This is a genomic window from Streptomyces sp. NPDC048191 (assembly GCF_040652655.1).
In the GTDB taxonomy this organism is placed as follows: domain Bacteria; phylum Actinomycetota; class Actinomycetes; order Streptomycetales; family Streptomycetaceae; genus Streptomyces.
Genome location: NZ_JBEZMO010000019.1, coordinates 1 through 57,671, shown reverse-complemented (window position 1 = coordinate 57,671; position 57,671 = coordinate 1). Strand labels below are relative to the sequence as shown.

At 72.1% G+C, this 57,671-nt stretch carries 29 protein-coding genes and 1 pseudogene (1 of these 30 running past the window's edge); 16 read left to right on the top strand and 14 right to left on the bottom strand.

Annotation, left to right across the window (positions count from 1 at the left end):
• The 3 genes from AB0D93_RS27630 to AB0D93_RS27620 all read left to right on the top strand — a co-directional run.
• Window positions 1-774, top strand: the 3' portion of a protein-coding gene (locus AB0D93_RS27630) for an SDR family NAD(P)-dependent oxidoreductase (protein ID WP_362124506.1). Its footprint begins 60 nt before the window's first position; only the last 774 of its 834 coding nucleotides appear in the window; its start codon lies off the left edge, out of view; the stop codon is at window positions 772-774.
• A 118-nt stretch (window positions 775-892) separates the two neighbouring features.
• Window positions 893-2,479 carry a Na+/H+ antiporter gene (locus tag AB0D93_RS27625; protein WP_362124503.1) on the top strand — a complete coding sequence of 529 codons (1,587 nt, stop codon included), beginning with the start codon at window positions 893-895 and terminating at the stop codon, window positions 2,477-2,479.
• Between the two features lie 297 nt (window positions 2,480-2,776).
• A complete protein-coding gene (locus AB0D93_RS27620; protein ID WP_362124500.1) occupies window positions 2,777-3,904 on the top strand; it encodes a pyridoxal phosphate-dependent aminotransferase in 1,128 nt (375 codons plus the stop codon).
• Window positions 3,905-4,143: 239 nt separating this feature from the next.
• Here AB0D93_RS27620 and AB0D93_RS27615 read toward each other — a convergent pair.
• Window positions 4,144-4,623: pseudogene (locus tag AB0D93_RS27615) on the bottom strand (MFS transporter); the annotation flags it as partial.
• Window positions 4,624-4,699: 76 nt separating this feature from the next.
• On the bottom strand, window positions 4,700-5,278 hold the full coding sequence (locus AB0D93_RS27610; protein WP_362124497.1) for a TetR/AcrR family transcriptional regulator: 579 nt from the start codon (window positions 5,276-5,278) through the stop codon (window positions 4,700-4,702).
• 90 nt (window positions 5,279-5,368) lie between these two features.
• Between AB0D93_RS27610 and AB0D93_RS27605 the strand changes: the two genes are divergently transcribed.
• Both AB0D93_RS27605 and AB0D93_RS27600 read left to right on the top strand, forming a co-directional pair.
• Complete coding sequence (locus AB0D93_RS27605; protein ID WP_362124494.1) at window positions 5,369-5,815, top strand: DUF1772 domain-containing protein; 447 nt, start codon at window positions 5,369-5,371, stop codon at window positions 5,813-5,815.
• A gap of 141 nt (window positions 5,816-5,956) precedes the next feature.
• The gene (locus tag AB0D93_RS27600; RefSeq protein ID WP_362124491.1) at window positions 5,957-6,382 is read left to right on the top strand and encodes a DUF4267 domain-containing protein; all 426 of its coding nucleotides are present in this window, start codon (window positions 5,957-5,959) and stop codon (window positions 6,380-6,382) included.
• Window positions 6,383-6,571: 189 nt separating this feature from the next.
• On the opposite strand, the gene AB0D93_RS27595 is transcribed toward AB0D93_RS27600, so the two are convergent.
• The 5 genes from AB0D93_RS27595 to AB0D93_RS27575 all read right to left on the bottom strand — a co-directional run bounded on the left by AB0D93_RS27595 (window position 6,572) and on the right by AB0D93_RS27575 (window position 18,190).
• Window positions 6,572-10,357, bottom strand: coding sequence for a condensation domain-containing protein (locus tag AB0D93_RS27595; RefSeq protein WP_362124488.1), 3,786 nt, complete (start codon window positions 10,355-10,357; stop codon window positions 6,572-6,574).
• Window positions 10,354-11,307 (bottom strand): fatty acid desaturase, encoded by a 954-nt coding sequence (locus tag AB0D93_RS27590; RefSeq protein WP_362124485.1) that lies wholly within the window; start codon window positions 11,305-11,307, stop codon window positions 10,354-10,356. The genes AB0D93_RS27595 and AB0D93_RS27590 overlap by 4 nt, the downstream gene beginning before the upstream one ends.
• 40 nt (window positions 11,308-11,347) lie before the next feature.
• Window positions 11,348-14,539 carry an amino acid adenylation domain-containing protein gene (locus tag AB0D93_RS27585; RefSeq protein ID WP_362124482.1) on the bottom strand — a complete coding sequence of 1,064 codons (3,192 nt, stop codon included), beginning with the start codon at window positions 14,537-14,539 and terminating at the stop codon, window positions 11,348-11,350.
• Between the two features lie 148 nt (window positions 14,540-14,687).
• Window positions 14,688-16,451 (bottom strand): ABC transporter ATP-binding protein, encoded by a 1,764-nt coding sequence (locus AB0D93_RS27580; RefSeq protein WP_362124479.1) that lies wholly within the window; start codon window positions 16,449-16,451, stop codon window positions 14,688-14,690.
• Window positions 16,448-18,190 (bottom strand): ABC transporter ATP-binding protein, encoded by a 1,743-nt coding sequence (locus AB0D93_RS27575; protein ID WP_362124476.1) that lies wholly within the window; start codon window positions 18,188-18,190, stop codon window positions 16,448-16,450. The genes AB0D93_RS27580 and AB0D93_RS27575 overlap by 4 nt, the downstream gene beginning before the upstream one ends.
• Window positions 18,191-18,880: 690 nt before the next feature.
• Between AB0D93_RS27575 and AB0D93_RS27570 the strand changes: the two genes are divergently transcribed.
• The 5 genes from AB0D93_RS27570 to AB0D93_RS27550 all read left to right on the top strand — a co-directional run bounded on the left by AB0D93_RS27570 (window position 18,881) and on the right by AB0D93_RS27550 (window position 24,639).
• Window positions 18,881-19,084, top strand: a complete 204-nt coding sequence (locus AB0D93_RS27570) for an MbtH family NRPS accessory protein (RefSeq protein ID WP_362124473.1) — start codon at window positions 18,881-18,883, stop codon at window positions 19,082-19,084.
• A gap of 184 nt (window positions 19,085-19,268) precedes the next feature.
• Window positions 19,269-20,357, top strand: coding sequence for an amidinotransferase (locus AB0D93_RS27565; RefSeq protein WP_362124470.1), 1,089 nt, complete (start codon window positions 19,269-19,271; stop codon window positions 20,355-20,357).
• Window positions 20,358-20,428: 71 nt separating this feature from the next.
• Complete coding sequence (locus tag AB0D93_RS27560; protein ID WP_362124467.1) at window positions 20,429-23,608, top strand: amino acid adenylation domain-containing protein; 3,180 nt, start codon at window positions 20,429-20,431, stop codon at window positions 23,606-23,608.
• Between the two features lie 27 nt (window positions 23,609-23,635).
• A complete protein-coding gene (locus tag AB0D93_RS27555; protein ID WP_362124464.1) occupies window positions 23,636-23,857 on the top strand; it encodes an MbtH family protein in 222 nt (73 codons plus the stop codon).
• Window positions 23,854-24,639 carry an alpha/beta fold hydrolase gene (locus AB0D93_RS27550; protein WP_362124461.1) on the top strand — a complete coding sequence of 262 codons (786 nt, stop codon included), beginning with the start codon at window positions 23,854-23,856 and terminating at the stop codon, window positions 24,637-24,639. The genes AB0D93_RS27555 and AB0D93_RS27550 overlap by 4 nt, the downstream gene beginning before the upstream one ends.
• Before the next feature lie 31 nt (window positions 24,640-24,670).
• Here the strand turns inward: AB0D93_RS27550 and AB0D93_RS27545 are convergent, their stop codons facing one another.
• The 5 genes from AB0D93_RS27545 to AB0D93_RS27525 all read right to left on the bottom strand — a co-directional run bounded on the left by AB0D93_RS27545 (window position 24,671) and on the right by AB0D93_RS27525 (window position 35,978).
• Window positions 24,671-26,254, bottom strand: coding sequence for an amino acid adenylation domain-containing protein (locus AB0D93_RS27545; RefSeq protein WP_362124458.1), 1,584 nt, complete (start codon window positions 26,252-26,254; stop codon window positions 24,671-24,673).
• Window positions 26,255-26,280: 26 nt separating this feature from the next.
• Window positions 26,281-32,049, bottom strand: a complete 5,769-nt coding sequence (locus AB0D93_RS27540) for an aminotransferase class III-fold pyridoxal phosphate-dependent enzyme (protein ID WP_362124455.1) — start codon at window positions 32,047-32,049, stop codon at window positions 26,281-26,283.
• Between the two features lie 71 nt (window positions 32,050-32,120).
• Window positions 32,121-33,845, bottom strand: a complete 1,725-nt coding sequence (locus AB0D93_RS27535; RefSeq protein ID WP_362124452.1) for a condensation domain-containing protein — start codon at window positions 33,843-33,845, stop codon at window positions 32,121-32,123.
• Entirely contained in the window at window positions 33,842-35,605 is a 1,764-nt protein-coding gene (locus AB0D93_RS27530) for a non-ribosomal peptide synthetase (protein WP_362124449.1), read from the bottom strand. Before AB0D93_RS27530 ends, AB0D93_RS27535 begins: the two co-directional genes overlap by 4 nt.
• A gap of 127 nt (window positions 35,606-35,732) precedes the next feature.
• Entirely contained in the window at window positions 35,733-35,978 is a 246-nt protein-coding gene (locus tag AB0D93_RS27525; protein WP_362124446.1) for an acyl carrier protein, read from the bottom strand.
• A 202-nt stretch (window positions 35,979-36,180) separates the two neighbouring features.
• Here AB0D93_RS27525 and AB0D93_RS27520 point away from each other — a divergent pair, with 202 nt between their 5' ends.
• Both AB0D93_RS27520 and AB0D93_RS27515 read left to right on the top strand, forming a co-directional pair.
• Complete coding sequence (locus tag AB0D93_RS27520) at window positions 36,181-37,200, top strand: fatty acid desaturase (RefSeq protein ID WP_362124443.1); 1,020 nt, start codon at window positions 36,181-36,183, stop codon at window positions 37,198-37,200.
• A gap of 31 nt (window positions 37,201-37,231) precedes the next feature.
• Window positions 37,232-38,470: an ATP-grasp domain-containing protein gene (locus AB0D93_RS27515; RefSeq protein WP_362124440.1), complete on the top strand. Its 1,239-nt coding sequence runs from the start codon at window positions 37,232-37,234 to the stop codon at window positions 38,468-38,470.
• 99 nt (window positions 38,471-38,569) lie between these two features.
• Here AB0D93_RS27515 and AB0D93_RS27510 read toward each other — a convergent pair whose 3' ends face one another.
• Both AB0D93_RS27510 and AB0D93_RS27505 read right to left on the bottom strand, forming a co-directional pair.
• Window positions 38,570-40,057 (bottom strand): amino acid adenylation domain-containing protein, encoded by a 1,488-nt coding sequence (locus tag AB0D93_RS27510; protein ID WP_362124437.1) that lies wholly within the window; start codon window positions 40,055-40,057, stop codon window positions 38,570-38,572.
• A gap of 234 nt (window positions 40,058-40,291) precedes the next feature.
• A complete protein-coding gene (locus tag AB0D93_RS27505) occupies window positions 40,292-40,702 on the bottom strand; it encodes a VOC family protein (RefSeq protein ID WP_362124434.1) in 411 nt (136 codons plus the stop codon).
• A gap of 144 nt (window positions 40,703-40,846) precedes the next feature.
• Between AB0D93_RS27505 and AB0D93_RS27500 the strand changes: the two genes are divergently transcribed.
• The 4 genes from AB0D93_RS27500 to AB0D93_RS27485 form a co-directional block, all read left to right on the top strand.
• Window positions 40,847-41,536: a DUF429 domain-containing protein gene (locus AB0D93_RS27500; RefSeq protein WP_362124431.1), complete on the top strand. Its 690-nt coding sequence runs from the start codon at window positions 40,847-40,849 to the stop codon at window positions 41,534-41,536.
• A 208-nt stretch (window positions 41,537-41,744) separates the two neighbouring features.
• Window positions 41,745-43,049: a cytochrome P450 gene (locus AB0D93_RS27495; protein WP_362124428.1), complete on the top strand. Its 1,305-nt coding sequence runs from the start codon at window positions 41,745-41,747 to the stop codon at window positions 43,047-43,049.
• 352 nt (window positions 43,050-43,401) lie between these two features.
• Entirely contained in the window at window positions 43,402-56,115 is a 12,714-nt protein-coding gene (locus AB0D93_RS27490) for a type I polyketide synthase (protein WP_362124425.1), read from the top strand.
• 12 nt (window positions 56,116-56,127) lie between these two features.
• A partial coding sequence (locus AB0D93_RS27485; RefSeq protein ID WP_362124422.1) for a beta-ketoacyl synthase N-terminal-like domain-containing protein occupies window positions 56,128-57,671 on the top strand: 1,544 nt, incomplete at its 3' end.

The following is a 57,671-nucleotide window of genomic DNA, read 5'->3' as shown; positions in this document are numbered from 1 at the left end:
GCAGGCGCCGGCGTCGCCGACGGCGATGCGCCATTGGCGGGATGCGCGGCGCTGGTGACGGGTGCGTCCAGCGGCATCGGTGCGGCCACCGCCCTGTCCCTGGCGGGGAGGGGCGCCGCCGTGGCCGTGGTCGCCCGCCGTACGGGACGGCTGGAGGACCTGGCCGCGGTGATCCGTGACCGGGGCGGGTCGTGCGGCGTTCTCACCGCTGACCTCGGCGACGCGGCCCAGGCACGCAGGGCCGTCGAGGACGCCGTGGATCGCTTCACCCGGTTGGACGTGCTCGTGAACAACGCCGGCCACGTGGCCATGGGCACCATCGGGGAGGGCGACCCCGCGGAGTGGGAGCGGATGGTCGACCTCAACTTCAACGCCGTCCTGCACCTGTCGCAGGCGGCGTTGCCCCACCTGCTGCGCGCGGCGGCGAACGGCCCGCGCGGGGTCGCCGATCTGGTGAACGTCAGCTCGGTCGGAGGCCGGGTGGTGCGGAGGAACAACGGTGTCTATTCGGCGACCAAGCACGCGGTGGGCGCGTTCAGCGAGGCCCTGCGCCAGGAGGTGACGGGAAGGGGCGTGCGGGTGGGGCTGGTCGAGCCGGGCATGACGAGGACGGAGATGGCGACCGGTCCCGGGGCCGCTGCCGCCCGTGGCATGCCGCAGGACGCCTGGTTGGAGGCGGAGGACATCGCCCGTGCCATCACCTTCATGATCACTCAGCCCGCGCATGTCGCGGTCAACGAGATCATGGTGCGCCCCACGGCCCAGGAACACTGAGCCTCCTGAGGACCGAGCGACGGCACCGTGTCGGCTGCGGCACGGTCCGATGTCGGTTACGTTGATAAAGCACCTGGTCAGAGGGTGGAAACTCACCGTAACCCACCGGGGGCGCGCCATGACCGGTCTGACCGTCGTCCTGCTGCTCGTGGTCCTGGCCACGGCCGTGGCGACGGGTGCCCGGCTCTGGAGCCTGCCCGCTCCGTCACTCCTCGTGATCGCCGGGCTGCTCGTGGGGCTGATGCCCTGGGTTCCCGAGGTCCGCCTGCCGCCTCAAGTGATCAACGTGCTGGTGCTGCCTCCACTGCTCTACGCGTCGGCCGGGGAGATCTCCGTCCGCGACCTGCGCACCGTGTGGAGACCCGTGAGCGGTCTGGTCTTCGGCCTGGTCATCGCCTCGGCCATCGTCGTCGCGTATGTGGCCGACGCGATCACTCCGCTCACCGCCGCGACCGCGCTCATCCTCGGCTCCGTCCTGGCCAGCACCGACCCCGTCGCCGTCACCGCGCTCGGCAGGCGTCTGTCCCTCCCCCCGGGCGTACAGGCCCTGGTGCAGGCGGAAAGCCTCTTCAACGACGCCACGTCGCTGGTCCTGTACAAGGTCGCCGTGGTCACCGCGGTCACCGGCAGCGCCATCAGCGTGCCCAGGACCGTAGGGCAGTTCCTGGTCCTCGCCGGCGGAGGAGCCCTCATGGGTGCGGCGGTCGCCGCGGTGGTGGCCCTGATCCGCAGACGGACCGACGACGCCATGCTGGAGACCGTCATCGCATTGGTGACTCCCTACGCCTCCTACGTCATCGCCGAGCAGTCGCACACCTCCGGCGTGACCGCCGTCATCGTGTCCGGGGTCGTCCTCGGCAGCACCGGCCACAAGCTCAGCGACGCCCCCGTCCGCCTCCAGGTCCACGCCGTGTACGACACCGTGACCTTCCTGCTGGAGAGCGTCGTGTTCGCCCTGATCGGCCTGGAGCTCCCCTCGACCGTCCGCCATCTCGCGCGCGACGAGCACGGCTGGCCGCTGTGGGTGCCGGTGATCGCCTTCACCCTGCTGGCGATCCGCCTGCTGTGGATCTTCCCGCTGTCCGCCCTGATCCACCACCGGCACCGGATCGGCGACAACCGCCTGTCCTGGCGCGTTCCGGCCGTCCTGTCCTGGGCGGGCACCCGGGGCGTCATGCCGCTCGCCGCCGCGCTCTCCATCCCCCTCGTCACCCACACAGGGGCGCCGCTGCCGCACCGGGCACTCATTCTCACGCTCACCACCGGGACCATCGCGGTCACCCTCGTCTTCCAGGGTTTCACCATGGCCCCTGTCGTCCGCCGCTCCGGCATCGCTCTGGAGCCGGAGCACACCGCCCGTGAGGAGGCGCAGACCCGCCGGCACATCGCCCACGCCGCTCTGGACGAGCTCAACCAGCTTGGCGATCTGGACGAGCTCGCCGACCTGGGTACCGCGGCGCAGGCCGCCTTGAAACAGGCCCGCCGACACCTGGAAGCGCGCATCCACCAGGTGGAAGACGCCCACTACACCGACCCGGACGCCCGTCCCGCCGACGCCTACCGCGAGATCCGCCGGACACTCATCGCCATCGAGGCGGCCGAGCTCCAGCGCCTCTACGAAGGGAACAAGATCAGCAACGCCACCCGGCGCCGGATCCAGCACGAACTCGACCTCGAAGAGGCCAGCCTCCGCCCCGGCGACTGACCGCCGCCCCCTGCTGCAGCCGGCCACCGAACCGAGCGAGTGACCGACCGCCATCCGGGTGTCCCCCGCGATCCGCGCGGTCACCCGCTCCCGCACCGCCGCCGAACGCGGCTGATGAGCCGTCGGACAGTGGTTCACCTGCCGGAGGCCGAACGCCATCGCGCGCGGGGCGAGGCCGAAGAAGCCTCCAGCGCGGCTGGTGAGCACCAACTCCCGCTGTTCCACGTAGACTTCGCCCCGCTGGAGGCCGAGGTCGCAACGCCTCGGCCGAGCCCTGGAGAAGGAGGCCGACGCGCTGTGATCCCCCAGAGCTGCAAACTCGAGCGTTTCTTCGGGCAGTGGGAGTTCGCCGTCGACCACGTGGCCTGCGCCTCGGACGTCGACGGCTACGCCATGCGCGATCTGCTGGACCTCGCCGACCCCGAATGCCTCGCCCTGTGGGAAGGACTCGAACTCGGCTACACCGAAACCGCCGGGCACCCGCTCCTGCGCGAAGCGATCGCCGACCAGTACACCAGGACCGGAGCCGACGGCGTCACCGTCTGTGGCGGCGGGGCGGCCGAGGCGCTGTTCCTCATCGCCAACGCCCTGCTGGGCCCCGGCGACCACGCCGTCGTCATCTGGCCCGCGTTCGAGGCCCTGCACCGCGTGGCCCCGGCCCTCGGCGCCGGCATCACGCCGGTTCCGCTGGACCCGGACCGCGGCTGGCGGCTCGACCTCGACGCCGTCCGTCGTGCGTTCCGGCCGACCACCCGCGCGCTGTTCGTCAACTTCCCCCACAACCCGACCGGTGCTCTGCCGAGCCGTGAGGAATTCGAGGCCCTGGTCGCCCTCGGCGCCGAAGCGGGGGTCACCGTCGTCTCCGACGAGGTCTACCGCTACCTGGAATTCGAGCCCGGCGCGACGCTCCCGGCGGCGTGCGACCTGGACGAGCAGGCCGTCAGCGTGGGCGTCATGTCGAAGGCCTACGCCCTGGCCGGCCTCCGCGTCGGCTGGACGGCCACCCGCAACAAGACCCTGATGGAGGCGACCCGGGCCCTCAAGGACTACACATCGGTGTGCGCCTCGGCACCCTCGGAGGTCCTCTCCCTCATCGCGCTGCGGGCGCGAGACCACCTGGTCGCACACAGCAAGAAGATCGTCCTCGACAACCTCTCGCGCGTCGAATCGTTCTTCCGGCAGCGCCCCGAGGTCTTCGCATGGGAACCACCGCGCGCCGGAATGGTCGCCTTCCCGCAGCTGCTGCTCCCCACCCCGGTCGACGAGTTCGTGAGCGACCTCGTCCGGGAGGAGAGCGTGCTGCTGCTCCCGGGCAGCATCTTCGACATGGCCGACAACCGCTTCCGCATCGGCCTCGGCCGCACCTCGCTCCCGCAAGCCCTGGACCGCCTGGACGGGTTCCTCACCCGACGGGTCCCGGTATAGGGGCGTGGCCCTGGCGGTGACGGCCGTGCCGGTGGAATTCCCGCCACCGCCTCGCCGGCGCGATCCGCCCCGGCGACCGCGACCAGATCCGACAGGCGTCCCGGAGGGCCAGGAGGACCAGCTCGCCGCTCCCGGCCTGGTCCTCGACGCCGTGGCCCCTGTGGAACGCCCGCCACCTGGACGCCGCCGTCGCCCGGCTCCGTGCCGAGGTCCACGGCGTCAAGGACTGCCCCGGGCGGCACCCGGTCCCGGAAGACGTACGAGGCCCAAGACCGCGCCTGCCGGAGTAGCGACTCGCGGACCTCCGGTACGGGCGGGGGCGCGGTGGGCAGCGACGGTACGAACAGCGCGGAGAGCATGAACGACGCCGCGTCGGTGAGCGGCGGAACCGCCCGCCCGGGCGCGAGCAGCGCACCGCCGGCAGCCGGCCCCGCGAAGCCGGACAGGGCGGTCCGGGCGCCGCGCAAGCGGGAGTTGGGGCGCTCCAGGAGTGCGGGGTCCGGCGGAGCGGATCCGGCAGATGGGCCGTGGCGGCCGTGTCGAAGAAGAGTCCGCCGAGGCCGAGCAGGAAGGCGACGGCCGCGAGCGGCGGAACGCACGGCACGTCGAGCACGGCCGCCGCCGCGGGTGTCCCGAGCAGCACCGCACGCGCCGCGTCCGCGACCCACACCGTGCGCCCCCCGGTCCGAGCGGCCCATCAGCGGACCGCCGAGCACCCCGGCACTGGAGGCGTTGCCGCAGGCGGGCAGCGGCGGGGCCCGTGGGTCCCGGCTGCGTGCCTGACAGGACGGTGTGTCAGACCGTGGCCAGCCGGTCCACCAGCAGTTCCACCCTCGGCTCGGCGTCCTCGGGCAGCAGACGGCCCGCGCGGGTCAGGGTCGCAAGGCCGTGCAGGGCCGCCCAGAACACCTCGGTGAACAGCCCCGGGTGGACGTCGTCGCCGGTGACCTCGGCGAGAGTCTCCAGCAGGGCCGCGAAGGCGTCCTTCAGGGGCTCGGGGGTGTCCTCCTGCGCGTACGCCAGGCCGCCGTCGAGCTGGAACAAGGCGTCGTAGACCGCCGGGTTGCGGGCGGCGAAGTCGAGGTAGGCGCGGGCCAGCGCGGCGACCCGGGCGCGCGGGCCGTCCGCGGCGGAGGTCGCGGCCCGCACCGCCGTGGCCATTTCGGCGGCCCCCTGAAGGGCGACGGCGCCGATGATCTCGCGCTTGCCCCGGAAGTGGCTGTAGAGGACGGGCTGACTGTATTCGATGCGTTCGGCGAGCCGGCGGGTGGTGACTGCGTCCCAGCCCTGCTGCTCGGCGAGTTCGCGGGCCGTCGCCACGATGAGGCGCTCGCGCTCCGCCCGTTCGCGCTGCTTGCGTTCCTGTACCGACATGCATTGATTCTAGCACCGCTAGACAATCGAGCGGCAGCAGTACTAGCGTTGCCTCATCGGCTAGCAACGCTAGATCCCGGGAGGGTCATCATGCTCAGCGCACTCGAGGTCGTCACCACCGTCGTCGTCGGCCTGATGGTGGGGGTGGAGTTCTCCGTCGCCTTCATCATGAACCGGATCCTGGAAGCGCTTCCCGAGGACAGCGGCCAGCTCGGCCACGCCCACGGCGGCCGGATGCTCGGCGCCATGATGCCGTTCTGGTACATCGGGTCGCTCGTCCTCAGCGCGATCTGGGCCGTCGCCCGGTGGCACCACGACGGCGCCGGCCTGGTCGTCACCGCCGCCGGGCTGCTGATCGTCAGCGTGGTCATGTCGATCCTGCTGCTCGTCCCGATCAACAACCGGAACAAGACGTGGACCCCCGAGAACCGGCCGGCCGACTGGAAGGAGCAGCTGCACCGCTGGGAGCGCTACCACTACGTCCGGGTCGCCGTCATCATCGCCGCCTTCGCCCTGCTGGCCGCCGCCCTCGTCTGACCCTGCGGGCCGACGCCGCGCAGGCGACGCGCCCGCGGCCGGATCAGGCGCCGCACGACTCGACAGGCTCCGCGAAGTTCACCAAGCTCACCAAGTTCACCAAGTTCACCAAGCCGACGAAGACCCGCAAGGAGAAGGACAATGTCGCTGAAGAAGTTCAACACCGTTCTGGTCGCCTCCTTCATCCTCTTCATCCTCTGGTTCGGGGGGGAGTTCATCCTGAGCCCGGGCACGACGGCGCCGGGCTTCGGCCTGCCGAGCTGGCCGTCCGGCGACGGCGGCGGCTTCCTGGTCATCAAGGGAATCCGCGACGTCGTGCTGGCCCTGGTCCTGGGCATCCTGCTGGTGACGGGCCACCGCCGGGCGCTGGGCTGGGTGTTGCTGGTGGAGGCCCTTGCCGCGTACGGCGACATGGCCACCGTGCTGGCCCACCACGGCTCCGTGGCCACCGCGCTCGGTGTCCACGGCCTGACCGCGACACTGATGGTGGTCAACGGCCTGCTGATCATGCGCGAGACCCGCAAGGTCGCGGCCGTACCGGAAACGCCCGTCCCGCAGCCCGCCTGACGCCACTTGGCGCGCCGGTGTTCGACGGTCAGCGATCCCCGTCGTCCTCCCGGTTCCCGGCGTCCTGCGCGGGGACCGGATAGGCGCCGCCGTCAATCCGGAGGAACCGCCCCCGACTTCGCGGGTGTCGTCGCCGCCGGCGGTGAACCCGGCGAAGGACCCGCGACCGCCGCCCGCGCAGCGGCCCGCTCATCGCGGAGGGGCGGATCCGGTACCGCAGGCCTGGGACGTCTTCCAGGGCGCGTCGCCGATCAGCTCGGCGAGGATCGGGCCCAGCTGTGCTGTCGCCGCGCTGTCCATCATCGCGTCGTGATCGCAGCGGATGGGGTGGTTGCGGACGCCGCCCACGATGAAGGGCGACCACTTCTCGGCCAGTGGACCCCACCTCTCGGTGGACAACACGGCCTCGAAGTGATGCGCGCTCCCCGCGAAGCGGCGGGTGGTGAACCGCCGTTGGAGCAGGGCGTTGTTCCTCGTCGCGGCCTCCATGATGCGGACCGTTTCGTCGGCATCCCCGCCGGGGACGGCGTTCCGCTGGGCGAGCGTCACCGCGGTGACCGTGTCGGCCCCGACTCCCGGCAGGTCGTCGGCAACCGCCGGTGCCGCGTCGAACAGGACGAGCAGCGCGATCCGGTCCCCGCCTTCCTGGAGCCGTACGGCGATCTCCTGGGCGAGCGTCCCGCCGAACGACCACCCCAGCAGAATGTACGGTCCCCGCGGCTGGACGGACCGGATCAGGGAGACGTAGTCCGAGGCCATCTCCTCCATCGAGGAGTGCGGCGGCATCGCGGCGGGGCGCGAGGACTGGAGGCCGACCACCGGGTGAACGCCGTCGATGAAGGGCAGGAGCGCCCGGTAGCACCAGCTGAGTCCGCCCACGGGATGGACACAGAACACCGAGGTCGGGCCGGTACCCGGACGCAGGCGGATGAGCGGGTCGAAGACGCCGTGGGCCGGTGCGCCACCCGATGCCGGGTCCAGGCCCTTGTCCTCGACGAGGCGCGCCATCAGTTCGGCGAAGTCCGCGAACACCGGCCGCTCGAACACGGCGTCCGCCGGTACGTGTACGTCCGGAAGGAGTCCGGCGACCTTGCCGATGATCAGGGACGCGATCAGCGAGTGTCCGCCGGCCCAGAAGAAGTCGGTGTCGGGCCCCACCTCGTCGAGCGACAAGCACTGCGCCCAGATCTCCTGAAGCCTGGGTACGAGAAGACGCGCCACGTCCGACGGTTCGCTCGCGAGACCCCTCCGTGCCGCCCCGGCTCCGTTCACGTGAAGGCTGCGCGGAATCATCGGAAGCGGGAGGAGGGAGCCGAGATAGGCCTGCAGCTGATCCGCGGAGGTCGGGGTGCTGCCGGGCAACGGCGTCACGTCGGCCTGCAGGGCCACGGCGTCGTCGTCCGCCGTCACGGTGACGGAGACCCGGCCGACCGAGGGGTGCGTACCCAACGCGGCTTCGACCTCGTCGAGGTTCACGAGGAAACCGTGGAGGAAAAGCCGCCTGTCGCGGTGCCCGAGGATCTCGAGAAGCCCCTCCGGCGTCCACCGTCCGACCAGCCCTGTGGCGTACATCCGCGCGCCTGGTCGCCCAGGGTGGGGATCCGGGAGGAAACGCTCGGCGGTGAGCGCGGCATGTCCCGCGATCCCACTGCTCAGGGACGGGCCGCTGACATGCAGGTCGCCGGCTTCTCCGACCGCCACCGCCTGGAGCTCCCGGTCCAGCAGGTGTACGCGGTCCTGACCGGCGACGTCCGCCAGAACGCGGGCGCCCGCCCGCACATGAGCGGTGCTCCCGGCGACCGCGAAGTGGACACGGCCGGCGCCGGCGCCGACCGTGCCGTACACACGCGCGGATGTCCGGCTCTCGATCTTCCGCAGCGTCCTCGCGGGCAGCGGGTCGTCCTCGGTGCACAGGACCCTGAGGGAGCGCCAGCCCTCGAGGACGTCCAGGGCGGCCAGTCCGTTCAGCGCATCGGCGGACTCCGCGTACACGGCCGAAGGACGGTGACGCTTCAGCGCACCGTTCGGATCCTCGCCGGGGTCCTGCCTGCCGACATCGGTTACGACGACCGTGGCGCCCGCGGTGAAGGCGGCGAGGACGGCGAGGAGGCTGTGAGCGGTGACGGCCGAGGAGACGAGCAGCAACTCCTCACCGGCCTCCAGGCCCAGCGCCCGGGCCTGTTCCCGGATCCGGCTCTCGAACGCCGTCCGCCCGACGGCCCACTGCACTCCCGAGTCGGCGACCACCAGGCACACCGGGGAACCGCCCTCGGGGCGGAGCCGCTCACCGGTCCGTCCGGCGGCCGGATCCGCAGCGGCCGTCGTCGTGGTCGCCGACGCCCGGTGCCCTGCGTCGGGCAACCGGAACACCCGGCCCGACCGCCATGAGCCGAGGACGTCGACGACCGCCTGACGGATGTCGTCCGAGGCGACGTCCACGACCGGGTACGGACCGCGGGTGCGGGCGGGAAGGCGCTGAACGTACTTCGACACGGCAGCGCCGAGATCACCGTAGGAAACCCGCCCCCCTTCGGTCACCAGGGCCGTACGGTCCGGATCGTCGGCGGCCGCGTCCGCCATCAGTCCGAGGACGCTGGTGCCGTCGGTTTCCGGGCGGGCGCCCGGCCCGGAATCCACGGCCTGCCGGTCGAGCCCGCCGAGCCACGCGTCCGGCGAACGGGAGATCGACCGGGCCAGGGAGGCCAGTCGCCGCGCGAACGCTTCGACGGTCTGCGGCTTGAACAGGCTGAACGGGTAGTTGATCCAGATGACGAAGCTTCTGTCGCCCTGCTCGGCGCAGTGCATGGACAGATCGGCCTTGGCGGACCGCGGGCCGGTGGAGAGCTCCTCCACCCGCAGGCCACGAACCTCCGGCGCGCCTCGGCCCTGCTCCTCGTACGTGAACATCACCTGGTAGACCGGATGAGAACTGGGGTCGCGGACACCGTTGCGCGCGATGATCTCACCGAACGGCAGCCGCGGATGCTCCATCGCCTCCAGCACCGCGTCGCGCACCGCGGCCACGAGCTGTCCGAAGGTCGGGTGCTCCGCCACATCGGTCCTGATCACCACGGTTTCGACGAAACAACCGAGCACGCCCTCCATTCCCGGCTCGGTGCGGTCCGACAGCGGGATGCCGACCGCGATGTCGGACTGCCCCGTGAGCCGCGACAGGCCGAGCATGAACAGAGCGAGGTACACCATGTGCGGGCTCGCCCCGAGGCGCTGTCCCAGGAAGCGGAGATTCTCCGCGACCAGGGCGGGCACGGTGGCCATGACGCTGTCGCCCGCGCCTGAGAACCGCGGTGGTCTCGGGAAGTCCGTGGGCAGTGGCAGGATGTTCAAGCCGTCCAGACGGGCGGTCCAGTACGCCCTGTCCGCGGCGTCGAGATCCGCACGGGCCCGCTGTCGCCGAGCGTACGCCAGATAGGTCTGACCGGCCGTTTCCGTGGGCGGCGCGGGACGCCCGTCGCGATCCGCCTCCAGCAGCGCGAGCAGTTCGTCACGGAGCACACGCAGCGATGTGCCGTCGAGCGAGATGTGCGGCGACGACATGAGGACGATGACGTCGTCCGCCGCCAGTTTCAACAACTGGACGTAGAACGGCGGCTCGTCGCCGTCAAGCGGACGCCGGACCGTCCGTGCCGCCGTCCACAGCTGATCCGCCAACGGCGTCGCGTCGTCGAGCGTGAAGTCGGTCTCGAGGACGGTGAGTTCTTCCTCGAGTACCACCTGGACCACGTCTTCGCCGACCCGGCGATAGCGGGTGCGCAGGATGGCGTGATGCTGGAAAACGGTGTTCAGGGAGCGTCTGAGGCTGTTCAGGGACACGTCGCCGCGCACGCGGAGCGCGTAGTCGATCATGTAGCTCGACCCGCCGAGGCCGAGCTCCTCGAGCAGCCACATACGGAGCTGGACCGAGGACAGCGGTCCGGAGTCCAGTTCACGCGACCGCCCGTCCGTACCGGGCGTCACGGCGTGCTCTCCGCTGTCACCTCGTGCAGCAGGGGGCGGCGCCGGTCCAGGAAGCCGAGGAGGGCGGGAACCGGACTGACGATGCGGGGCTGCGCCTCGAGCCTGGCCCGCTGACGCTCCTTCACCTCCGGCATCCGGGACCAGTGCGTGCCGGGGCTGAGGTGGTGCTCCTGGTGGTAACCGTCGTTGAACGTAAGCAAGTTGTACACGCGGTTGTAGTGACTCACCGAGTCCGTCGCGCGGTCCTCCGGATTCGCGCCGTAATGCCGGTAGTAGTTCTGCACGTTGACCAGAGTCAGCGCGATGAAGAAGCCGGGGAGGTAGCACAGGACCGTCCACTGCCAGGAAAGCGCCGCGAACACGACCAGGGAAAGGCAGTGCGCGGCGCGGTCGGCCTGGATCTGGCGGAGTTCGCGGATCCTGCGCCTCTCCCTGCGGGACGCCAGCGACAGCAGTCTCTCCTCGCCTTGCCCGACCTTCCACAGACGCATCGTCGAAGCCACATCCCTGATGCGGCCGGCGACGGAGTCCACGGCACCGCCGAGGGCGTAGGACAACAGTGGCTCGTGCTGCCCGTTCTTCCCCTTGCGATAGGTGGACGACGCGTCGCGGGTGGTGCCGTCGGGGCCCTGCCGGTCGTTGTTGAAGCGGTGGTGGTTGCGGACGTGGGTCAGCTGGTACGCCTGGACCGACTGGCCGATGTTGACGGAATTGACCACGGACACCACGGCGTTGAGGCGATCGCTCACGAACCAGGGCACATGGGTGAAGAGGTGGGAGACGACGATGATGTTGTAGGTCGTCATCAAGGTGAGCAGCACCCCACCCGCCACCCTGGCCGGCAGCGAGACCGTGTCCCAGGTGATCGCGAGTACCGGCGCCACGGCGAACTGCGCCAGGCTCAGTCCCACGAGGACCGAGTCCTTGGGAGTGTTCTTCCATATCTTCATCGATCGCCCCCCTCTTTGGAGACAGACATGCTCGGCCGCGTCACGCATCCGTTTCCGACAAGGCCGCGAGGCGGGACGCCAGAAGCGCGACCGTGGGCGCCATGAACAAGTCCCTGGCACTCACTTCGATCCCCGTCCTGACGCTGATCCGGGCCATCGTGGTCATCGCCGCGAGCGAGTGGCCGCCCAGCTCGAAGAAGTTGTCGTGCCGGCCGACGTCGGGGACGCCCAGCACCTGCGCCCACAGTGCGGCCAGTTCCCGTTCCGTCTCGGAGGCCGGCTCGTCGTCCGCCTCCTGGGCGCGTTGCCGTACGGCGTCGACCGACAGTCGTGCCATGTCGACCTTGCCGTTCGCGTTCCGGGGCAGGGCGTCGACGACGACGAACTCCTGGGGAACCATGTGGGCGGGCAACTGTGAGCCGAGATGGCCGCGAAGGGCCTCGGTGTCCAGCTCCGTGCCGGAGGAACCGGTGTCGTGCGGCACCACGAACGCGACGAGCCGCGCTCCGGCCGACGACTCCACTCCGCGTACCGCCGCGTCCTTGACCAGTCCGGACCGCAGGAGCTGCGCGGCGACCTCGCCCGGTTCGACACGGTAGCCCGCGATCTTCACCTGGTCGTCCACCCGGCCGAGGAAGGCCAGTTCACCGTCGGGAAGCCACCTTCCCCGGTCGCCCGTCCGGTACAACCGGCCCCCCGGCGCGCCGTACGGATCCGGAACGAACCTCTCGGCCGTCAGCCGTGGGTCGTTGACGTAGCCGTTCGCCACCGCGGCCCCACCGATGCAGATCTCGCCGGGGACTCCCGGGGGGACGAGGCGGAGGTCCTCGCCGAGCACCCACACCTGCGTGTTGGGGATGGGCCGCCCGATCGGCACCTCGATCGGCCATTCGTGCGCCTCGTCGGCGAGCCGGTGCGCGGTCGCGACGTGCGTCTCCGACGGACCGTACTGGTTGACCAGCCGCAGCCGCCGGTCGTGGGCGAAGACCTCTCTCATCGCGTCGGTCGGGTTCAGCCGCTCGCCGGCGGTGATGACCCCGGCCAGGGACGGGAGTCCGGTACCTCGCGCGACAGCCGTGTCGCAGAGTGCGGCGGCGACCTTCGGCGGCAGGTCGATCCACTCCACTGCCTCGCGCGTGAGGAGGTCGAGCAGCGCGGCGGGTTCCTGACGCTCCCGCCGTGGGACCATCACCATCCGGGATCCTGCCGCGAGCGCGCCGAGGACGTCCTGGAAGAGGACGTCGAAGCCGATGGAGGCGAAGGCGGCGATGACCGTCTCGCGCCCGACGACGTCGTCGACGTGCCAGGAGAGCAGGTTGTGCAGGCTGCGGTGCGGCATGCCCACCGCTTTCGGCTCACCCGTCGACCCGGAGGTGAAGACGACGAAAGCGGTATCGGCCGGGCTGACGTCCACAGCTTCGGCCCGCTGTGCGTCGGGCGTCGTCTTCGGGATCGCGGAGATGTCGAGCCATCGGACCGCGTCCGGTCCGTCGTCCGCTTCCCACCCGGCGGCGCCGGCGCCGAGCGCCAGCGCGGCGCGGGACAGCCTCAGGCCGGCCCGGATCCTTGCCTGCGGATACTGGGGATCGATGGTGAGGACCGCGGCTCCGGAGTACAGGACCCCCAACATGGCGGCGACGAGGTCGACACCCCGGTCGCAGCAGACGGCGACGACGTCCCCGCGGCCGATGCCCTCGGCGCGCAGCGCCTCGGTGATCGCCCGGCCGCGGGCGGCGAGTTCGCGGTACGACACCCGTGTGTCCTCGAAGACCACGGCGATGTCGTCGGCATGCGTCCGCACCGTCTCCGCGATGACGTCCAGCACGGTGACCTCGCCGCGTTCCAGCCGGGGACCGGCGCTGTTGCGCTCGATCACCTCGCGCGTCTCGTCGTCCACCGTGCCGAAATCCGAAAGCCGGGTCCTCGGCTCGCGCGCCGCCCGGTCGAGCACCGACAGATAGAAGGCGACGAACCGCCGGATGAAGGGCAGGTCGAACAGCTCGTCCTGGTAGGAGAGTTCGACGTGGATCCGGTCGGGCAGTTCGGCGCAGGCCAGCTCGAGGTCGAAGAACGACATGCGGTCCCGCCGAGGGGGTTCACGAACATCGAGACCCGAGAACCCGGGCCGCCCGTCCGTCCCGGACAGCCCTTCCGAATCATCGCGCTGGGTCATGTGGAACAGGACGTCGAAATAGGGGTTCCGAGTACCACGCCGCTGGGGGACCAGCCGTTTGACCACCTCCTCGAACGGCAGGTCCTGGCAGTCGAACGCGCTCACCGCCGTCTCCCGGACCCGCCGCACCAGTTCCTCGAAGGGCGGGTCTCCGCCGAGATCGGTGCGCAGGGCGATGGTGTTCGCGAACAACCCCATGACATCGCGTACTTCCGGCACGGTGCGCGCGGGCATCACGCCGCCCACCGTCTGGTCGTCCGCGGCGGTGTAGACCCGCAGGACCACCTTGAGGGCCGCCAGCATGACCATGTAGACGGTGGCCTGCGCCGACTTGGCCAGGTCGCGCAGTCCCGCGGCCGTCCCCGCGGGGACCTCGAACTCGTGGATCCGGTTGCGGTAGGTCGGCGTCACCGGACGCCTGTGCACGAGCGGCAGATCGGTCGGGCGGTGTCCGTCCAGCTTCCGTGTCCACGCTTCGATCTGCCGTCGGGACTCGCTGCCCTCCAGCCGGCCGCGCTGCCAGACCGCGAAGTCCGCGTACTGGATGGACAGGCCGGGGAGGGCCGCCGCGCGGCCCTCCACCCGGGAGCTGTAGAGCTCGCCGAGGTCGCGCTCGAAGATCTCCATGGACCTCAGGTCGACCAGGATGTGGTGGAGCGTCACGACGACGACGTGGAACTCCTCGGACCGGCGCAGCCCCAGGACCCGCACCAGCGGCCCGGCGCCGAGATCGAACGGCCGGTCCGCTTCGTCGCCGACGATCCGGTCCACCTCGGCGTCCCCGGGCCCGTCCGGCACGTCGCGCCATGTCACCGGAACGGACACCTCGTCCGCGACGACCTGCATCAGATCCGTGCCGTCGAGCGCGAAGGTCGTCCGCAAGGCCTCATGACGGGCGACCAGGTCGGCCATGGCCTGTTCGAACGCGGTCCGGTCCAGGCGCCCTCGGATCTCGTACACGGCGGGGACGTTGTAGACGGTCCGGTGCTCAAGGAGATCGTCGAGGAACCACATGCGTTCCTGTGCGTACGAAGCACGGAACCGCCCCAGTATCATCATGCCCGTTGCCTCAATCCTGTGTCGGGGGACCAAGTCCTGGCGCCGGTCGATCCAGGCATGGTCGAGCGCCGCTGTTCACGGGGTGGCACGCTAAGGGTGGTCGGCGAGGACACGTCCCGGGGCTCGCGGGCGGGCCGCGCGCGGAGACTCACAGCCAGTTGGACCAGAGCCGGGCATAGGCACCCTTCTTGACGATCAGGTCCTGGTGGGGACCGACTTCGACGATGCGCCCGTCCTCCACGACGGCGATCCGGTCCGCGTCGTAGGCCGTGTGCAGCCGGTGCGCGATCGAGATCACGGTCCGGCCCTCCAGCACCGCCGCGAGCGACCGTTCCAGGTGCCGGGCCGAACCCGGGTCCATCTGGGAGGTCGCTTCGTCGAGGATCAGTACCCGCGGATCCGCCAGGAGCAGCCGGGCCAGCGCGATCTGCTGGGCCTGCGCGTCGGTCAGCACCTCCCCGCCGGTGCCCACCGCGGTGTCCAGCTTCTCCGGGAGGGCATCGACCCATTCACCCGCGCCGACCGTCTCCAGCGCTCTTCGGAGCGCGGCGTCACCCGCCTCCGCCGGTGCGTCCTGATCCCCGCCGGAGGCGGACAGTTCGAGATTCTCCCGGAGCGAGCCGCCGAAGATGTAGTGGTCCTGGCTCACCAGCATGACGTGCCGGCGCAGTACGTGGGGTGGCAGCTCATGGAGCGGTATGCCGGACAAACGTACCTGGCCGACGCGCGGGGGGTGGATCCCGGACAGCAGCCGGGCGAGTGTCGACTTGCCGCTTCCGGTCGGCCCGACGACGGCGATCCGTTCGCCGGGGCTCACCGCGAGGTCTATCCCGTGCAGGACGTCCGGTCCGTCGTCGTACGCGAACCGGACGTCGCGCGCCGAGAGGTCCGCGGAAGCGATGACGCCGTGCCCGGCGGCCTTCCGGTCGGACCGGGTGTCCGCCACGCCGAGCAAGCGGGCCAGCGACGCGTTGCCCTGCTGGAGCGTTCCCACCCAGTCGAGCAGGGTTTCGAGGGGATACATCAGCTGAAGGATGTAGAGGGTCGCGGCCGTCACCTGGCCCAGGTCGACCCAGCCCCGGCTCTTGGCGTATCCGCCGAGCAACAGGGCGGCGGCCACCGGCAGGGTGAAGAGGAACTCCTCGCTCGCGTACAGGACCGTCCGAAGGCCCAACGTGTACTTGACCGCGTCGTACCAGCCCTGGGTGTCGTCCTCCGCGCGGCGGACACGATGGGCCTCCAGGCCGAACGCCTCGACGGTGGCCGCACCCTGGATGGTCGCGCTCAGGCCCTCGGTGATGCCGGCGGAGGCGGCGGCCTCGCGCAGGAAGCCGTCGCGTGCCCGGGCGAGGTACCACCGGTTCACCATCACGAGGGGTGGCGAGATGATCAGAAGGGCGAGCGACAGCAGCGGCGACACCAGCAGGAGGGCGACCAGGCTGAGGACGATCCACACCAGCGCCTCGACGACCTGAGGCACCGCCAGCTGCATGGCGCGGCGCAGCGTGTTCGAGTCACGGGAGGCCCGCGTCACCAGGTCGCCGTCGTCCGACCTCTCGACGACGGCCAGCGGAAGCGCGAGCACGTCGTCGACGAACTTCTCACGGATCTCGGCCAGGACGGTCGCGGCAAGTCGCCCCGCCGCCCGGAAGGCGACGCGGATCAGGAACGCCTGCAGCAGGATGAAACCGGTCAGCGCGGCCGCGATGGCCGACACGTGGCCCGCGGTCGTGCCGTTCCTTACGTCCTGGACGACGGCGCCGAGCAACCGGGGACCGACCAGGCCGCTGCTGACGGCTATGCCGTACAGAGCCAGTACGGACGCCAGTTCCTTCCTGTGGCTGCGCGCCACGTGCCACAGAAATCGGCGAACGGCTTTCGCGTCGGCGACCGGAAGCGTGCGAACCTTCATTTCCCGACCTCTGAGACATCGTCACGCGCCACCAGCGCCCGGTACGCCGGCCGGCTCTCCAGCAGTTCGTCGTGGGTCCCGGCGGCGACCACGCGGCCGTCCTCCACGTACGCGACCTGCTGCGCTCGCTGGAGCAGGAGCGGACTCACCGTGAACACGACCGTGCTCCGCCCCTCCGGGCGGGTTTCGTGGAACCGGGCGAGATTCTCCGCCACGCGGTGCTCGGTGTACGCGTCGACCGCGTTGGTCGGCTCCACGAGCAACGTGAACTCCGCGTCCGCCAGCAACGCCCGGGTGAGTCTCAGGCGTTGCAGCTGACCGCCCGAGAAGGTCCTGCCGCGCCCCGTCATCCGGGTGTCGAGACCGTCGGGAAGAGCGTCGATGATGTCCGTCGCGCACGCGACCTGAAGGGCGGCCGTGATCTCCTGTGCGCCGGCTGTTCCGGCCGGTGCGATCTCCTCGCGCACCGTACCGGCGAAGAACCGGTCGCTGTTCAGGCCCAGCAGCACACGTGACCGCACGACCGTGACCGGCAGCGACGACAGTGGCTCGCCGTCCAGTGCGGGATCGCCGGAGTCCTCGAAGCGGGCCAGCCGACGGGCCAGGGCGTCGGCATCGGGGGCGTCGGCGCAGGCGACCGCCATGAACGTCGACGGTGGGACGTCCAGTCCTGAGGCGCTGTCGGCCAGGTGGACCTTGCCGCGGGGCTTCGAGGCCGCCACGGCCGTCTCGGGCGTGTCCGTGTCCCGCGGGTCGATGCTCAGCAACCTGGTCACGCGCCGGGCGGCCACCAGCGCCCGGGTGATCTGGTCGGCGCCGTCCAGCACGTTGTGGAGCGGCGTGGCGAGGAACGTCGCGAACCCGTAGAACGCGACCACCTGGCCGATCGTCAGACGCTGGTCGAGCGCGAGGAGAGCGGCTGTGTACGTGACGATCGCGGTGACCAGACCCGGCACGAGGATCCGCGATCCCTCCAGGTCCGCCTCGACGCGCGCCACATCGACATCCGCGAGCCGCAGCCGCGCCGAATCGGCGCGGAACCGTGCCGCGAACTGCCGTTCGCCACCCACCCCCCGGAGCACCCGCAGCCCCCACGCGATGTCGACAGCGCGTCCCGCCAGCCGCCCCTGCAGGGACCGGTAGTCGTCCTGGCGCCGCTGCAGGGGGCGCAGGAGCAGGCTGCCCAGCCCGCTGAGGACAGGGACGGTCACCAGGACCAGGAGTCCGAGCGGGACCGAGACCGTGACCATGGCCACCGTGACGGCCGTGACGGCCGCGGCGGACCCCATGAGCCGGCCGACGGTGATCAGGCCCACCCCGATGGCGGTGACGTCCGAGGTGCTGGTCGCTATCAGCTCACCGGCGTCGTGTTGCCGCGGCAGCGAGGCGCCGAGCCGCGTGATGTGCCGCGTCACCATCCGCATGGTCAGGCAACCCGACACCGTGTGCGTGATGATCGAGTGCCGGTAGAACGCGATACCGGACCCCGCCCTCAGCACGCCGAGCAGAAGGATGGCCATCGACCACCGGACCACTTCACCACTGTCGTCGCGGGCGATGCCGAGGTCGATCGCGCGACCGATGGCGGCCGGAATCAGCGCCTGGGTGGTCATCCACACGGCGGACGTCGCCGCACCCCAGATCGTGGCGGCCTTCTGCTTTCCGACGAGCGCGAGTATGTACCTGGCCGCCGATCGATGGTCAAGCCCTTCAGGACCAAGTGCGGGAATCCGTTGCATGATCGAAGACTCGATCCCTTCGGTCGCCGATGCGCAGCACCCAGTATTTAGACGTTGTCGTACGGCGCGGGCTAGCGTATCGACTGATCGTCCGGCCCAGCAACGATCGTTTTACGTCTGTTCTGCACGGGAATCCTGTCCAAATCCTCGACGCCGTACCGGTGTGCGGAGGCCCGGCGGCGTAACCCGCCGTGCGTGTCAAAGGCCCGTGCTGCGACGGGAGTTGTGGCGCCGGGGGCAGCCTCGTGCGGTCCGCACGCCGGCGCGGCGGTCGCCCAAGGGCCGGCCCGAGCGTCCCCGCAGATCACCGGCGCTTTTCCGCTATCGGTACATCGGAGAGGCCGAATTCCGCCGAATATTCCGGACTATTGACACCGGTAACTTGACCTTGATGAAGTAGTGCGGACCGCAAGTGGCGGCACCAGGAACCTTCCGGCAGGTCGGAACGCCCCACCCCTGGATTCGGCCGTCTGTCGTCGTCACTCACGGGGAGCGGGGTGGATCTTGACACGCTTCGACAAGCCGGGCGCGGGGGAATTCGAGACCGATGTGATCAATATCTGTGTCGAATGCTTCAGGGTTTTCGATGAACTGCCTCAGAGTCCTCCGACTTCGGGCGGTCGCCATCGCGTGACGGACTGAACCGCGCGCCGCCATCCAGGTGATCCGAACCGACGACGGAAGGCAGTCATGTCAGAGACCGACGACCTCTACCTCGTCGTGCGCAACCACGAGGACCAGTACTCGATCTGGCGTGCGGGCCGTGAGGTCCCCGCGGGCTGGGAGCCGGTCGGCGACCCGGCCACGCGGTCCGCGTGCCTGGACCGGATCGGCGAACTGTGGACCGACATGCGTCCGGCAAGCCTGCGAGCCGCCATGGAGCAAGGGGCCTGAGATGCCCGAGGTCACCCATGAGCACGACCGCGGACGGTCAGACCGAAGATCCCGGGCACACGCGCTGGGCGGATGCCCGGCTCACCAGGGGTAGAACCGCGCCATCCGACGTGCACCACCGAGTGAGACCGCGCCCGACGTGTAGTGCGATCGCATCTTCTGCACCGACCAACGGAGGATCGACATGCGTGAATCAGAGGTCTCGGCTCAGCCCGCGTGCCCGGTCGGTTCGTACAACGAGTGGGATCCGCTGGAGGAGGTGATCGTCGGCGTCGTCGACGGCGCGCACTTCCCCCCGTGGCATGTCGCGGTCGGTGCGCCCCTGTCACCGCAGCAGAGGGCCGTGTTCCAGGAACGCGCCGGACAGCCGTTCCCCGCAGAGGAGATCGCCGCCGCGCGTGACGAGCTCGACCAGCTGGTCGACGTGCTCGAGGGTGAAGGAGTCGAGGTCCGCAGGCCCGAGCCGCGGGACCACGGCCACTCCTACGGTGCGCCGGGCTGGTCGAGCACCGGCCTGTACGACGCGATGCCCAGGGATCTGCTGCTGGTCGTCGGCGAGGACGTCATCGAGGCGCCGATGGCCTGGCGGTCGCGGCACCACGCGGCGTCGGCGTACCGGCCGCTCCTCAAGGAGTACTTCCGCCAGGGAGCCCGATGGAGCTCGCCACCCAAGCCCGAGCTGTCCGACGAGCTGTACGTCGCCGACTGGACCGATCAACCGGAAGGGGAGCCGTTCCGCTCGGTGATCACCGAGTTCGAGCCCACCTTCGACGCGGCCGACTTCATCCGGTGCGGCCGCGACATCTTCGTCCAACGCAGCCATGTCACCAACGCGTTGGGCATCGAGTGGGTCCGCCGGCATCTGGGCGAGGAGTACCAGGTGCACGAGGTGAAGCTGGCCGACGACCACCCCATGCACATCGACGCGAGCCTGATGCCCCTGGCCCCGGGCAAGCTGCTGATCCACCCGGACCGGGTGCCGGAGGTGCCGGAGATCTTCAAGGACTGGGAGGTACGGAAGGCGCCGCAGCCGGTGATCCCGGACGGCCATCCGCTGTACATGACCAGCAAGTGGATCAACATGAACGTGCTGATGATCGATGAGGAGCGGATGGTCGTGGAGGCGCAGGACGAGCCGATGCGCCGCCTTGCCGAGAGCTGGGGGATGACCGCGATCCCGTGCCCGTTCCGGTCCTTCAACAGCTTTGGTGGTTCCTTCCACTGCGCGACCGTCGACGTACGACGGCGCGGCAGCCTGTGCTCCTACTTCTGAGTCCGTGTGCTCGCCAGACCCTCCCCGTGAACGACCCAGCCAGCGTCCTTGGATCCGGAGGTAGGAGATTGATGCCCGGTCCCTGCGTTCATCACCTGGTCGAAGCGCAGGCTTCGCTGACGCCCCATGCCGTTGCGGTCGTCTGGGACGGCGGCACCCTCACCTACCGCGAGCTCGACGAGCGGGCCGGTCGACTCGCCAACTTCCTGGCCTCCAGGGGCATCCGGCCCGAGCGCCTGGTCGGCGTCGTCATGGAACCGTCGCCGCAGCTGCTGGTCACGATGCTGGCCGTGTGGAAGGCCGGCGGCGTGTACGTGCCCGTCGATCCGTCGCTGCCCCGCGGCGTCGCCGAAGCGATGCTCGCCGACGCCGGGGTCACCCTCCTCGTCCGCAACGGACCGGCCACCCTGGACCCGGCGGACGTACCCGTGGTGGACCTCGACCGGCTCGACCTGTCCGGTCAGCCGAAGACCGGTCCCGCGTCCGCCGTCGACCCGGCCAACCTCGCCTACTGCGTGTTCACCTCGGGCTCCACCGGCAAGCCCAAGCCGGTCGCCGTCGCGCACGCCGGCTTCGCCAACCACGCCGTGTCCCTGCGGGACGAGCTGAGACTGGAGCCCGAGGACCGCGTTCTGCAGTCCACCGCGATCGCCTTCGACGCCGCGCTGGAAGAGATCCTGCCCGCCTGGGTCGCCGGGGCCGCTGTCGTCATGCCCGGACAACGCCGGTTCACCAGCCTGGAGTTCACCGACCTGATCGACCGGCTCGCCGTGACCATGGTGAGCCTGCCCAGCGCCTACTGGCACCAGTGGGTGGACGACCTGACAGCCGGACTGGTGCGACTGCCCGCTTGCCTGCGCATCGTGTTCATCGGCGGCGACAAGATCCTCGTCGAGAAGCTCGCCGCCTGGTCGCGGGTCCCCGGAGCGGAGGCGGTCGACTGGGTCTCCGACTACGGGCCGACGGAGACCACGATCAGCGTGGCGCTCCACCGTCCCGACGGCGCCGGCGAGGCGGACCCCGGCCTCTCCGACTACGCGCTGGTGCCCATCGGCCGCTCGTTCGCGGACGCCGTGATCTACGTACTCGACAGCGATCTGCGACCCGTGCCGGACGGCACACCGGGGGACATCTGGATCGGCGGCCCGCCCCTGGCCCGTGGCTACCATGCCGCCCCCGCCCTCACCGCCGAGCGCTTTCTCCCCGATCCCCAGGGCCCTCCCGGGGCGCGCATGTACCGCACCGGCGACCGCGGCAGCCGCCGGAGCGACGGCATCCTGGTCTTCCTCGGACGCTCCGACCGTCAGGTCAAGATCCGCGGGTATCGAGTCGAACCCGGCCAGGTCGAGAGCGCCGTGCACCGCTGCGCCGGGGTCAAGGACGCGGTCGTCGTCGCCGTGGAGGATCCGCCGTTCGGATCCCGTCTCGTCGCCTACGTGGAGGCCGAGGCCGGCGTGTCCGAGGCGGCGATCCGCGCCGACCTCACCGGCCGGCTGCCCGACGTGATGGTGCCCCAGACCATCCTGCTCCTGGATCGCATCCCCCGTTCGCCGCTGAACGGCAAAGTGGCCCGCTCCGCGCTTCCACCGGTCGAGTCGCCGCGAGCCGACCGCACCGGCGGAGCCGGGATGACGACGCTGGAGCGCGTCCTCGCCGTCCTCGTCGGTGAGGTGCTCGACGGGGCGCCCAGCCGTCGTGACGAGGACTTCTTCGCGGCCGGTGGCGACTCACTGCGGGGCTTGCAACTGCTCAGCCGGGTCGCCGAGGTGACGGGCGTGGCGTTGACGTTCGAACAGCTGCGGGCGGCGCCGCACATCGCCGGGATCGCGGCCCTGGTGAAACGGGAACACGGGCGCGGCGCGTCGGACCACACGGTCGTACCCACCGACGACCACGGCGACCTGCGCCCCGCCTCACGCGGGCAGCAGGCCCTGTGGTTCCTGGACCGCGTGCATCGAGGCGCGCCGACCTACGCGATCCCGGTCTGCTACCGGATCCGGGGCCCGCTCGACCTCGATCGCCTGGACGCCGCCCTGACCGCGATCGCGGCCCGTCATGAGGCGCTGCGCACCGTGTTCGAGGAGAAGGACGGCAGGGTCTGGCAGCGGATCACGCCCGCGAGCCGGGTACGTACCGCGCTGACCGTCGTCGCCGACGCCGACGAGGCGTCCCGCCGGGCCGCGGAAGAGGCCGGGCGCCCGTTCGATCTGACCACGGGGCCGCTGCTGCGGTCGGCCTGCTTCCGCGTCGGCGCCGAGGAGCACCTGTGGCTGCTCGACGTGCACCACGCGGTGTTCGACGCCTGGTCGCTCGCGGTGTTCTGGCGTGAATTCGCCGCCCTGTACACGGGCCGGCCGCTGCCCGAGCCGACCACCCGGTACGCCGACTACTGTGCCTGGCAGGAGCGCTGGCTGCGGGGCGCGGAAGCGGACGAGCAACGGGCCTACTGGCGCGCACAGCTCGCCGGGGGCCCGCCGCCCGTCCCACCGGGCTCCCGGCGCGCGGCCGGGGGACGCCTCGGGACCGAGGGATTCGCCGTGGAGCTGCCGCCGGACGCCGTCGATCCGGCCGCTGTCGAGCGCGTCGGCCGCGCCTGCGGGACCACCGCCTTCGCCGTGCTGCTCGCGGCGTTCTTCGCGGCGCTGCGCCGGACGGGCGGCGTCGAGGAGGCGGTCGTCGGCGTGCCCGTGGCGTGCCGGAACCGGCCGGGCACCGAGGATCTGATCGGCTACCTGGTCAACACGGTCCCGCTCCGGATGCGTTTCACCGAGCGCATGCGCTTCGGCGAGCTGATCGCGCGTACCGACCAGGTGCTGGCGGAGGCGCTGACCCACCAGGACCTGCCGTTCGCCGATGTGGTGGAAGGCCTGGCGCGGCGCGGCGGCACCGGGGGAAACCCGTTGTTCCAGGCGATGTTCGCGCTGCAGTCCACCCCGTTGGACGACTTCGGCGGCATCGAAGGCCTCGACATCGCCGAGCAGTTCGTCCACTCGGGCACCGCGAAGGTCGCGCTGACCTGGACGATGCGACAGAACACCGCCGGACTGGTCGGCGAGGTCGAATTCGCCGCCGGCCGGTTCGACCGGGCCTCGGCACGTCGCTGGCAGGAAGCGCTCCTGGCGCTGCTCACCGCCGGACTGACCGATCCCGGGGCGCTGGTCGACGAGTTGCCGCTGCCGGCCGGCGAGCAGGCCGCCGAGCTCGCGGCGGCCGTCGAGGGGCAGCCCGGGGAACGTCCGTCCACGCATTAGAACGCCGACTTCGGGAGGTTCGTGCACATGCCGGTCGATGGATCCGCGGGCGAAGACGACAACGGGTCAGGTCTCGTCTACGACGTGGTGGTCAACCACGAGGGGCAGTACTCGATCTGGGCGGTGGGCCGGCCCGTTCCGGCGGGCTGGACGGCGGTGGGCTTCCAGGGCTCGAAGTCCCAGGCGCTCGACCACATCGAGGAGGTGTGGACCGACATCACACCCCTGAGCGTCCGCCCGGATGCATGAAGGCCGGCCGCGGTCGCGCGCACCGGATCGTCCTCAGGCGCTTTCCCGGAACCGCGGGCGAGGAGGACGGACCGGTTCCGCGCGGCCGGACGGTGTACTGCGTACCGGCGGCCGGCACGGGGGCGCGGGGCTTCCTGGTTCCCTTCGCACGCTCACCGGTGCGCGGCAATCTGCGGGTGGTGCAGCTGCCGGGGCGGGAGGACCGGCTCGACGAACCGTGCATGGACGACGTTCTGGAGATGGCCGCGCTCGTCGCCGACGCCGTCGCCGGTGCGGACGCCGACGACTACGCCCTGTTCGGGCACAGTTTCGGAGCCCTGGTGATGCTGGAGACGGCGCGCAGGCTGGAACGGATCCACGCGCCTGCCCCGGCGCTTCTCGCCGTCGCGGCCTGCGCCGCTCCGCACGTGCCGGCGTTCATGCGTTTCGACGAGATGGAACCCCGTCGGATCGCCGAGGCGCTCCGAGACCTCGGCGGCCTCGACTTCAGCGGTCCGCTCGGCGACGAACTGGCGGCACTCGTGCTGCCCGCGCTGAGCGCGGACTGCCGTGCCTCCACCCGGTACCTCGACGCCCCCGGGCAGGGAACCGTCGCGTGCCCGATCCTGGCCATGGGCGGCACACTGGACCCGGCGGTCACGAGGGAGAGGACGGCAGCCTGGCGCGGCTACACCGATTCCGGTTGCGCGGTGCGGGAGTACGCCGGCGGACACTTCTTCCCGCTCGAGTCGGACCTCCCGCTGCGGGCGGTCGTGGACTGGAAACCCGGACCGGGCCCGTAGGAGCGGGAACCGTCACGACGGGAGACCGCACTCATCCGGCGGACATGCCCCCCTGCGGTGCGGCCGTGTGCCGTCCCGCCGTCCGGTGCGAGAACAGCGCCGCGACGGCCGCCCGGTCCAGTTTGCCCGATGGCGTCAGGGGCAACCGATCGACCGCCGTGTACATACGAGGCACCATGTAGGCGGGGAGCGACGTCTTCAGCAGTTCCCTGACCGACTCGGCGAGTGCGTCGGAGAAGGAGTCCACGCACACCAGGCAGGCGGCGAGTGCCGGACCCGAAGCGGTGTCGACCGCACAGACGCAGACGTCGAGTACGCCGGGGTGCGAACCGAGGACGGTCTCGATCTCACGCAACTCGATGCGGAACCCGCGGATCTTGACCTGGTCGTCGTCGCGGCCCAGGTACTCGAGCTCGCCGTCGGGCAGCCGCCGTACGAGATCTCCCGTGCGATAGCAGCGGACCATCGTGGAGCCCGGACCGACGGGCAACTCGGCGAACCGCTCCTTGTTGAGGTCGTCGCGGTGCAGGTATCCGACCGACAGGCCCGGACCGGAGAGCCACAGTTCCCCGGGCGTGCCGTCCGGCACCGGCTTCTGCTCGGCTGTGAGAACGTGGGCGCCGACATGGGGGAGCGGACGTCCGATGGGCGAGGCCGAGTCCGACCGGAGTGTCTCGGCGTCCAGCACCTTGAACGTGGAATGCACCGTGTTCTCGGTGATCCCGTACATGTTGACCATCTCCGGGCAGCCCGGTCCGGCGGCCTCGACGAATTCCCTGACGACGTCGAGGTTCACGCTCTCGCCCCCGAACACGACGTAGCGCAGCGGCAGTTGGGGGCGACCGCTCTGGGCGTGCGCTTTCGCCGTGTACCGGAAGAGCGACGGCACCTGGTTGAGGACGGTGATCCGCTGTTCGTGCAGGAAGTCGACGAGCCCGACGGGCGACAGGACGGTCTGCCACGGGACGACGACCGCGGTCGCACCGGTCGCCAGAGCCCCCCACAGCTCCCAGACCGAGAAGTCGAAGCACAGGGAGTGGACGATCGCCCACCGGTCGTCGGCCGTGAAGGCGAAGTGGGGCAGAGCTCCCTCCAGCAGTGCGAGCACGCTGCCGTGCGTGATCACACATCCCTTGGGCTTTCCGGTGGAACCGCTTGTGTAAATGACGTAGGCCGCGCTGTCCGCGGAAGGCACCGGCACGCTCCCGCGGCCGGCCACGGACACCGGACCGGCCGCCGGTGCCGCCCGGTCGATGAGGCGATGGTCCGACAGCCCGACGCGCTCGGCGGTGGACCGCGCTCCGACGATGAAGGGGAGCCGGGAGTCCTCGACGATGAACTGGATCCTTTCCTGCGGATAGTCCGGGTCCAACGGGACGTACGCGGCACCGAGCCGGAGGATCGCGAGCAGCCAGACGACCGACTCCGCGTCCCGCTCGACGAGCAGTCCCGTCAGGTCGCCCGGGCGCACGCCGGCGGCGGCGAGACGGCCGGCGGCCAGATCGGCGGCCCGGTCCAGTTCGGCATAGGTCAGCCGTGCGCCGTCCGCGAGCAGGGCGGTCGCCTCGGGGGTCTCGGACACCCGCGAGCGGAGCAGTTCGACGAGAGATTCCATGGTCCACCTGTCGTTTCTGGTCTGCCTCACGGCCGGCGCAGTTCGCCGAGCGGCCGGGTGGGAGTGGAGAGGACCTGTTCCATCCGTCCCGCCAACCGGGACGCCTGCGGAGCGAGGTCACTGATCCCGGAGATCTCGGAGATCACCTCGATCCCGTCGCTGTGCTCCTCGACGGTCACGATCGCCGGCCACGGCATGCTCTCGCGCGGCATCACCAACGACGAGGTGGCGGCGGCGCCGAACAACGCTCCGGAGTCCGCGCGCGCGTAGTTGAAAGCGGTGAAGCCGGTCGGCAGCCGGCGGTACCGCTTGTTCTGCAGCACGCGGTACAGACCGGAGGTGACCTTCGATCCGTCCAGGATCTGTGCCTGGACCGCTTTCGTCACGTCGATCAGCGTACTGTCGCCGGGGAGGTCGACGATCACCGGCAGGAGGTCCACGCAGAAGCCCATGAGGGGCTTGCCCGTGTGGCGGGGCTGTTCGGTCTGATGGGCCATCATGACGGCCTGCCCGGCGCCGGTGAGCAGCGACGACGCCACCGCCAGCGCCGAGAGGGCCGCGGTGTGCAGCGTGCTTCCGCCGGACCGCGCCAGGTCGCGCAGGCCCGCGAGGCTCTCCGGGGGGAGGGTGTCCACCCGCAGGACGGGCTTGAAGGGCCCCGCGTCGTCGATCAGCCGGGCCGTGTCCCAGGCCGCGTCGAGCCGGGCCCGCCAGAAGGCGTCGTGCGCCTCGAACCGCGCGTCCTCCTCGCCGCGCTTCCACCGCGCGTACTCGAGGAAACCGGCCGGTTCGGGTAGGGCGTCGCCCGCCTCCCCGCCCAGGTAGCAGGCCGACAGCTCCGACCACAGGACCTCGAACGACCAGCCGTCGACGACGGAGTGCGGCGCGGTGGCCTGCAGGAAAGCGGCATCGGCCGTCTGGACGAGGTGGAACCGGAACAGCGAGGGCGCCGACATGTCCACGGGCCGCAGCGAGAACCGGTGGAGAAGCGCCTCGACATCGCCCGGCGACGCATCGCTGAGGGTGCTGACGGTCAGTTTCGGTACGGCGCGTGCGGCGCAGTTCTGGGATCCCCCGTCGTCGTCGAAACCGATCCTCATCACCTCATGGCGCTGCGCCACCCGCTCGACGGCGCGCAGCAGCCTCTTCGGGTCCAGTCCGCCCTCGATGCGCAGCGCGTCGGACATCTGGTACGACTTGCCCAGCTCACCGCCCAGCTCGCTGGCCATCCACAGCAGCTTCTGGCCGTCGGTCAGCGGGGCCCGGCCGACGATCGCCGACGGCTCGCGCGCGGGAGCCGCCGCGCCCGCCGCGCGGGGCTTCTCCCACAGGCCCCGCGAGGCGACTTCCGCAGCGGCCTCGGCCACGGCTTCCACGATGCGCGAACAGTCCGCTTCGGTGTGCGCGGCGCTGAGGAAGCAGGTGCGTCCCTCCCACACGTAGACGCCGCGGTTGAGGAGGCCGAGGAAGAACATGTCCTCGGACAGGGGGGAGCCGTCGACGCCGATGCGGAACAGTGAGGAGAAGTACTCGACCGAGACGGGGTATCCGTGGGCGGACGCGTGGGCGTTGATCCGCCCGGCCAGGTCGGCTGTCCGGTCGGTCAGCGAGTTCTGCAGACGGGGCGACTCCTTCTTGAGGTGCCGGATCATCTGCTGCGCCACCGCCATGGCCAGCGGGTGTTTGCTGAACGTTCCGGCGAACATCATGCTCGGCCGTTGCGGGAACCCGACATCGCCCTCCCGCCAGCGCCCGCCGTCGATGGGTGCCATGAACTCCGCGTCGCCCGCGATGACCCCGATGGGCATGCCGCCGCCGATGACCTTGCCGTAGGTGACGAGGTCGGGACGGACGCCGAAGTACGCGGCCGCGCCGCCCGGGTGGCACCGGAAGCCGGTGATGACCTCGTCGAAGACGAGGGCGGCGCCCTGCGCGCTGGTCAGCGCACGGAGGCGGTGCAGCAGTTCGCCGGGCTGGTACCCGGGGCGTCGGCTCTGCACCGGCTCGACCAGCACCGCGGCCAGTCGTTCGCCGTAGGACTCGAGGACCGGGATCGCGGAGTCGTCATAGGGCAGCACGATGACGTCCTGGGCCATCGAGGCAGGCGTACCACGGCCCAGAGGTGTCGCCTCGCCCCGCTCGCCGGCCGCCCGGGGCGCGACCAGCACACCGTCGAACGTGCCGTGGTAGGACCCTGAGAACAGCGCTATCAGGTCTCTGCCGGTCTTCGCGCGCGCCGCGCGCAGGGCGCCCATGACCGCCTCGGTCCCGGAGGAGGTGAAGGCGACCCGGTCGACACCGGCCAGCGAGGCGATGCCGCGGGCGACCTCGCCGGCGGTGGACGACTGCGGGCCGATCAGCAAGTCGGAGGCCTCGAACGTGCGCAGGGCCGCCGTGAGCGGCTCCGACGCGTGTCCCAGCATGAGGACACCGAAGCCCATGCACAGGTCGAGGAACTCCTGACCGTCGACGTCGGTGAAGCGGGCGCCCTCGCCGCGAACCCCGACCACCGGGTAGCTCACCTCACGGCGTCCCTTGCGGATGGACACCAGATTCCGCTGGTCCGCCAGGGCGAACCGGTCCTCCTCGGTGATCCGCTTCGACAACGGGGTCCGCCGGGCCCACTCCACCTCCGCCCGGAGCGGATCGGTTCCGTCGGCGGGGACGACCGGCGCGGAGCGGCGCGGAACGGGTGCGGCGAGGGGTGCGGGATGCGGCTCCGGGGCTGTGCTTGGGGCGGGTTCGGGTGCCGGACGTGGCTCCGGGGCCGCGCTCGGGGCGGGTTCGGGTGTCTGACGTGGCTCCGGTGCCGTGGTGGCCGGCAACGACGCGCCGCTCGGGGGAACGACGCCCTTGAGGTGGTCGCCCACGGCGTCACACGAATCCAGGTCGAAGAACAGCAGACGCACGTCGATGTCGGTCCGGAACTCCGCCGACAGGGCGTCCGCGAGCTGGATGAGCAGGAAGGAGTCGTATCCGAGCTCGATGAAGGAGGCGCCGCGTGCCACCTCGTCCGGTGAGCCCCCCACGAGCTTGGCGACGATCCGCCGGACCCCGTCGTCGATCCTGGCCGCGTCGTCCCGTGACAGGGCCGGCACCGGTGCTTGCGCCGGAGTCCGGTCCGCCGTCGCCGGGCTCGGCCGGCCGGAACCGGGAGTCGGCTCTGCTGCTGCCTCCATGAGCGGCTGCTCCTTCCGGGAACCTCGGTCGAACGCGTAGGTGGGAGCGTGGACGAGAACCGGACGTGCGTCGGAACCGCTTCCCCGGCCGGTCTCGCCGATGGCGACCGTGGCAGGGTCCTGTCCGGCCGACCACGCCGCCGCCAGCATCCGTGCCCGGGAGACCGCGTCGTAGCCGGTCTGCTTGACGGTGGTCATGGCCAGCGCGTCGGCGCCGAACACTTCCCTGACGAACGGGGTGACACCCGCGGTGGAGTCCAGGACGTGCACGAGATCCGTACCGTGCGCCCGGAGCCTTTCCATGGCGTCGCCGAAACGGACCGTCCGGATCAGATGGCTCGCCCAGAAACCGGGGTCGCGGGCCGTTTCCTCGTCCAGCCAGTCGCCCGTTGTCGGCGACATCAGGCGCAGGACCGGTGGCCGTAGCTCCACCCGCGACCAGGCCGCCGTGTACGCGGCGACGCAGTCCTCCAGGACCGCGCTGTGAAACGGGTGCGCCACAGGTACTCGCACGCAGGCCACGCCGTCGCCGCGCAGGCGAGCGGTGATCGCGTCGATCGCGGCCGCCTCACCGCTGAGCATGCAGTCCCGGCCGCCGGGCACGATCGCCGGTGACACACCGGCCCCCAGGTACGGGGCGACGGCGGCCTCGGAGAGCCGGACCCGGATCATCGACCCCGCCGGGGCGCCCGTCAGGATCCGGGCCCGCTCCGAGAGGACCGCGGCGGCCTCGGTCAGGGTGAGAACACCGCCGACGACGCCCGCGGCGACCTCGCCCAGGCTGAAACCGCACAGTGACCGGGGCCGCAAGCCGTCGGCCAGCAGCGATCGTGCGATCGTCACGGACTGGACGAGCACCGCGAGTTCGGCCGCTCCCGGCGCGGACGCGGTCTCGGACGCCCCGGTGAGGAGCCCTTTCACCAGGGGCCGGTCGTCGTCCGGCAGACACCGGAGCGCTTCCGAGAGCAGGTCCGCGAACCCGTCGATCTCGGCTGCGGCCGTCGTCAGATCCCCGATCTGTCCTCCTTGGCCAGGGAAGACGACGGCGGTGTCGGGATTCCGCTTCGCGAGCCGGCTTCCCGTGCGCCAGGTGGTGAGACGGCCGGCCCGCCGGGCGACGACGATCGCCTCCCGATGGGGAAGCACGCGCCGGCCCGTCCTCATCGTGTGGGCGAGGCTCCGCAGACGGTGCGGATTCCCGGCGGCGAACTCCGCCACGCGGTTCGCGGTGTCCTCGACGCTGCGCTTCGACGCGGCCGTGATCGGCACGACATGCACACCCTCGCCCGGTTCGTCGGCCGCGTCGGCGAGCGGCGCCTGCTCGAGGACGACGTGCGCGTTGGTTCCGCCGATGCCCATCGAACTCACTCCGGCCCGCCGCGGCCTGCCGTCGTCCGCCCACTCGCGGCAGCCGTCGGGCACGAAGAGCCTGGTGCTCGCCGGCTTGATCCGCGGATTGAGTTCGACGAAGTTCGCCACCGGGGGAATCCGCCCGTGGGCCAGGACGAGTGCGGCCTTGATGAGACCGACGATGCCCGCGGCGGCGCCGAGATGGCCGACGTTCGCCTTGGTCGCGCCGATCGCGCACCGCACACCCTCCGCGCCCAGCGCGCGTTCGACGGCCGTCCATTCGACGACGTCCCCGATCTCGGTTCCGGTACCGTGCGCCTCCAGGTAACCGATGTCGCGCTTGTCCACCCCCGCGGCGGCCAGCGCCGCACCGATGACGAGACTCTGCTGGTTCACGCTCGGCGCCGTGAACCCGATCTTCCGGTTGCCGTCGTTGTTGATCGCACTGCCGCGGATGACGGCATGGACGGCGTCACCGTCGGCGAGCGCCCGGTCCAGGCGCTTGATCACCACCGCGCCCGCGCCGCTCGCGGTGATGGTGCCGCTGGCCGCCCGGTCGAACGGCCGGCAAGAGCCGTCGGTGGACCAGACGCTCGCCTCCTGGTGGTAGTAGCCCGCCCGCTGGGGGAGTTCGATGTTCGACCCGCCGGCCACCGCCATGTCGGATTCGCCGGACAGTACGCTCTGGCAGGCGAGGTGCAGGGCGACGAGGGAACTGGAGCACGCGGTCTGGATCGTCACGCACGGACCACGGAGGTCGAGCGGATAGGCGATCCGCGTGGTCAGGAAGTCATGGTCGAGCAGTGCCGTCCAATTGACCGCCTCCGACACCCTGAGCGGCCTCGCGGCGTCCCCGTACCGCGCGTCGCCGACGCGCTGCAGGACCGGGATCGGCGACGCGCCACCCCCGGCGGCGAACAGCCCGATGTTCCCGGCGTACCGCAGCGGGTCGCAGCCGGCGTCCTCGAGTGCCTCGAGTACGACCTCCATCATCACGCGGTGGCTGAGGTTGAGCCCCTCGGCCTCGCCGGCGCTGATGCCGAACGCGGCGCTGTCGAACTCGTCGTATCCGTCCAGCGGCGCGGACACGGGTACGTAACTGTTGCGGACCGCCGGGTCCAGACTGATTCCCTCTCGCCGGAGATCCTCTTCTCCGACCTCCACCATGCCCGTCGAGCCCGCCTCGACGCTGGCCCACAGTGAGCGGTAGTCGGCTGCGCCCGGAACCCTGCATGCCATGCCCACGATGGCCAACGGCTCCCGCATCTGCTCCTCCTCACCTGCGTCGTCGTGCCGCCTCGCCGGAAGCCCCGCTCTCAGGGATCACCGGTGCGCGCTCAGGCCGGCCCGGCCGACCGCGGCAGGCGGGGAACGTGGAAGGCGTCCGGCGCGTGGCCGGCCTCGGCTCCGGCGTCCAGACGCGAGGCGAAGTCGCGCAACCGCGGGTGGTCGAAGAGCAGTCGCAGCGACGCGGTGGGCGAGACCCTCTTGCGCACCAGTGCGACGACGTCGCTCGCCAGCATCGAGTGACCGCCCAGATCGAAGAAGTCGTCGTGCGGCGAACGGACGGGTACGCCGATCACCTCGCCCCAGATGGCGGCAACCGCTCCCTCCACCGGAGTGAGCGGACCGTCGGCCGGGCAGTGCCGCTCCGCCGCGGGGGACACGGCGCCGTGCGAGGGCGTGTCACGCCGGGGGGACGGGGTGACTCGGGCCAGGATCCCGGCCAGTCCGAGGGAGTCCATCGCCGCGTCGGGCTGCCGCAGCAACGCTGCCAGGATCTCCTCGTACGCGGCACAGTAGCCGTGCACGGCTTCGCGCGCGTAGGTGCGCAGGGCGAACTCCCAGTCGAGGGCGATGCCGGAGGGGGTGATGTCGCAGATCACGACCAGGTCGAAAGGCCCTTCCTCGGTGCGGGCCACGACCTCCGACAGCCGTCCCTCGCCGAGTTTCAGGCCACCGACGGCACCCGCGGAGAAGACCGTGCGCACCACGTCGGCGCCGGGCTGGAGCCCGGCGTCGTGCAGGTCGGCGACCATCCGGCTGAACGGCAGGTCCTGGTGGTCGATGGCGTCCATGAGGTCCAGCGACACCTCTTCGAGCGTGGCGGCGAACGACCGGGACAGGTCGATCCGCGCCCGGGCCACGACCATGTTCGCGAGCATCCCCACGGTGCGCGCGAACTCGGGCGTGCGACCACTCGTGGCCGTCCCCAGGGCCACGTCGGTGTCCCCGGTGGCGGCGATCATGACGTTCATCGCGCACAGCAGGATGGAGAACGGTGTCGACCTGGCGCGGCGTGCGTACGCCGAGAGCGTCTCGGTCAGCCCGTCGTCGAGCGTGGTGGACACCAGGTAGGTGTCCAGCGACCCCGGCAGCCGGGTGGCGGCGCGGTCGGCTCCGGGCAGCGCACTGCTGGTGACTCCGGCGAGCCGGGCCCGCCAGTAGGCCGACTCCTCCCCGAGGCCGCCGTCGGCGAGTGCGGCGAGTTGGCCTTGCACGAAGGTGCTGTATCCCGGTGCGACCGGCCCGAGGCCGGGCGGTGTTCCCTGCCGCACCGACCGGTAGAGCTCACCGAACTCGTCGAGGACGATGGTCATCGACGTGCCGTCACACACGATGTGATGGGCGACCAGAACCAGCGTGGTCCGGCTCTCGGACACCCGGATGGCGGTGAGCCGGATCGCCGGCTCGGCGGAAAGGTCGAAAGGGAGGTTCGCCGCGGCGTCGAGGGCCGACTGCAGCCGCTCGTCCTGCACGGCCGCCGGCAGCCCCCGCAGGTCCACCACGTTGACCGGGACAGGCTCCGGATCACGGTCGATGACCTGCACGACGCCGGAGTCCGATTCGTGGAACGTGGTGCGCAGGGCCTCGTGGCGGCGTACGACCTCGTTGAACGCGAACTCCGCGGCCCGGGTGTCGAAATCGCCGTCGAAGTGGAAGACCTCGGGCATGCTGTAGGCGGGACTGGTCGGATTCAGCCGCCAGAAGAGCCAGATACCCTCCTGGAGCGGGCCGATCGGAAGGGTGTCCGTCAGCGCGTCCGTCCTGTTGGTTCTCAACCCACGTCTCCGATCAGGTGGCGCAAGGCGCTCAGGGTGCGGGCCTGGAAGAAGTCGCGCAGCCGCACCCGGACCCCGAAGTCCTCGCGAATCCGTGCCAGGACGTCGAGCGCGTCGAGAGAGCCGCCGCCGAGCCCGAAGAAGTCGTCGTCGAGCGTGCAGGGGACACCCAATGTCTTGCGGACGATAGCGAGCAGGCGCCGCTCGACGTCGTCGAGGGAGATGTCGTCCGTCCGCGCTCCGGTGCCGCCGGCCGTCACGGACTCCACGAGCGCCGCGACGTCCACCTTGCCGTGATCCGTCACCGGCAGGGACTCCACCCGTCGGATCACGGCCGGAACCAGGTACTCGGGCAACTCGCCGGCCAGGTGGTCCCGGACACTGTCGTCGACTCCCGGTGCCTGTGCGCCGACGTTCCCCACGTAGCAGGCGACCAGACGCGGATGCGCTCCGTCGCGGTGCACGAAGACGACCGACTGAGCGACCGCGGAGTGCCGGTTGAGGACCGATGCGACCTCGCCGGGTTCGATGCGCCGACCGCCGATCTTGACCTGGTCGTCCTGCCGTCCGAGGAAGCTGTATCCGTCGCGGGGCAGCATTCTGGCCAGGTCACCGGTCCGGAACATCCGCGACCCGGGCGGTCCGGACGGGTTGGGCACGAACCGCTCGGCGGTCAGCCGGGGATTGTGCAGGTACCCGCGGGCGACGCCCGCACCGCCCACGTACAGGTACCCGGGCTCGCCCTCGGTCGCCTCGTCCAGACGGTCGTTCCGGTACAGGTGGATCCGGGCTCCGGGTATGGCCTCGCCGATCGGCGGTTCGGTGAAGTCGTCGCCGGTCAGGACCCCTCCCGTCGCCGCGACCGCCGTCTCCGTGGGGCCGTACTGCACCACGACGGCGCACCCGTCGGCGGTCAGTTCGCGCACCACGCCGTTGGGCACCGCCTCGCCGCCGATGAACGCGAGCCGCACGCCGAAGTCGCGTGGCAGGTACCCCGCGCCGAACAGGCCGGAGTACCAGGAAGGCACTCCGCTCAGGACCGTGACCCCGTTGTCGGCGATGCAGTCGATCTGCTCCTGCCACGACCCGTCCGTCAGGTCCGGGGCGACGACGAGCGTCGCGCCCGCGGCGAGCAGGAGGACCGGCCGGAGCGAGGCGTCGAAGCACAGGTTCGCGGACAGCAGCACCCTCATGTCGCCGTCGGTGTGGACGGCCGACTGCTTCACGAGATCGTGAAGGTACCTGGCGTAGTTGTCCATCGCGCCGAATTCGACGCCGACCGCGTTGGGCGTGCCCGTCGACCCGGAGGTGTAGAGGACGTAGGCGAGGTTCCGCGTGCCCGGGCCGGCATCCCGTGAGCGTCCGCGGCCGCCGTCCGACCGTCTGATCCGCAGGCCGGTCCCGCCCGGCACGACGACGTCCGCGTCGCCCGCGGCGGCCTCCTCCAGCACGTACGTGGCCGACTCGGCGAGCACGAGGTCCAGCCTCCGCTCGGGCCACTTCGCATCCGTCGGCAGGTACGCCGCTCCGGACATCCAGATGCCGAGCATGGCGGTGATCGCGGTGCCGCCGCGTGGCAGGACCGTGGCCACGACGTCCTCGGGACCGACCCCGTGGGCGCGCAGGAGATCGCCGAGGCCGCTCGCGGTCGTGACCAACTCGCCGTAGCCGGTGGACCGGCCGCCGGCGCGCAGTGCGGGCCGGCTCGGATCGCGCACGGCCATGTCCCGGATCCGGTCGAGTACGAACGGTGTGCCCATGAACGCCAGTCCCTCCCGTGGCCCGGACTTCTCACGGTGATCGGATCAGTTCGACATGCACGGTCGCGGACCAGGGGTCGGCGCGGGACGGAGCGGAACGCAATAACTCGGCCAAAGAGGCCGGTAATCAGTGGTTGTCGTCCACGAGCCCTTCCAGAGCATTCCAACGGGAAGTGAACGCCGCTACCGTCGGATATTCCAGCAACATGAGCACGTCCGTGTCGATGCCCAGTTTCTGGTTGAGCTGACTGACAAGCTCCATCAACAACAGTGAATGCCCGCCGAGATCAAAGAAGTTCGTATCGACGTCGGCTTCACGGATCCCGATCACGTCGGCCCAGATTTGGGAAACCTCCTGCTCTTGCACCGGCATGGTCGGCAACCTTCCGTGTATCACAGCAGTCGATCACTCCGCACCAGCTTACGCACGGGTTTCCGTGCCGCACAAGACGCCTTTCGGAAAGGGGAGTTGGGCAGCATTGAGGATCAAGAAACTCGCCAAAGCCTTGACCATAACGCAGTCTTGACCATGCCGCGGGGGCGGTGGAAGGGTCTGCACCGGGAGGGATACGACTATGTCCAGAACTGATCGCCCCGAGCGGTACCGGTTCTCGTCGGACATCCTCGCGGCAGTCCGCGCCGCCTCGCGTCCCGACAACTGGCACGGACCGCTCGAAGTGATCGAACACTGGTTATGGATCGCGGCATGGTGCGCGGCTTCGCTGCTGGCGTTCCACTATTTCCCGCTGTGGGCCGCGGTGCCCGTCTACATTGTCGCGGTCTTCTTCATCGGCGGCCGTCAGCGGGCCCTCGCCGGGGTGTTGCACATGGCCACCCATCGCGCCTTCATGGCACACCACCGCACGGGCGACGTCATCGGGGCCTTGTTCGGCGGATACCCGGTTCTCCAGAGCTTCACCGGCTACCGTGCCTCCCACCTCGGCGAGCACCACGGCCGGCTGGGCGATCCCGAGCGCGATCCCGACTACCAGCAGTACCAGGACAACGCGCTGTGCGGTGACAACCTCAGCCGTGCCGCGCTGCGCCGGTACCTGCGGACGGTCGTGAGCCCCCAGGCCACCGCCTCGTACGTGCTCTACCTGCTGCGGCACCGGATCGTGTCCAAGGGGGAGCGGACGGCGGAGCGCGGGCTGAGAGTCGCCCTGCTCGCCGTGGTGCTGGTGTGGGCGGTGCTCGGCGGCTGGTGGGCCTGGCTCGTGCTGTTCTGGTTCGTGCCTCTGGTCACCACGCAGGTCTGGATCGGTGCCGTAGCCGAACTCATGGAACACTTCCCGCTGATCGAGACCGCGCCGCGTGTCGACCTCTACATGTCCTGGAACAGGGTGTACGGCCTTTCGACCCGTTTCCTGCTCGGCGAGAAGGACGGCGAGGGCTTCCATCTGGTCCACCATCTGTTCCCGCGAACGCCGATGTGGCGGCTGCGTGAGGTCGACGCGATCCTGCGGCGTGACCCGGTGTACGCGGCGCTGCCCCGCCTGGGCGGCGTGCTCGGCGGGATGGGACAGATCTACCGGTCGCTGCCCGCCTCCCGCGGCGGGGGAGCCCAGGCGGTCCCGACGCCCTCGGTGTCCTGATCCTGCCCCACAAGGAAAGTTGAGGCGTCGCATGACCGGTAACGTCCGCCATGTGCTGATCGTGGGCGGCAGCCTGACGCTGCCGGCGCTGGTCCACGCGCACGACGAGAACGTGAGACTCAGCGCGGTGTGCCGCCGCGAATCGCTCAGGGAATACCAGGATCTGAAGACCTTCGAGCGCCTCGTGTCGGTGTCCGGACACGCCGACGGCTCGGAGTGGGTGGCGGCGGCACGGTTCCTGAACGGGGTGGACCCCGTGGACGCGCTGCTGACGACCGATGACGACGTGGCACACGCGGCGGACATCGGCGCGGCGCTCGCACTGCCCGCGCCCGCACGCCGCACCGTGGACGCGATCGACCGCAAGGACCTCATGCGCGAGATCCTCGCCGCGGCCGGCGTGGACCCGACGCCGAACCGGATCGTGTCCGCGGCCCCGGAGATCGAGGCGTTCGCGGCGCGGGTGGGCTATCCGCTCATCTGCAAGCCGGTGCGCGGTGAGGGGAGCCAGGGCATCAGCAGGATCGACGGCCCCGACGACGTGCCCCGCGCCCTGGAGCGGGCGCGGGCCGGCACCGGGGGCCTGGCCTCCGCCGAGATCCTCGTCGAGCCCTTCCACGAGGGCACCGAGTACAGCGTGGAGTGCATCAGCGAGGACGGCAGCCATGTGGTCGCCGGGATCACCGCGAAGTACTCGGAGACGGAAGGCTACGTGGAGCTCGGCCATGTCGTGCCCGCACCGCTCGCGGATGCGGAGGCCGAGCGGATCGGCGCCACCGTGAGCGCGGCCCTGTCCGCGCTGGGCGTGACGCACGGCGTGACCCACACCGAGGTGATGGTCCAGCCGGACGCGGTACGCATCATCGAGACCCACCTGCGGCCCGGGGGCGACCGCATCCCGTACATGCTGGCCCTCGCGCGCGGCATCGATCTGGTCGGCCTTCTGGTACGGCAGTGCCTGGGCGAGAAGATCCTCGACAAGGCCCGGCGTGCGGTGGCGTCGGCACGCGACATCCCCTGCTACGCCGCGATCTGGCACGCCGCCCCCGACCGGCGAGGAGTACTCAAAGCCGTGGAGGGCGTGCGGGAGGCCGCGGCGATGGAAGGGGTGCGCGAGGTGAAGCTGCTTCTGGAGGTCGGCCAGGAGCTCGGCGACCTGGCCGAATCGCTCTCCCGCCCCGCGCACGCCTGGACCCTGGCGGACACCCCGGAGCAGGCGCTCTCCCAGGCCCGGGCGGCCGTCGAACGCCTCGTCTTCGTCACCGAGTGAGGGATCTCCTCACGACGGTCGCACCACCGCCCGCCGCGCACCACCGGCGCGCCCGGACGCCGCTCCCGAGGTTTCGGGAGCGGCACGGGCCCGCTTCGTCTAGGCCCCGCTCTCCTCCGGGGCCCGCAGGGCTCTGTGGTCGGTCTTTCCGCTGCTGGTCATCGGGATCCCGGGCACCTGATGGATCCGGGTGGGCACCATGTAGGCCGGAAGCCGCTCCGCCAGCCGCCGGCGCAGTTCCACGACGTCGTGGTGGGGATCGGCGACGAACGCCGCGAGGTGCGGGCCCGCCACGCGGTGCTCGTCCACCCGGACCGCGACGCGACCGTGCCCGACCAGGTCGGCGAGCGCGCGCTCCACCTCGTCCAGCTCCACCCGGTTGCCGCGGATCTTCACCTGGCGGTCCACCCGCCCGGCGTGGACCAGCAGGCCGTCGGCCCGGCGCCGGACCACGTCACCGGTGGCGTAGCGTGACCCGCCGTCCAGGAAACGTTCCGCGGTCAGGTCCGGCCGGCCGAAGTAGCCCAGGGCGACGCCGGGTCCGCCGATGACGAGTTCGCCGGTCTCCTCGCAGGGGGCGTCCGGCAGCGGCCGGACCTCCAGCACCGCGCCGTTGACCGCCGTGCCGATCGGCAGGTCCGGCTCCTGGTCGTCGGGGGGCAGCGGAAGGCAGGCGTGCGCGGTCGCGTAGATCGTGGTCTCGGTGGGGCCGTACAGATTCCACACCTGCGTGACGTGCGCGACCTGGGCCACGAGCGACCGTCGCAGCCGCTCCCCGGCGAGCAGCAGGACCGTGCCCGCCGGCACCTTCAGCCCGGCCCGGAGCAGATGCTGCAGGACCGTCGGCGTGGTCTGCAGGAAGGTCTGCCGGCCCGGTGTCTCCAACAGCGGCCCCAGCTGGTTCGACAGGATCTGCAGTTCGGCGGCGACGACCAGTTCGCCGCCGACCGACCACGGCGCGAAGACGTCGAACACCGAGACGTCGAAGGCGAAGGAGGACAGGGCGACGAACACCGAGTCCGGGCCCGCCCCGATCAGCGACGCCACCGACGCGACCAGCCCGGCCGCGGCGGCGGAGCGCACCTCGACGCCCTTGGGCGCACCGGTCGATCCGGAGGTGAAGATGATGTAGGCGGAGCCCGGGTGCGGGCGGGGGCGCGGGGAGGACGGCGCCGTGCTCCGGGTCCCGAGCAGCTCCGGCGTCGTCAAGTCCATGCGCGGGACAGCCTCGGGCGTGTCCTGCGCGGTGTCGACGGCCAGCACCATCCGGGCCTGTGCGCCCCGCAGTACCGTGGCGCGCCGCGCGGTCGGCCAGCCCGGGTCGATCGGCACGTACGTGGCCCCGCTCCACAGGACGGCCAGGATCGCCACCGGGCCGCCGGCCCGGCGCGATGCCAGGACCCCGACCCGGTCGCCGGGCGCCACCCCGGCGGCGGCGAGCCGGTCGGCCAGCTCCGAGGCCGCCGCGGCGACCTCGGCGTAGGTCCACGCGCCGCCGCCGCCGTCCCGGACCGCGACGCGGTCGGGCACGTCGCGTGCGGACCGCAGGAACACGGCTGCGAGCGGATCGGGCTCATCGGGGGTCACCGCGGACTCCTTCCGTGGCGGTCGCACCGGGCCACCGCGAGGTCGATGAGAAACACCAACGCCCGCCAGGCTACGGCGACTTGGCGGCCGGACGCGAGCGGCCCGGCCCCCGGCCGATGGCCGGCGAAGCGGCCCGAGCAGGGCGTTCGCACCGGGTGGCACACGGACGAGAGGACCGACGGGCCCGAGCCGGGACAGCGGGACGGCCGCCGTCCGTCGCCGGCGCCCGCCGGCTCACGCGGGCAGGTTCAGTTGCCAGGAGACGCCGAACCGGTCGTTGACCCAGCCGAACCTGGCGCTGAAGCCGTGCTCCCCCAAGGGCATGAGCACTGTGCCCCGCTCCGCGAGGGCGGCGTAGAGCCGGTCGATCTCGGCCTCGCTCTCGCACTGCACGAAGAGCGAGACCGCCGGGGTGAAGGTGAAACCGTGTTGCACGGGGCTGTCGATGCACATGAACTGCTGGCCGGCGAGCGAGAACGTCGCGTGCTGCACGGTGCCCTCCTTGCCGGGACCCTCGGCGCCGTGCCGGGTGACCCGGACGACCTCGGCGTCGTCGAAGAGCGAGACGTAGAACGTCATCGCTTCCTCGGCGTCGCCCTCGAACATCAAGAACGTGGTGATCTTCTGCGACGTCGCGATCTCCATGCCACCGGCTCCTTCGGCAGTCGTACGGCCGCCCCCACCGTATCGCCGGTGACCGTCAGTGGTCGGCGACGGCGCGGCTGCTCCTCGTCGAACGCCCGGCCGGAGATCGTCAGTATGGGGAGCATGGCGGTTTCACTCGGTGACATGAGGGCGGGGACGGACGTCCTGGGGATCGACGCCTGCGGCAGGCTGGGGTGGGTGGGGATCCGGCTCACCGACGGCGCGTACGCGGGGAGCCTGGTCGCCGCGTCCCTCGGCACGCTGATCGAGCGTGCGGGGGCGGTGCGCGCGATCGCGGTGGACATGCCGCTGGGGCTGGTCGAGCGGGGCCCGCGTGCCGCCGATCTCGCCGCCCGGGCGCTGCTGGGGGCGCGCCGCAGCAGCGTCTTCCTCATCGCGCCGAGACCCGCGTGGCAGGAGTCCGACTACGCGGCGGCCGCCCGGCGGTGCCGGGAGCTCACCGGGAGCGGGCTGAGCCGGCAGGCGTGGGCACTGGCGCCGAGACTTCTCGAGGCGCGGGCGTGCTGGCTCGCCGACGAGCGCATCCACGAGGTGCACCCCGAGGTGTCCTTCCGCGCCCTGGCGGGCGGGGTGCCGCCGGCGTACGCCAAGAAGACCTGGCGCGGCCAGAACCTGCGCCGCGCACTGCTGACCGGGGCCGGAGTCGTCCTCCCGGACGAGCTCGGAGAGGCCGACCGGGTCCCGGTGGACGACGTCCTCGACGCCGCTGCCGCCGCCTGGTCGGCACACCGGATCGCCCTCGGGACCGCCGGGCGGATTCCCGCGGAGCCCGAGTCCGACGCGCAGGGCCGCTGCATCGAGATCCTGTATTGACGGAACGTCAAGTTCCTGTCATCCGCAGCACCTTGACGCGACGTCCGGCGGACGATGCGGCATGGAAACGGCAAAGAAAGGACGGTTGAAACGTCCGTTACCTCACACTGGTTGTACCCGGCAGTCGCTTGACGACATTTCCACGATCGGGTGACACTGCTGATGCTTTTGGCGTCCCTTGTTGCGTCAGTGCAAAATGGAGAGTTTCATGTCCTTGGAACAACCCGCCATCCCGCTGTTACGAAGCTCCACAGAGGTTCGCCAAAGCGAGTTACCCGCCGTTCTGGACGGGTTCGATCTCAGCGACCAGGATCGTTTCGGCGACGGATTCCCGCACGAGGTCTTCGCCCGGCTCCGCCGGGACGCGCCCGTCCTGCTCCACCCGCCCGGCCGCACCCGCGACGGTGAGAACTTCTGGGTGCTCTCCCGCTACGCCGACGTGGTCGAGGCCGCGGCCCATCCGCTGCTGTCCTCCCAGGGCGGCGGCGACCGCGAGGGCGGCGGCACCCACCTCGACGACCTGCCCGCCGGCACCTACTCCGGCGCGATGCTGAACATGATGGACGACCCGCGCCACCGGCTCCTGCGCGCACTCGTCACCCCCTCGGTCACCGGCCCGGTACTGGACGCGCTGACCCCCACCGTCACCGAACGCGCCGAGGCGATCGTCTCCGAGGTCGTGGAGCGGGGCTCCTGCGACTTCCAGAACGACGTGGCCGGCCGGTTCTCCGTCGAGGTGATGGCCGCGCTGATGGGCGTGCCCCGCGCGGACTGGCCCCAGTTCGTCGACTGGACCGAGGTGGTGATGGGCTACGAGGACCGCGAGTCCGGCGAGTCCTCCTCGCGCAGCCAGGACGCGCTGCTGGCCATGTACCACTACGGCGTCAAGCTGATCGCCGGGAAACGGGCCCACCCGGCACAGGACTTCCTGTCCGTGATCGCCGCCGCCGACCTGCCGGAAGGCCATGGCGAGCCGCCGCTGCGCGAGTACGAGCGCGAGGTGTTCGTCAACCTGCTCTCCCTGGCCGGCAGCGAGCCGACCCGCAACGTGATCGCCGTGGGCCTGCTCGCGCTGGCCGAACGGCCGGACCAGTGGCAGGCGCTGCGCGCCGACCGGTCCCTGCTGGACAGCGCGATCGAGGAGATGATGCGCTGGTCCACGCCGACGCCGTACAACCGTCGTACGGCCACCGAGGACTTCACCTTCCAGGGCGCGCGGATCCGCCGCGGGGACAAGGTGACCCTGTGGTGGGCGTCGGCCAACCGGGACGAGAGCGTGTTCGCCGACGCCATGTCCTTCGACGTGCGCCGCGACCCCAACCCGCACCTGGCCTTCGGCCGGGGGCCGCACAGCTGCCTCGCGGTGGACCTCGCCCGCACCGAACTGCGCGCGCTGTTCGGCGCGTTGCTCGACCGGGTCGCCGAGGTGCGGCTGACCGGTCCGGTGCCCTGGGCCAACAACAACAAGCACACGGTGGCGCTGAGAGTGCCCGTGGAGTTCGTCCGGGCCTGAGCGGACCCGTGACCTGCCGCCGCCGTCAGGCGCGGTGACCACGAACGACCGCCCAGGCGGTTCGGGCGGTGTGGCCACGGTCCGGTGACCAGCACGGCCCGCGGTGGACCGGTGCCCCGGCCCGGCCCGCGCATCGATCCGCAATCCGGTCGGCCTGCCACGGCAGGCCCGGGCCGGCGGCATGCCCGCCGGCCGACCGCGCCGGGTGTGCACGACGGGGACACCTCGGCCTGCCCGCGCTGTCGCGGAAGCCGTCCCACCTGTGTGCCCACCGGGCAGTTCGACGTGTCCCCGTCCCTCGGACGGCGACGTGGAGGGGGAATCGCGCGTGAGTGTGGAGGGGGAGATACGCGTGGGCGACCGAGTGGGTGACGCAGCCGACCGGGAACCCGTCGCGGTCGTCGGCCTGGCGTGCCGGCTGCCGGGGGCGGCGAACCCCGCCGAGTTCTGGCAGTTGCTGCGCGACGGGCGCGACGCGCTCGGCGAACCGGGTCCGCGGCGCTGCCACCCGGACGGCCCGGCCGTACCCGTACTGCCCTCCGGTGAGCCGGTGCGGGCGGGTTTCCTGGACCAGGTCGACTCCTTCGACGCGGGCTTCTTCGGCATCTCGTCGAGTGAGGCGGCGGTGCTGGACCCGCAGCAGCGGCTGGTGCTGGAACTGGCCTGGGAGGCGTTCGAGGACGCGGGGATCGTCCCCGGCGACGGCGACGGCGGCTCCCCGGACGGCACCGGGGTGTTCGTCGGCGCCACCTACGACGACTACGCGGCACTGCGCGGCGCACGGCCGAGCGCGTACTCGGCCACCGGCCGCAACCGGGCGATGATCGCCAACCGGGTGTCCTACGCGCTGGGACTGCGCGGGCCGAGCCTGGTGGTGGACAGCGCGCAGTCCTCCGCGCTGGTCGCGGTGCACCTGGCCTGCCGGGCGCTGGCGGCGGGGGAGTGCGCGGTGGCGCTGGCCGGTGGCGTCAACCTCAACATCGCCCAGGAAGGCTACGACGTCACCCGGGCGCTCGGCGCGATCTCGCCGGACGGGCGCTGCCACACCTTCGACGAACGGGCCAACGGGTTCGTGCGCGGCGAGGGCGGCGCGGTGCTGGTGCTCAAACCGCTGTCGGCGGCGCTGGCCGACGGGGACACCGTGCACGCGGTGATCCGGGGCAGCGCCACCAACAACGACGGCGGCGGTGACACGCTGACCGCCCCGCGCCAGGAGGCGCAGGCGGAGGTCCTGCGGCTGGCCTGCGCGGCGGCCGGGGTGTCCCCGGGCGAGCTGAGCTACGTGGAACTGCACGGCACCGGGACGCGGCTCGGCGACCCCGTCGAGGCCGCCGCGCTGGGCGCGGTGGCGCGGCGCGAGCGCGAACGGCCGCTGCTGGTCGGCTCGGTGAAGACGAACATCGGGCACCTGGAGGGCGCGGCCGGGATCGCCGGTCTGCTCAAGACGGTCCTGTGCCTGTCGCGCCGGGAGCTCGTGCCCAGCCTGAACTTCCGTACCCCGAACCCGCGGATCCCGCTGACGGAACTGGGGTTGCGGGTGGTCACCGAGACCGGGCCGTGGCCTGCGGCGGAGGGCCCGCTGCTGGCCGGGGTCAGCTCGTTCGGCATGGGCGGGGCCAACTGCCATGTGGTGCTGGCCGAGCCGCCCGCTCCCGCCGCGCCGCCGGATCGGCACGCCGGGCGGTACGACGGCCCGGTGCTGGTGCCGTTGTCCGCGCGGAGCCCGGAAGCCCTGGCCGAACTGGCCGGCCGGCTGGGCGAGGCGGCGGCGGACTCCCCGGTGGACCTCGCCTACTCGCTGGCCACCACGCGCCGCTCGCTGGAGCGGCGGGTGGTGCTGGTCGCCGAGACGGCCGCGGAGGTGCCCGGCCTGCTGGAGGCGCTGGCCCAGGACGCGGCCAGCGCGCGGGTGGTGCGCGGGACGGCCGTCGAGGGGCGGACGGTGTTCCTGTTCGCCGGCCAGGGCAACCAGCGGCCGTGCATGGGCCGGGAGATCCACCGGCGCTACCCGGTGTTCGCCGCGGCCGTGGACGACATCTGCGAGCTGATGCGTCCGCACCTGCCGCGGCCGCTGCAGGAGGTGATGTTCGCCCCGGAGGGCTCGGCGGACGCGGCGCTGCTGGACGAACCAACGTACACCCAGCCCGCGTTGTTCGCTGTGCAGGTCGGGCTGTTCCGGCTGGTGGAGAGCTGGGGGATCACTCCGGACGCGGTCCTCGGCCACTCGTTCGGCGAGCTGGCCGCCCTGCACGTCGCCGGGGCGATGTCACTGGCCGACGCCTGCGCACTGGTGGCCACCCGCGGCCGGCTGATGCACGGCATCCCGCCCGGTGGGGCGATGGTCCTGGTGGAGGCGTCCGAGGCGGAGCTGCTGCCGGACGTCGACGCGACCGGCGGACTGGTGTCCGTCGCCGCACTCAACAGCCCTGCGGCCACGGTGATTTCCGGCGACGAGAGCGCCACACTGGCGATCGCGGGCCGCTGGTCCGCCAGGGGCAGGCGCACCCGGCGCATCCAGGTCCCCATGGCCAGCCACTCGTCACACGTGGACGGCATCCTGGACGGGATGCGCGCCGCGGCCGCCCGGATCGACTGGCGGCGGCCGGCCCTGCCGGTCATCTCCTCGCTGACCGGCGCCGAACTCGACGTCACGGGCCTCGACTGGCCGGAGTTCTGGGCGCGGCACACCCGCGACACGGTGCGGTTCGCCGACGCGATCGCCACGGCCTGTGCGGGCGGCGCGCGTACGTTCCTGGAGCTGGGCCCGGACGGCACGCTGTGCGCGATGGGGCCGGGCAGCGCACCGCAGGACGTGGCGTTCGTCTCCGCGATGGCCGGCGGGGAACGCCCGGACCTGCGCTCGCTGCTCACCGCGGTGGCCCGGGCGCACGCGCGCGGAGTGCCCGTGGACTGGGCGCGTTTCCACGCCGGTTGCGGACGGCGGATCCCGCTGCCCACCTACCCGTTCCAGCGGCGTCGGTACTGGCTCGCCGGGGTCACGGCCACGGGCGACGCCTCGACCGACGTCACGGACGCGCCGGTGGCCGAGGTTCCGGCGCGTGCGGTCCCGCGGCCGGCCGACCTGCCCGCGGCCGAGCGGGAACAGGCGGTGCGCGCGCTGGTGCGGGCCGAGGTGGCCGCCGCGCTGGAGCTGGATTCCGCCGAGGAACTGGACGTGCGCCGCACCTTCAGGGACCTGGGCTTCGGCTCGCTGATGACCGTGGAGCTGGGGCAGCGGCTGGCCGAGGTGACCGGGTTGCGGTTGCCCGCCACCGTCGTACTGGACCATCCCACCCCGGAACGGATCGCCGGGCACCTGGTCGCCGAGCTGGCGGCGGGGACACCGGTGCCACTGCCCGCCGTTCGAGCGGCCGCCGCCGAGCCGATCGCGATCGTCGGGATGGCCTGCCGGCTCCCCGGCGGGGTCGGCTCGCCGGAGGGCCTGTGGGACCTCGTGGCCGCCGGTGGTGACGCGATCGGCGACTTCCCCACCGACCGCGGCTGGGACCTGGACGGACTGTTCGACGCCGATCCGGACCGGCCGGGCCGCAGCTACGCGCGTACCGGCGGATTCCTTTACGGAGCGGCCGAGTTCGACGCCGGACTGTTCGGCATCTCGCCGCGCGAGGCGCTGGCCATGGACCCGCAGCAGCGGCTGCTGCTGGAGACCGCCTGGGAGGCGCTGGAGCGGGCCGGGATCGACCCGCTGTCCCTGCGGGACAGCACGACCGGGGTGTTCGCCGGGGTGATGGCCCAGGACTACGGCCCGCGGATGCACGAGGGCGCCGCCGGCCTGGACGGCTACGTGCTGACCGGTACCACGGCCAGTGTCGCCTCCGGGCGGATCGCCTACACCCTGGGGCTACGCGGTCCGGCGGTCACCGTGGACACCGCGTGCTCCTCGTCGCTGGTGGCGGTGCACCTGGCGGCGCAGGCGCTGCGCGCGGGGGAGTGCTCGCTGGCGCTGGCCGGCGGCGCCACCGTGATGGCCACGCCCGGCATCTTCGTGGAGTTCTCCCGGCAGCGCGGGCTCGCGCCGGACGGGCGGTGCAAGTCGTTCGCGGCGGCGGCCGACGGCACCGGCTGGGCGGAGGGCGCCGGGCAACTCGTCCTGGAGCGGTTGTCCGACGCGCGGGCGGCCGGGCACCCGGTGCTGGCGGTGCTGCGCGGCTCGGCGGTGAACCAGGACGGCGCCTCCAACGGGCTCACCGCGCCTAGCGGCCCCGCGCAGGAAACGGTGATCCGCACCGCGCTGGCCGCCGCGGGACTGTCCCCGTCGGACGTGGACCTGGTGGAGGCACACGGGACCGGCACCACGCTGGGCGACCCGATCGAGGCGCAGGCGCTGCTGGCCACCTACGGCCGAGACCGCGCCGGTGAGCCGCTCTGGCTCGGCTCGCTGAAGTCCAACATCGGCCACACCCAGGCGGCGGCCGGGGTCGCGGGTGTGATCAAGGTCGTACAGGCGCTGCGGCACAGGCTGCTGCCGCGCACGCTGCACGTGGACGAGCCCACGCCCTACGTCGAATGGTCCGCCGGGGAGGTGCGGCTGCTCACCGAGGCGCGGCCCTGGCCCGAACGTGACCGGCCGCGCCGGGCCGCGGTGTCCTCGTTCGGCATCAGCGGCACCAACGCCCACCTGATCGTCGAGGAACCCGAGGGGGCGGAAACGGCACCGGACCCCGCGACGCGGGCGGTGCCGTCAGGTCCGGTGCCGGTGGTGGTGTCCGGGCAGACCGAGGCCGCGTTGCGCGCGCAGGCACAGCGTCTGGCCACGCACCTGGAGGCCGGGCCCGGGCTGATGCCGCAGGACGTCGCGCGTGCGGCCGCCACCACCCGGGCCGGCCTGGCGCACCGCGCCGTGCTCACCGCCACCGACCGCGCGGACCTGATACGGGGCCTGCGCACCCTGGCCGCCGGCGAGGAGGCGGCCGGTCTGGTGCGTGGGGTCGCCGACGTGGACGGTCGCACGGTGTTCGTGTTTCCCGGTCAGGGGGCGCAGTGGGCGGGGATGGGGGTGGAGCTGCTGGAGTCCTCGCCGGTGTTCGCGGCGCGGATGGCGGAGTGTGCTGAGGCGTTGGGTGAGTTCGTGGACTGGTCGTTGCCGGGTGTGTTGCGGGGGGAGGGTGGTCAGCCGTCGTTGGACCGGGTGGATGTGGTGCAGCCGGTGTCCTTCGCGGTGATGGTGTCGTTGGCGGCGTTGTGGCGGTCGTTCGGGGTGGAGCCCGATGCGGTGGTGGGTCACTCGCAGGGGGAGATCGCGGCGGCCTGCGTGGCGGGAGCGCTCTCCTTGCGCGACGCCGCGAAGGTGAGCGCACTGCGCAGCGCCGCGCTGGCGGCGTTGTCCGGCGCCGGCGGGATGATGTCGGTGGCGATGCCGGTCACCGAGCTGGAACCGCGGCTCGCGCCCTGGACCGGGCGGGTGTCGGTGGCCGCGGTCAACGGGCCCGCCGCGGTGGTGCTGTCCGGCGAACCCGGCCCGCTGCGCGCACTGGAAGCCGAGCTGACCGCCGAGGGCGTGCGGGCCCGGCTGGTCGCGGTGGACTACGCCTCGCACTCCCCGCAGGTGGAACGGATCCGCGCCGATCTGCTGGACCGGCTCGCCGGACTCCAGCCACGCGGCGCCGACATCCCCTTCCACTCCACGGTGACCGGCGAGCGGCTGGACACCACGGCCCTGGACGCCGAGTACTGGTACCGGAACCTGCGCGACACCGTCCGGTTCGAGCAGACGATCCGCGAGCTGGACGGCGCCGGTCACCGGGTGTTCGTGGAGGTCAGCCCGCACCCGATCCTGACCGCCGCCGTGCAGGACACCGTCGAGTCGGCGGGCAGCACGGCCGTGGTGGCCGGTTCGCTGCGCCGCGACCAGGGCGGCCCCGGCCGGTTCCTGCTGTCGCTGGCCGAGGCCCACGTACGCGGGGTCCCGGTGGACTGGACCGCCGCGCTCGGCGCCGCGGGCCCCCGGGCCGAACTGCCCACGTACGCGTTCCAGCGGGAACGTTTCTGGCTGACCACCCCGGCGGGCACGGCGGATCCCGCCGGGTTCGGCCTGGACGCCACCGCCCACCCCCTGCTGGGCGCGGCCGCGCCGGTGGCCTCCACCGGTGAACTACTGCTGACCGGGGAACTGTCCCGGCAGCGCCAGCCCTGGCTGGCCGACCACACGGTGTTCGGCACCGTCGTGCTGCCCGGCGCCGCCTTCGTCGAACTGGCCGTACGCGCCGGGGACGAGGCCGGCTGCACGGTGCTGGAGGAGCTGACCGTGCACGCGCCGCTGCCGCTGCCCGAAGGCGGCGCCGTACGCGTGCAGGTGGTGCTCGGCGCGCCGGACGGGGACGGCGGCCGCGCCGTGGACGTGTACGCCCGCCCCGCCGGCGGTACGGCGCACGCCCGGGCGGACAGCCGTACGGACTGGACGCACCACGCCACGGGCAGGCTCGGTGCGACCGAGCCGCCCGCGCCCGGGACCGGCCCGTGGCTGCCGGAGGGCGCCACCCCGGTCGACCCGGCCGACCCCTACCCCGGACTGGCCCGGCTCGGCTACGGCTACGGGCCGGTGTTCCAGGGCCTGCGCCGGCTGTGGCGGCACGGTGCGGACCTGTTCGCCGAGGTCACCCTGCCCGAACCGGCGGCGGGGGAGGCCGGCGCGTTCGGGCTGCACCCGGCGCTGCTGGACGCGGCGCTGCAAGCGGTCATCGCCGCCGACGGCACCGCCACGACCGGACTGCCCTTCGCCTTCACCGGCGTCCGGCTGTACCGCACCGGTGCCGCCGCGGCGCGGGTACGGGTGCGCCCCGCGGCCGGGGGAACCGTGTCGGTCACCGTGACCGACGCCGAGGACAACCCCGTACTGGTGGTCGACTCGCTGGCCTTCCGTCCGGTGACCGCCGGGCAACTCGCCGTCGGCCGCCGGGATCACCTGTACCGCACCGACTGGATTGCGCCGGCGGCCCCGCCGCAGGAGAGCGCGTCGGCCCCACCGGCGGGTCCGGACGAGCCGGGTGATCCGCTGCCCGGCGTGGTGCGCGTCCCGGTCGGCGGGGTCCGCGAGGCCCTGGCGGTGGCGCAGCGCTGGCTGGCCGAGGAGCGGTCGGCCGAGTCCAGGCTGGTGCTGCTCACGCGCGGCGCTGTCGCCACCGGGCCGGGGGAGCCGGTCGACCCCGAGGCCGCGGCGGTGTGGGGTCTGCTGCGCAGCGCGCAGACGGAGAACCCCGACCGCTTCGTGCTGGTGGACACCGACGGGCACGCCGCCTCCGAGGCCTTGCTGCCCCGGCTCGGGGGGACCGGCGAACCCCAACTTGCCCTGCGGGCCGGTCGGTTGCTGGTGCCACGGCTGGCGCGGGTGACCGAGGCGGCGGGGGAGGCGTGCTGGTCGGCCGAGGACGTCGTCCTGATCACCGGGGCGAGTGGCACGCTCGGTGGTCTGGTCGCGCGGCATCTGGTGGAGCGGCACGGGGTGCGCGGTCTGGTGCTGGCTTCGCGGCGCGGTGGTGGGGCGCCGGGTATGGCGGAGCTGGCCGCCGAGCTCGCGGAACTCGGCGCCACCGTACGGGTCGTGGCGTGTGACGTGGCCGAGCGGGACGCGGTGGCCGCGCTGCTGGCCGAGCACCCGGTGACGGCCGTGGTGCACACCGCCGGGATCCTCGACGACGGGGTGCTGGCCGCGCTCACCCCCGAGCGGGTGGCCGAGGTGTGCCGGGCGAAGGTGGACGGCGCACGCCACCTGGCCGAACTCACCGGCCCGGAGCTCACCGCGTTCGTCCTGTTCTCCTCGGTCGCCGGGACACTGGGCAACGCCGGGCAGGGCGCCTACGCGGCGGCCAACGCCGCCCTGGACGGGCTGGCCGCGCAGCGCCGCGCCGCCGGACTGCCCGCCACCGCGCTGGCCTGGGGGCTGTGGGCCGAGAGCAGTGGGATGACCGAGCGGATGGCCGACACCGACCGGGCCCGGCTGGCCCGCGCCGGAGTGCTGCCGCTGGACTCCGGCACCGCGCTGGACCTGTTCGACGCGGCCATCGCGCTGGACGACCCGGTGCTGCTGGCAGCCCGGCTGGACCCCGCTGCGCTGCGCGATCGGGCGGCCGAGGGCGTGCTGTCCCCCGTGCTGCGCGGCCTGGTGCCGACGGTGCGGCGCGCCGCCGCCGACGCCGCGGCCGACGGCGCCGACGGGCTGCGCCGGCGGCTCGCCGAGGGCGAGCCGCTGCGGGTGCTCCAGGACCTGGTGCTGACCCAGGCGGCCGTGGTGCTCGGCCACTCCGACCCCGCCGGGCTGTCACCGGAACGGCCCTTCAAGGACATCGGCTTCGACTCGCTGACCGCGGTGGAACTGCGCAACCGGCTGGGCCGGGCAACCGGGGTACGACTGCCCGCGACGGCGGTGTTCGACCACCCCACCCCGTCCGGACTGGCCACGTACCTGCAGCACCGACTGCTCGGCGACACCGCCCCCGCGGCCGCCGCACCGGTGGCGGCCGCCGCAGCGGACGAGCCGATCGCGATCATCGGCATGGCCTGCCGCTTCCCGGGCGGCATCGCCTCACCGGAGGACCTGTGGGACCTGGTGACCTCCGGCGGCGACGCCATCGGCCCCTTCCCCACCGACCGCGGCTGGGACGTCGCCGGCCTGTACGACCCGGACCCGGACCACCAGGGCACCAGTTACACCCGATCCGGCGGCTTCCTCCACGACGCCGGCCGGTTCGACGCCGCACTGTTCGGGATCTCCCCGCGCGAGGCGCTGGCGATGGACCCGCAACAGCGGCTGCTGCTGGAGACCGCCTGGGAGACGCTGGAGCGCGCCGGCATCGACCCGACCTCGCTGCGCGGCAGCGGGACCGGCGTGTTCACCGGCGTGATGTACCACGACTACGCCACCACACTGCGCGAGTTGCCCGAAGGCGTCGAGGGGCACCTGCTCACCGGCACCGCCGCGAGCGTCGCCTCCGGCCGGGTCGCCTACACCCTCGGCCTGCAGGGACCCGCGGTCACCGTGGACACGGCGTGTTCCTCCTCGCTGGTCGCGCTGCACCTCGCCGCGCAGGCCCTGCGGTCCGGGGAGTGCTCGCTGGCGCTGGCCGGCGGGGTGACGGTGATGGCCGAGCCGACCACGTTCACCGCGTTCTCCCGGCAGCGCGGGCTGGCACCGGACGGGCGGTGCAAGTCCTTCGCCGGCGCGGCCGACGGCACCGGCTGGTCCGAGGGTGTCGGCCTGCTGCTGCTCGAACCGCTGTCCGCGGCCCGCCGCAACGGCCACCGTGTGCTGGCCGTGGTGCGCGGCTCCGCCGTCAACCAGGACGGCGCGTCCAACGGGCTCACCGCACCCAACGGGCCCTCACAGGAACGGGTCATCCGCGCCGCGCTGACCGCCGCCGGCCTGTCCCCCCAGGACGTCGACGCGGTGGAGGGCCACGGCACCGGAACACCGCTGGGCGACCCGATCGAGGCGCAGGCGCTGCTGGCCACCTACGGACGCGACCGCGACGGCGAGCCGCTGTGGCTGGGCTCGGTCAAGTCCGGCATCGGGCACGCGCAGGCCGCGGCCGGCGTCGCCGGAGTGATCAAGATGGTGCAGGCGCTGCGGCACGGGGTCCTGCCCCGCACACTGCACGTGGACGAGCCCTCCCCCCACGTGGACTGGGCGTCCGGCGGGGTACGGCTGCTCACCGAGGAACGGCCCTGGCCGCGACACGGCCGGCCACGCCGCGCCGGAGTGTCCTCGTTCGGCATCAGCGGCACCAACGCGCACGTCGTGCTCGAGCAGGCCGAGGCGGACGTGTCCGCCGGGGCACAGCCGGAAACCGGGCTGTCGCCGCTGCCGTTCGCGCTGTCCGGGCAGACCGGGGACGCCCTGCGCGACCAGGCGGCCCGGCTGGCCGCACACCTCGCCGACCACCCCGGCGACCGGCTGGCGGACATCGCCTGGACCGGCGCGACCGGCCGGGCCGCCCTGGAACACCGCGCGGTCGTACTGGCCGTCGACCGGGAGGAGCTCGGCGAACGGCTCGGCGCGCTGGCCGAGGGCCGGGACACCCCGGGCGTACTGCGCGGCACCGCGACCGACGCGGCGCGGCGGGTGGCGTTCGTGTTCCCCGGGCAGGGCGCGCAGTGGCCGGGGATGGCGCTGGAACTGCTGGACTCCGCCCCGGTGTTCGCCGCCCGGCTGGCCGAGTGCGCCGCCGCGATCGAGACGCACGTCGACTGGTCGGTGCTGGACGTCCTGCGCGGCACCCCCGGCGCGCCGGCGCTGGAACGCGTCGACGTGGTCCAGCCCGTGACCTTCGCGGTCACCGTGTCGCTGGCCGCGCTGTGGCGCGCGTACGGCGTGGAACCGGAGGCGGTGATCGGCCACTCGCAGGGCGAGATCGCCGCGGCCTGCGTGGCCGGGGCGCTGTCCCTGGCCGACGCCGCCGCGGTGGTCTGCCTGCGCAGCCGCGCGCTGACCGACCTGTCCGGCAAGGGCGGCATGATGTCGGTGGCGCTGCCCGCCGAGGAGGTACGGGCCCTGTTCACCGACGACCGGCTGAGCGTGGCCGCGGTCAACAGCCCCACCTCCACCGTCGTCTCCGGCGACCCCACCGCCCTGGAGCAGCTGCGCGCCGACTGCGTGGCGCGCGGGGCGCGGGCCCGGCTCATCGCCGTGGACTACGCCTCGCACTCGCCCCACGTCACCGCCGTCAAGGACAGCCTCGCCGCGCTGCTCGCCGGGACCGCCCCCAGGGCGACACGGACCGAGCTGTACTCCACGGTCACCGGGCAACGGCTGGACCCCCGCGAGCTGACCGGCGACTACTGGTACGCCAACCTGCGCCGGACCGTACGGTTCGCCGACGCCGTGACCGCCGCCCTGGACGCCGGGATCGGCACCTTCATCGAAATCGGCCCGCACCCCGTGGTCGCCCCGGGAGTGCAGGAGACGGTGGACGCCGCCGGCGCGCGGGCCGTCGTACTCTCCACGCTGCGCCGCGACGACGGCGGCTGGCCGCGGTTCGCCCGGTCGCTGGCCGAGGCGCACGTCCGCGGGGCCGGAGTACGGCTCGCCGAGGTGTTCGAAGGCACCGGCGCGCGGCAGGTGGACCTGCCCACCTACGCCTTCCAGCACCGCTGGTACTGGCTGGCCGAGCAGGCCGCGTCCCGCTCCGACACCTGGCGCCACCGCGTCGAGTGGCGCCCCGCGGGCACGCCGGAACGCACCGAACCGGACGGCGAATGGCTGGCGTTGGTGCCCGCCGCCGACACCGCGCGGAACTGGGCCGAGACGCTCACCGGCGGCCTTCCGGTGCGCGTCGTCACCGTGGACACCGAGCACGCCGACCGCGCCGGCCTGACCGCTCTGCTGCGCCGCACCCTCACCGCGCACACCCCGCGCGGGGTGCTGTCCCTGCTGGCCGCCGACCTCCGCCCGCACCCCGAGCACCCGGTGGTGCCCGCCGGGGTGGCCGCCACCCTGGCCGTGGTGCAGGCCCTGGGCGATCTGGCCGCGACCGTGCCGCTGTGGCTGGTGACCTCCGGCGCCGTGAGCACCGGCGCCACCGACCCGGTGCGCGAGCCGGGCGCGGCACAGGTGTGGGGCCTGGGCCGGGTGGCGATGCTGGAACACCCGGCGTTCTGGGGCGGCCTGGTCGACCTGCCCGCCGAACCGGACGAGGCCGCGCTGGAGCAGCTGCGCGCCGTGCTGGCCGGCGGCCGGGGGGAGGAGGACCAGCTGGCCGTACGCGCTTCCGGCACACTGGTACGGCGGCTGGTGCACGCCCCGCCGCACGCCGGCGCGGCCGGCCACTGGCAGGCCAGGGACACCGCGATCGTGACCGGCGGCACCGGCGCCCTCGGCCCGGAGGTCGCCCGCTGGCTGGCCGGACTCGGCGCGCGGCACGTGGTGCTGGTCAGCCGCAGCGGAGCGCACGCCGAGGGAGTCGCCGAGCTCGCCGCCGAACTGGACGGCCGAGGCGTCCGGTTGACCGCGCTGGCCTGCGACATCACCGACCGGGCCGCCCTCGCCGAGCTGCTCGCCGGGCTGCGCGAACAGGGCGAGGCGGTGCGTACGGTGGTGCACGCCGCCGCGCTGATGCGGCTGGCCGCGCTGCCCGACACCGACCTGGCCGAGTACGCCGACGTACTCGCCGCCAAGGTCCGGGGCGCCCGGAACCTCGTCGAACTGCTCGACCCGGCCGAGCTGGACGCGCTGGTCTTCTACTCCTCCATCGCCGGGGTGTGGGGCAGCGGCGACCACGGCGCCTACGCCGCCGCCAACGCCGAACTGGACGCACTGGCCGAGCAGGCCCGCGCGGCCGGCCTGCCGGTGACCTCGGTGGCCTGGGGCGTGTGGGACGGCGCCCGCTTCCCCGACGGGGTGGACGCCGACCAGCTGCGCCGCCAGGGCCTGCCCCTGATCGCCCCCGGACCTGCGCTGGACGCGCTGCGCACCATCCTCGAACGCGCCGAGACCGGCCTGTCGGTGGCCGACGTGGACTGGCCGAGGTTCATGCCGCTGTTCACCTCGGCCCGCAGCAGGCCGCTGTTCCACGAGATCCCCGAGGCACGGCGCGCGCTCGGCGCCACCCCCGACGCGGAGCCGGGACCGTCCGGTTCCTCCTGGCCACAGCGGCTGGCCGGGCTGTCGGACACCGAACGCGGCACCACCCTGCTGCGGCTCGTGCGGGAACAGGCCGCCGTCGTGCTGGGCCACTCCGGCGCAACCGCGATCGGCGCCGACCGGGCGTTCCGCGACCTGGGCTACGACTCCCTGACCGGGATCGAGCTGCGCAACCGGCTCGCCGAGACCACCGGTCTCGCCCTGCCGGCCACACTCGTCTTCGACCAGCCCACCCCGGCCGCGGTGGCCGAGTACCTGCGCACCCGGCTCACACCCCCCGAACCGCCCCTCCTCACCGAACTCGACCGGCTCTCCGAGCGCCTGTCCAAGGCGGACGTCGACGGCGAGCGGGCCGACATCGAGCTGCGGCTACGGGCCATGCTGTCGCTGGTCGGCGGGGACGACGACGACTTCGACCCGACGTCGAACGAGGAGATGTACGACCTCATCGAACGCGAACTCGGGACGAACTGAAGGGGGTTGGACATGACCGAGGAAGACAGGCTCCGCGGCTACCTGAAGCGGGTCATGGTCGACCTGCGCAAGGCCAACCGCCGACTGCAGGAGGCCGAGCAGTCCCGCACCGAGCCGATCGCCGTCGTCGGCATGGCCTGCCGCTACCCGGGCGGGGTGCGCTCCCCGGAGGACCTGTGGCAGGTCCTGGCCGAGGGCCGGGACACCACCGGCGCACTGCCCACCGACCGCGGCTGGGACGTCGAGGGCCTCTACGACCCCGACCCCGAGCGCTCCGGCCACACCTACGTACGGCGCGGCGGCTTCCTGGACGACCCAGGGGAGTTCGACGCGGGCTTCTTCGGGATCTCGCCGCGCGAGGCGCTGGCGATGGACCCGCAGCAGCGGCTGCTGCTGGAGACGTCCTGGGAGGCGCTGGAACGGGCCGGTATCGACCCCACCGGGCTGCGCGGCAGCCGCACCGGCGTGTTCGTCGGCCAGAACCACCAGGAGTACGGCACCCGCCTGGCGTCCGCCCCGGCGAGCGTCGAGGGACACCTGGTCACCGGCGTGGTGCCCAGCGTGCTCTCCGGCCGCGTCGCCTACACCCTCGGCGTCGAGGGCCCGGCGATCACCGTCGACACCGCATGCTCCACCTCGCTGGTTACGCTGCACCTGGCCGTACGGTCGCTGCGCGAAGGAGAGTCCTCGCTGGCCCTGTCGGGCGGCGTGACCGTGCTGGCCGGCCCCGGGCCGCTGATCGAGTTCAGCCGCCAGCGGGTGCTGGCCGCCGACGGCCGGTGCAAGGCGTTCTCCGCCGACGCCGACGGCATGGGCATGGCCGAGGGCGTCGGCGTACTGGTCCTGGAGCGGCTGTCCGACGCGCAGCGCAACAACCACCCGGTGCTCGCCGTCATCCGCGGCTCCGCCGTCAACCAGGACGGCGCGTCCAACGGGCTCACCGCACCCAACGGGCCCTCCCAGCAGCGCGTCGTCCGGGCCGCGCTGGCCGCCGCCGGGCTGTCCTCCGCGGACGTCGACCTGATCGAGGCGCACGGCACCGGCACCTCGCTGGGCGACCCGATCGAGGCACAGGCCCTGCTCGCCACCTACGGCGCCGACCGGGACCGGCCGCTCTGGCTGGGCACGGTGAAGTCCAACATCGGACACACCCTCGCCGCCGCCGGGGTGGCCGGGGTGATCAAGTCCGTGCTGGCACTGCGACACGAGACCGTGCCGAAGACGCTCCACACGCGGACCCCCTCCCCGCACATCGACTGGTCCTCCGGCACCCTGTCACTGGCCACCGAGGCGGTGCCCTGGCCGCGCGGTGAGCGGCCGCGCCGCGCCGCGGTGTCCTCGTTCGGCATCAGCGGCACCAACGCCCACGTCATCCTGGAGGAGGCTCCCGACCCGGCCGCACAGGCCGACGACACTCCGGAACCGGTTTCCGGGTCCGCGCCACAGCCGGTGCTCTCACTGCCGGTGCCGGTGGTGCTCTCCGGCCGGGACGCGGCGGGCCTGGCGGCGCAGGCGGCCCGCTTGCGCGAGTTCGTCGCGTCCGAGCCCGAACTGAC

Excerpts from the sequence above, each read along its gene's own strand:
- AB0D93_RS27625 (WP_362124503.1), top strand. The coding sequence starts at position 893 with ATGACCGGTCTGACCGTCGTCCTGCTGCTCGTGGTCCTGGCCACGGCC.
- AB0D93_RS27610 (WP_362124497.1), bottom strand. The coding sequence starts at position 5,278 with ATGTCGGTACAGGAACGCAAGCAGCGCGAACGGGCGGAGCGCGAGCGC.
- AB0D93_RS27605 (WP_362124494.1), top strand. The coding sequence starts at position 5,369 with ATGCTCAGCGCACTCGAGGTCGTCACCACCGTCGTCGTCGGCCTGATG.
- AB0D93_RS27600 (WP_362124491.1), top strand. The coding sequence starts at position 5,957 with ATGTCGCTGAAGAAGTTCAACACCGTTCTGGTCGCCTCCTTCATCCTC.
- AB0D93_RS27590 (WP_362124485.1), bottom strand. The coding sequence starts at position 11,307 with ATGAAGATATGGAAGAACACTCCCAAGGACTCGGTCCTCGTGGGACTG.
- AB0D93_RS27585 (WP_362124482.1), bottom strand. The coding sequence starts at position 14,539 with ATGATGATACTGGGGCGGTTCCGTGCTTCGTACGCACAGGAACGCATG.
- AB0D93_RS27580 (WP_362124479.1), bottom strand. The coding sequence starts at position 16,451 with ATGAAGGTTCGCACGCTTCCGGTCGCCGACGCGAAAGCCGTTCGCCGA.
- AB0D93_RS27575 (WP_362124476.1), bottom strand. The coding sequence starts at position 18,190 with ATGCAACGGATTCCCGCACTTGGTCCTGAAGGGCTTGACCATCGATCG.
- AB0D93_RS27570 (WP_362124473.1), top strand. The coding sequence starts at position 18,881 with ATGTCAGAGACCGACGACCTCTACCTCGTCGTGCGCAACCACGAGGAC.
- AB0D93_RS27565 (WP_362124470.1), top strand. The coding sequence starts at position 19,269 with ATGCGTGAATCAGAGGTCTCGGCTCAGCCCGCGTGCCCGGTCGGTTCG.
- AB0D93_RS27560 (WP_362124467.1), top strand. The coding sequence starts at position 20,429 with ATGCCCGGTCCCTGCGTTCATCACCTGGTCGAAGCGCAGGCTTCGCTG.
- AB0D93_RS27555 (WP_362124464.1), top strand. The coding sequence starts at position 23,636 with ATGCCGGTCGATGGATCCGCGGGCGAAGACGACAACGGGTCAGGTCTC.
- AB0D93_RS27550 (WP_362124461.1), top strand. The coding sequence starts at position 23,854 with ATGAAGGCCGGCCGCGGTCGCGCGCACCGGATCGTCCTCAGGCGCTTT.
- AB0D93_RS27545 (WP_362124458.1), bottom strand. The coding sequence starts at position 26,254 with ATGGAATCTCTCGTCGAACTGCTCCGCTCGCGGGTGTCCGAGACCCCC.
- AB0D93_RS27540 (WP_362124455.1), bottom strand. The coding sequence starts at position 32,049 with ATGCGGGAGCCGTTGGCCATCGTGGGCATGGCATGCAGGGTTCCGGGC.
- AB0D93_RS27530 (WP_362124449.1), bottom strand. The coding sequence starts at position 35,605 with ATGGGCACACCGTTCGTACTCGACCGGATCCGGGACATGGCCGTGCGC.
- AB0D93_RS27525 (WP_362124446.1), bottom strand. The coding sequence starts at position 35,978 with ATGCCGGTGCAAGAGCAGGAGGTTTCCCAAATCTGGGCCGACGTGATC.
- AB0D93_RS27520 (WP_362124443.1), top strand. The coding sequence starts at position 36,181 with ATGTCCAGAACTGATCGCCCCGAGCGGTACCGGTTCTCGTCGGACATC.
- AB0D93_RS27515 (WP_362124440.1), top strand. The coding sequence starts at position 37,232 with ATGACCGGTAACGTCCGCCATGTGCTGATCGTGGGCGGCAGCCTGACG.
- AB0D93_RS27505 (WP_362124434.1), bottom strand. The coding sequence starts at position 40,702 with ATGGAGATCGCGACGTCGCAGAAGATCACCACGTTCTTGATGTTCGAG.
- AB0D93_RS27500 (WP_362124431.1), top strand. The coding sequence starts at position 40,847 with ATGAGGGCGGGGACGGACGTCCTGGGGATCGACGCCTGCGGCAGGCTG.
- AB0D93_RS27495 (WP_362124428.1), top strand. The coding sequence starts at position 41,745 with ATGTCCTTGGAACAACCCGCCATCCCGCTGTTACGAAGCTCCACAGAG.